Raw genomic sequence first — 56876 nt, 5'->3', positions numbered from 1 at the left:
CGGGTCTGCAGCCCGGGCGCGCGGCCGGTGCGGACGTCCGCGGGGTTCCAGGTCGTGCCCGAGTACGGCCTGGACGAGGTGGCGCGGGCCGACACCGTGGTGGTGCCGGGCTTCGACGGGACCGGCGAGGCGATGCGGTCGGGGACGCTCCCGCCGGAGGTCGCGGACGCGCTGACCGCCGCCGCCCGCGCCTGCCGCGTCATGTCGATCTGCACCGGGGCGTTCGCGCTGGCCGCGGCCGGGCTGCTCGACGGCAGGCCGGCGACCACGCACTGGATGCACGCCGGGCGCTTCCGCGAGCTGTTCCCCCTCGTCGAGCTCGACCCGGACATCCTGTTCGTCGACGACGGCGACATCCTCACCTCGGCCGGCGTCGGCGCGGGCGTCGACCTGTGCCTGCACGTCGTGCGCAGCGACCACGGCAGCGAGGTCGGCAACCGCGTGGCGCGCCGCTGCGTGATGCCGCCGTGGCGGCCGGGCGGTCAGGCGCAGTACATCGAGCACCCGGTCCCGGCCACGCCCGACGCCTCCACCGCCCCCGCGCGGGTCTGGGCGATGGCGCACCTGGACGAGCGGCTCGACCTGCGCGCGCTGGCCGGGCAGGTCCAGATGAGCGTGCGCACCTTCACCCGGCGCTTCCGCGAGGAGACCGGGATGAGCCCCGGCCGGTGGATCGTCCAGCAACGCGTCGAGCGCGCCCGGCACCTGCTGGAGACCACCGACCTGCCGGTCGACCTCGTCGCCCGGCACGCGGGCTTCGGCACCGGCGCGGCCCTGCGCCAGCAGATGGCCGCCGTCCTGGGCGTGGCGCCCAGCGCCTATCGCAAGACGTTCCAGTCCTCCCGTCCGGTCACCGCCGTGAAGTGAGCCGGGTCCGCCACCCGCCATCATATTGACACTGTCATTATTACAGTGTCATTCTGAGTGCATGGAATGGACGATCGGCGAACTGGTGGAGCACGCCTCCGCCGTGCTCACCCCGGACGGACGGCTCAACGGCCGGGTCAGGGACGTGCCGAACGAGCGCCTCGTCCGGTGGTACGCCACGATCGGCCTGCTCGACCCGCCCCTGTCCCGGCGCGGGCGGGTCGCCCTGTACGGCCGGCGCCACCTGCTCCAGCTCGTCGCCGTCAAGCGCCGCCAGGCGCAGGGCAGGAGCATCGCCGAGATCCAGGTCGAGCTGGCCGGGGCCACGGACCGGACCCTGGAGGAGGTCGCCCGCCTGCACACCGTCCCGGACGCCCCCGCGGCGCTCGCCGAGCCCGCCGGTGCGGAGGGTCCGGCCGGCGGGACGGATCGAAGCGGTGCCGCTGCTCCGGCCGGTGCGCCGCCACCACCCGGCAGCACGGGAGCGCCCACGCGCCCGCGCTTCTGGACCGACCCGCCCGCCCCGGTCGCGGCAGGGACAGGCGCCGCCGATCTGAGCGCCGCCGATCTGAGCGCGGCCGACCCGGGCACAGCCGATCCGGGTACGGCCGGGACGGTGGATCACGGGGCGGAGGCCGCAGTGCTTTCCGGCGGGCTCTCCGCTCCCGGCTCCCCCGTGACCGCGGTGCCCGCCGTACGGCTCGCACCCGGGGTGACGCTCCTGCTCGACGGCGCCGCCCGTCCCCTCTCCGACGACGACCTCGCCGCGATCGGCGCCGCCTCACGGGCGCTGGTCTCGGCCCTGCGCATGCGCGAACTCGCCCCTCCGGAAGGAAACCAACGATGATCACTTCGATCACCCCGCTACGGCCGGACGAGTGCGCGCCGGTCCCCGACGCCGGGCTGGGAGCGCTCGCCACCGAGCGCGGGAACCTGCCCCTGGAGAGCGTCGACGTCACCGCGGAGCTGTCCGGCCTGGTCGCCGGAGTGAAGGTGACCCAGGGCTTCCGCAACCCCTTCGACGTGGCGCTGGAGGCGACCTACATCTTCCCGCTGCCCGACCGGGCCGCCGTGACGGCCTTCAGGATGGAGGCCGACGGGCGGGTCGTCGAGGGCGTGCTCAAGGAGCGCGGCCAGGCCAGGGCCGACTACGACCAGGCCGTCGCCGAGGGCAGGCGGGCCGCCATCGCCGAGGAGGACCGGCCCGACGTCTTCACCATCAGGGTCGGCAACATCGTGCCGGGCGAGCGGGTCACCGTACACCTGACGCTGGACCAGCCGCTCCCCTACGAGGACGGCGCGGCGACCTTCCGCTTCCCCCTGGTCGTCGCCCCCCGCTACATCCCCGGCGTCCCGCTCGACGGCGAGCAGGCCGGCGACGGCTGGGCGCCGGACACCGACGCGGTGCCCGACGCCTCCCGGATCACCCCGCCCGTGCTGCTGCCCGGCTTCCCCAACCCGGTGCGGCTCTCGCTGGCGGCCACGATCGACGCCGCCGGGCTGGAGCTGCAGGAGGTCCGCTCCAGCCTGCACACGGTCCTGCAGGAGGGCGACACGGTACGGCTCCAGCCGGGCGAGCGCCTGGACCGCGACTTCATCCTGCGCCTGTCGTTCGGCGCCTCCTCCTCGCTCGCGCTGGTCCCCGACGCCGAGGGCGAGGAGGGCACGTTCGCGCTGACCGTCGTCCCGCCGCAGGCGCCGCCCACCGCCACGCCCAAGGACGTCGTGCTCGTGCTCGACCGGTCGGGCAGCATGAGCGGCTGGAAGATGGTCGCCGCCCGGCGCGCGGCCGCCCGCATCATCGACACCCTGACCGGCTCCGACCGGTTCGCGGTGCTGTCCTTCGACACCGTGGTAGAGCGGCCGGAGCGGCTCGACGGAGGGCTCGTGGAGGCCTCCGACCGCAACCGCTACCGGGCGGTGGAGCACCTGGCGCGGCTGGAGGCCCGCGGCGGCACCGAGATGCTCGACCCGCTGCGCGAGGCCGCCGCGATGCTGGGCGACCCGTCCAGGGACCGGGTCCTGGTACTGGTCACCGACGGGCAGGTCGGCAACGAGAGCCAGATCATCAAGGAGGTCGGCGGCCGCCTGGTCGGGGTGCGGGTCCACACGGTCGGCATCGACCGGGCGGTCAACGCCGGGTTCCTGAGCCGGCTGAGCGGCCTGGGCGGGGGCCGGTGCGAGCTGGTGGAGTCGGAGGACCGGCTGGATGAGGCGATGGAGCACATCCACCGCAGGATCGGCTCTCCGGTGGTCACCGAGCTGTCCCTCAAGGGCGACGGGCTCGACCCGGTGGCCGGCGAGACCGGCCGGCTCGGCTCGATCTACCCCGGCGTGCCGCTGACCGTGCACGGCCGCTACCGGGGCGCCGCCTCCGGCGCGGTGGTCCTGCACGGCACGGACGCCTCCGGGCACTCGTGGGAGCGGCGCATCGCCGGGACGCGCGTGGACAACCCCGCGGTGCGCTCGATCTGGGCGCGGGCCCGGCTCCGCGACCTGGAGGACCGCTACGCCGCCGGTGACCACTCGGTCGAGGAGAAGATCCTGTCGACCTCTCTGCGGTACGGCGTGCTCTGCCGCTTCACCGCGTTCGTCGCGATCGACTCGCGGGTGGTCGCCGAGGGCGGCCCGGCGCACCGGGTGGTCCAGCCGGTGGAGCTGCCCAGCGGCTGGGAGACGGGTCCCGCCGCTCCGATGGCCGCCGCCCCGATGGCGTGGATGTCGCCTCCCGCGGGCGGGCCGCCCGCCGCGCCCATGGCCGCGCCGCGGCCGGCCGCTCCCGGCGGCGCCGCCCGCGCCTCGTTCCAGCCTGCGGCGTTCGACTGGATGGAGCAGGAGCGCCCCGCCGACCCGTTCGAGGAGACCGAGCGGTTCTTCCCGCGCGCGGACGGGCCGGTGGCCGGCTCGACCGTCCCGGTCCCCCCGCCGCACATGGTCACGCCGTACCCGTCGTCTCCCGTCCCCGCCCCGGCCGGGCAGGACGCGCTGCGGGCCCAGCTGGCCGAGGAGCTGCGGCGGCTGCGGGCCGCCGAGTCCCTGCGCTCCGCCGACCGGCTGCGTTACCTGGCCGATCTCGGCAACCGGTTGACGGCGCTGGCCACCTCCATCGGCGGGCACCCGGAGCTGGAGGCCCTGGCCCGTGACCTGACGGCGCCCGAGCCCGCCGCCGACGTGGACACGCTGTGGCGGCTGGCCGTACACACGCTGGAGACCTTGACCGACGGAGGACAGGAGAAGAAGCGGCGTCCGTTCTGGAAGCGGTGAGCCGTCCCACCGGGGCCCGCATCGACCTTCGAGAGCTATTTAGGTTAGCCTTACCTAAGTTAGGTTAGGCACCCTGAGAGCAGGAGAGTCATGAGGGCATCTATCCGCCGGCGCTGGGCCGCCGCCGTCGTCGCGGCGGCCACCGCGCTGGGCCTGGCAGCCTGCGGGTCCGGCACGGACGCCGCCCCGGCGCAGAGCGCGACCGGCGCCGCGAGCACGGGCGGGACGCGGAGCGTCCAGCACGAGGCGGGCACCACGGAGGTGCCGGCCTCCCCCAAGCGCGTCGTCTCGGTGGCCGTCACCCTGACCGGCCACCTGCTCGCGCTGGAGGCTCCGCTGATCGCCTCCCAGGCCACCCCGCCCAGCCCGATCACGGCGGCCAACGGGTTCTTCTCCCAGTGGGCCGACGTCGCCGAGCAGCGCGGCGTCCAGGTGCTCTACCAGGGCTTCGAGGCCGACATCGAGAAGGTCATCGCGGCCGAGCCCGACCTGATCATCGGTTCGGCGTCCGGCGCGGACAGCACCCTGAAGATCTACGACCGGCTGAAGAGCATCGCGCCGACCGTGCTGTTCCGCCACGACAACCTCTCCTGGCAGGAGCTCACGACCAAGCTGGGCGGCGCGCTGGGCCTGGAGGCGAACGCGCAGAAGGTCATCGCCGACTACGACCGGCGCGTCGCCGAGGTGAAGAGCGCGATCAAGAGGCCCGGGCAGGACGCGGTGCTGCTGCGCGACAACAACACCGACATCCCCGTGTTCACCGAGGCCTCCGCCCAGGGCGCGCTGCTCGCCTCCCTCGGCTTCACCCTCCACCCCCTCGACTCCTCCCTGGCCGCTGCCGACACCCGGGAGGGCGGTGATCGCAAGGACATCGTGAGCGTCGCGCAGGAGAACGTGGTCAAGGCGTTCGGCGACAGCTCACTCTTCTTCGTCAGCCACAGCCCCGACGAGATCACCGCCACCCAGGCCAAGCCGCTCTGGAAGGACCTGTCCGCCGTCGCCGACAAGCGGGTCTACGACCTGGGCCTCGACTCCTTCCGCATCGACTACTACAGCGCGTCCAACGTCATCGACCGCATCGAGAGGCAGTTCACCGGCTGACGCCGCGCCCGCTCCGGGCCGCTCCCGCATCCGGTGGTCAGGAGCGGCCCGCCCGCCACTCGCGGTGGAGCAGCCAGGCGAGGTAGAGGCCGCCCAGGCCCCCGGTCAGCACCCCCACGGGCAGCTGGCCGGGGGTCGGCAGCCGCTGGACCGCCAGGTCGGCGGTCGCCAGCAGCAGGGCGCCGGCGGCCGAGGCCGCGGCGACGCCCGCCCCCGGGGCCCGGGTCAGCCTCCGGGCGAGCTGCGGGGCGGCCAGGGCCACGAAGGCGATGGGACCGGCGGCGGAGACCGCCGTCCCGGACAACGCCACGGCCACCAGCAGCAGGGCGAAGCGCAGGCGCTCCACCCGCAGGCCGAGGGCGCCGGCCGCGTCGTCGCCCATCTCCATGGTGCCCAGCGACCGGCCCAGCACCAGCGCGGCGGGCAGCAGTACGGCCGTCGCCGCCGCCACCGGCCCCACCCGCTCCCAGCCCGCTCCGGCCAGGCTGCCCACCAGCCACACCTTGGCGCCCTGCGACTCGTACAGATCGGCCCTGGTCAGCAGGTAGGCGATGACCGAATGGAGCATGGCGGTGACGGCGACGCCCACCAGGATCAGCCGGGTGCCCTGCACCCCGCGCGTGTAGGACAGCGCGTAGACCGCCAGAGCCGCGGCCAGGCCGCAGGCCAGCGCGCCTGCGGCGACGCCCAGGGGTGTGGGGGCGCCGACGACGAGGATCACCAGGACCGCGCCCGCCGCCGCACCGGCGTTCACCCCGACGACGTCCGGGCTGCCGAGCGGGTTGCGTGACAGGCTCTGCACGATGGCGCCACCGGCGCCGAGCGCCGCCCCGACCAGGAGGGCGAGCGCCGCCCGCGGGGCGCGGAGCTCGTAGACGACCATCTCGCTCATGGCGTCGCCCCCGCCGAGCAGGGTCCTGACGACGTCGCCGACCGGCACCGCGGACCCGGTGCCCATGGCGACCAGCACGACCGCGGCCGTGGCGGCCAGCAGGACCGCGACGACCGCCGAGGCGCGGAGGTGGACCCGCACGGAGATCCGGCGGGAGGGAGTGCTGAGGATGCGGTAGACGCTCACGGCGAGGGGTCCTTCGGGACGGGAAGACGGCTCACAGGCGGACGGCCCGGCGGCGCAGGAGGTAGATCAGGACCGGGGCTCCGACGAACGCGGTGACGATGCCGCTCTCCAGTTCGCCCGGCCGTACCACCACCCTGCCGACGACGTCGGCGGTGAGCAGCAGGGCCGGGGCCAGGACGGCCGAGTAGGCCAGGACCCAGCGGTTGTCCGGCCCGGTGAAGGCGCGTACGGCGTGCGGGGCCATGAGCCCGATGAACCCGATGGGCCCGGCGGCGGCGGTGGCCGCGCCGCAGAGCAGCATGATCGCCGCGGCCCCGCCGAGCCGGACCCGGGGCAGGTTCACGCCCAGCCCCTGGCCGGCCTGCTCGCCCAGGGCGATGGCGTTGAGCCCCCGCCCGAGCCCGAGCGCGAGCACGGCGCCCACGGCGACGAACGGCGCGATCTCCGCGACGACCGCCGCGTCCCGGCCCGCGAGCGCGCCCACGTCCCAGAAACGCCACCGGTCGAACGCCCCGGCGTCCAGGGTGAGCATCGCCTCGACGGCCGAGAGCAGGGCGGCGCTGACGGCCGCGCCGGCCAGCACCAGCCGGGCGGGACCGGCCGCGCCGCGTCCCGTCGCGCCCAGGGCGTAGACGGCGGCGGCGGCCAGGGCCGCGCCCGCCATGGAGAACCACACCCAGGTCCGCATGTCCGTGACGTCGAAGAACACGATGGAGCCGACCACGGCCAGCGACGCCCCGGAGTTGACGCCGAGCAGGCCGGGGTCGGCCAGCGGGTTGCGGGTGAGCCCCTGCATGAGCGCCCCGGCCAGGCCGAGCGCGGTGCCGACGCACAGGCCCAGGAGCGTCCGGGGCACGCGCAGGTCGTGGACGATCGCGGCGCTCTCCCCGCCGGTGGGGTTCCACAGCTGCTGCCAGACCTCCTCCAGCGGGATCGCCTGGGCGCCGACCGTGATGCTGAGCACCGCCACGACGCCCAGGGCCGCGAAGGAGACGGCGAGTCCGGTCCACCGCATCAGGCCCTCCGGCGGACGGGGGCGACCGGCGGGAAGATCCCCCGGCGATCGGGTGAGGCGGACACGAGGACCCTCCGGCGGTCGGGTGAGGTGTGTACGGGAATGCTCCGGCGGTCCGGTGAGGCGGGTGCGGGGAGGCTCCGGGTGCGCGGAGCGGGGCGGATCCGGGTGCGCGGAGCGGGGCGGGTCACTCGTCCTCGTCGTCTCGGTGGTGGTCGTGGTCGGCCTCGCCGCGCTTCCAGTAGCCGTCGACGTCGACCTGCTCCGGGGCCAGACCGCGTTCCTCCCGCAGGTGGCGGCGGATCGGCCTGAGCGTGCGGGCCTCGCCCGCGACCCAGGCGTAGCCCGTGCCGCCGGGCAGGTCGGCCGCCCGGATGGCCCGCTCCAGCAGGTCGGTCGTCCCGGGCTCGGCGGCGCCCCGGTGCAGCCAGGTCAGGCGGACGCCGTCGCGCACGGCCAGCGGTTGCTCCTCCTGCGGGCCCGCGACCTCGGCGAACGCGATCACCTTCACCCCGGCGGGCAGCGCCTCCAGCCAGCGGCCCAGTGCGGGGATCCCCGTCTCCTCGGCGGCCAGCAGGTACCAGTCGTAGGCCGGGGGCACGACCACCGAACCGCGCGGTCCGAGGACCCCGAGCCGCATCCCGGGCTCGGCGCGCTCCGCCCAGGCGGAAGCGACGCCGTCGCCGTGCACGACCATGTCCACATCCAGCTCCAGCGCCTCGGGCCGGTAGTGGCGGACGGTGTAGTCACGGGTGATCGGCTCGACCGGGCCCCGCGCCCAGGCGTCGTCCTCGACGACGGCCGGGACCGGCAACTCGGCGCCGGGCGCGGGGAAGCAGAGCTTGACGTGGTCGGTGGGCGCCTGCTCGCGGAAGCCCTCCAGCTCCGCGCCCGCCAGGGTGACGCGCACGGTGCCGGGAGTGATCCGGTCCACCCGCCTGACCTCGAGCAGCCGGTAGGCGAGGGGATGCCGGACGACGGCGGGGCGCGGCGGGGTCATGGGTTCTCACAGTCCCTTCGTGGGATGTCTACGGGGCCCTTCACGGGATCTCTCCGGGCCCGTCCGGGGCCCCGGCGCGGGCGCCGTGAGGCCGCCGCAGGCGCGGCACGGGGGTCCACGGAGATCACTGATCAATTTGTTTAGGAAAGCCTAACCTAACTTTTCCTTGAGGTCCGTTGGCGGGCCCCTGCCGCCCGAACCCGCCGGCCCGGCCGGACCTGGTCGCCGTCGGCTAGGGTGCGCAGATGACGAGCCCGATATTCGATCTCTGCGACGACTACGTCACCCGCTCCGCCGCCCTCGACCCGGTCGGGGCCGCGGCTCACGGGATCGACGTCGAGTTCGCCGCCACCTCCGACTACGGGCCCGACGGGATCGCCGCCCGGGCCGCTCTCATCAGCCGGACCCTGGACAGGCTCGGCACGCTGGAGCCGGAGGGCAAGGCCGACACGCGGGCCGCCGCGCACCTGCGCGAACGCCTGGAGGCCGAGCTCGCCTGGCATGAGATCGGTGAGCCGCTGCGGGACGTGCGGGCGCCGTTCGGCCCGGTCACCGACCTGCGCGACGGCGTGGACCTGCTGCCGCACGAGACCGAGGACGACTGGCGCAATGTGGCGGCGCGGCTGGCGGGCATGCCGGAGATGCTCGGCGGCTGGCGGGCGAGCCTGGAGGAGGGGCTCTCGCGCGGCCTGGCCGCGGCCCGCCGCCAGGCGCTGGAGCTGGCGGTGCAGGTCGAGCTGTTCGCGACCGCCGCCACGCATGCGAGCCTGATCGCCTCCTACGGCGACGGACCGGCGCGGGCCGCCCTGGAGGAGGGCGCGGCGGCCGCGTACGCCGCCTACCTGGAGACCGCCCGCTACCTGCGGGAGGACTACGCCCCCCGGGCCGCCGAGGCCGACCCGGTCGGCGCGGAGCGCTACGCGGTGAACGCCCGGATAAGCCTGGGCGCCGACGTCGACCCGGTGGACGCCTACGAGTGGGGCTGGGCCGAGCTGGCCCGGATCGAGGCGGAACTGGCCGCCGAGGCGGACCGGGTCCGGCCCGGCGCGTCGGTGCGGGAGGCGACCGCGATCCTCAACGAGAGGCACTTCGTCGAGGGCCTGGACGCCTACCGGGGCTGGCTGCAGGAGCGCCACGACGAGGCGATCGAGCGGCTCCACGGCACCCACTTCGACATCGCCGAGCCGCTGCGCCGGGTGGATGTGACCCTGGCCCTCGGCTCGACCTCGGGCGCGGCCTACTACACCTCGCCGAGCGAGGACCTGTCCCGGCCCGGCCGTACCTGGTGGCCGGTGGGCGAGGGCGCCGGAGAGCGGTTCACCACCTGGAACGAGCTGACCACGGTCTTCCACGAGGGCGTGCCCGGCCACCACCTGCAGCTCGGCCAGACCCGGGTGGCCGGGGAGAGCCTGTCGCGCTTCGGCAGGAACTCCTGGGTGAGCGGTCACGGCGAGGGCTGGGCGCTGTACGCCGAGAGGCTGGCCGACGAGCTGGGCTGGTTCACCGAGCCGGGCACCCGTCTGGGCATGCTCGGCGGGTCGGCGCTGCGGGCCGCCCGGGTGGTCATCGACATCGGCGTCCACCTGGACCTGCCGCTGCCCGACGGCTCGAAGTGGACCTTCGACAAGGCGTGCGAGGTGCTGCGCGAGCGCGGCCGGTGCGAGCCGCACCGGGTCCACGCCGAGGTGGTCCGCTACTTCGGCTGGCCGGGCCAGGCGCCGTCCTACAAGCTCGGCGAGCGCGCCTGGCTGGCCGCCCGCGAGGAGGCCCGGCAGCGCCTGGGCGCCGGCTTCGACCTGCGCGGCTGGCACACCGCCGCCCTGAACCTGGGCCCAATCGGCCTGGCCAACCTGGCCGAGGCCCTGCGCCGCATCGCCTGACGCGGGGCCTTCGCGCCCGCCCGCCCGCCCGCCCCAGGGCCTCTGTACGACCGGAAGTCTCCGTACGGCCGGCAATCTCTGTACGGCGGTGACAAGGATTCGGCGCGGCCGATTCCTATAATCCGCGCATGATCGAGTACGAGGGTTTCCCCGGGCGGGTGGGGCGGACGTTCGCGGGGTCGGAGTCGTGGTGGCCGCCGCGGGCGTCGGCGGCGGGCAGGCCCAACATCGTCATCGTGCTCGCCGACGACGTGGGCTTCTCCGATCTGGGGTGCTACGGGTCGGAGATCCCCACCCTGCACCTGGACGCGCTGGCCGCCGGCGGGGTGCAGTGGACGAACTTCCACGTCACCCCCATGTGCTCGCCGACCAGGGCGGCGCTGCTGACCGGGGTCAACCCGCACCTGGCCGGGGTCGGGCACGTCGCCAACTCCGACCCGGGCTTCCCCGGGTACGCCGGGGAGATCTCCCGTGACGCGGTCACCGCCGCCGAGATCTTCCGGGACGCCGGGTGGGCCACGTTCGCGGTCGGCAAGTGGCACCTGACCAAGGACTCCGACATGTCGGACGCCGGGCCCCGGCACGCCTGGCCGCTGCAGCGGGGGTTCGAGCGCTTCTACGGTTTCCTGGAGGCCTTCACCAACTTCCACCATCCGCACCGGCTGGTGGAGGACAACCACACGGTCGAGGTGGACCGCTATGCCGACGGCTACTACCTGACCGACGACCTCACCGACCGGGCCGCCGGCATGATCCGCCGGCTCAGGGCCGCGGACCCGGGCCGGCCGTTCTTCCTGTACTTCGCGCACGGCGCCGCGCACGCGCCGCTCCAGGCGAAGGCGGAGGACATCGCCGCGCACCGGGGCGTCTACGACGCGGGCTGGGACGTGATCCGGGAGCGCAGGCACCGGCGCCAGATCGAGCTGGGCCTGTTCCCGCCGGGCACTCCCCTGCCGCCCCGCGACGCCGTGCCCGGCGACGACGTCCCGGCCTGGGACTCCCTGAGCGGGGACGAGCGCCGGCTGTTCGCCAGGTACATGGAGGTCTACGCGGCGATGATCTCCAGCATCGACGCGAGCACGGGACGGCTGCGCGCCGTCCTGGAGGAGCTCGGCGAGCTGGAGAACACGATCTTCATCTTCACCTCCGACAACGGCGGCTCCCGGGAGGGCGAGGAGCGCGGCACCACGCAGTACTTCCGTACGCTCCTGTCGAAGAACAGCGGCCACGACCGCGAGGACTTCACCGCCGACCTGGCCGGGATCGACCTGGTCGGCGGGCCGCGGGTGCTGGCGCACTACCCGCGCGGCTGGGCGACGGTCTCCAACACGCCCTTCCGGCTCTACAAGATCAACACGCACGCGGGCGGCCACTCGGTGCCGCTGCTGTTCTCCTGGCCCGCGGGCCTGGAGGCCTCGGGGCTGCGCGACCGGTGGGCCTTCGTCACCGACCTGCTGCCGACGCTGCTCGACCTCACCGGGGTCGAGGCCGCCGAGGGCCTGCGCCGGACGGGGGTCTCGATGGGCGGCCCGCTGCGCGAGGCGGCGGCCGTACACGACCACACCGAGCAGTACTTCGAGCTGGCCGGCAACCGGGGCTTCTACCGCGACGGCTGGGAGATCGTCACCCGGCACCGGCCGCTGACCCCGTTCGGCGACCACGAGTGGGAGCTGTACGACCAGACCACTGACCGCGTCCAGCTGCGCGACCTGGCCGCCGAGCGGCCCGGCCTCGTCACCGAGCTGGCCGCGGCCTGGGAGGAGGCCGCCCGGGAGAACCTGGTGTATCCGCTGGACGAGGGCTCGCGCCTGCGCTATCTGCTGCGCCCGCCGTGGCACGCCGACGCCGGCCCGGTACGGCTGACGCCCGACCTGCACACCCTGGAGCGCTGGCGCTCGCTCCAGCTGGTGCAGTGGCGCTCCTTCACCGTCGAGGCGGAGATCGCCGGGCCGGGCGAGGGCGTGCTGGTGGCCCACGGCGACCAGGGCGGCGGCTACGTGCTGTACGTCGAGGACGGGGAGCTCGTCTTCGCGCTCAACGCCTACGGGGTGATGCACGAGTTGCGGGCCGGAGCCGCACCGGAGCGGATCGCGCGGGTGGAGGTGAGGGCGCCGGGCGGCTGGCTGTGGGACGTCACCGTCCTGGCCGACGGGCGGGAGCGGGCGTCGGCCGCCGGCCTGCCGATGCTCGCGGCGATGTCCCCCTTCGAGGGGATCGACGTGGGGATCGACCGCCGCTCCCCCGTCTCGTGGGACCTGTACGAGGCCCGCGGGCCGTTCCCCTTCTCCGGCGTCCTGACCGCCGTCACCTACACTCCCGGGCCCTTCGCACCCGACGCGGGACAGAACTTCGTGGAGATCGTCAGAGAGATCGGCCTGCGCTACGAGTGACGTAGAGTGGCGGGATGGTGATTCTCGACGGTGGGCTGGCGACCCATCTGGAGGCGCTCGGCGCGGACCTGCGCGACGAACTCTGGTCGGCGAAACTCCTGCTGGAGAACCCCTCGGTGATCCGCCAGGCGCACCTCGACTACTTCGCCGCCGGAGCACAGGTGGCGACCACAGCGAGTTACCAGGCGAGCATCCCGGCGTTCCTGCGCCGGGGGCTGAGCATCGCCGAGGCGGAGGACCTCATCCAGCTGTCGGTGCGCCTGGCCACCGAGGCCAGGGACGCCCACGGAGAGGGCGCGGTGGCCGCCAGCGTCGGGCCGTACGGGGCCTACCTCGCCAACGGCGCCGAGTACACCGGCGACTACGACCTCGACGAGGACGGCCTGTTCGCCTGGCACCGCGACCGCTGGGAGATCCTGGCCTCCGCCGGGGCCGACTTCCTGGCCTGCGAGACCATCCCCTCCATCGTCGAGGCCCGCGCGCTCAAGCGCCTGCTCGCCCGGACCCCGGGCGTGCGGGCCTGGATCAGCTTCTCCTGCCGCGACGGCGAGAGCATCAGCGACGGCACCCCGATGGAGGAGGTCGCCGCGCTGTTCGCCGGTGACCAGCGGATCCTCGCGATCGGGGTCAACTGCACCGCGCCGCGCCACGTCTCCAGCCTGATCGACCGGATCAAGGGCAAGCCCGTCATGGTCTACCCCAACTCGGGCGAGACCTGGGACGCCGAGCGGCGCCGCTGGACCGGCCTGGCCGATCCCGTCGAGTTCGGCGCCGCCGCGGCCGACTGGCACACCGCCGGTGCGGCCTTCGTCGGCGGCTGCTGCCGTACCACCCCCGAGCACATCCGGCAGATCCGCGAACACGCCGATCGGCTGTGACGCCGGCGGGACCGGTAAGGAACCGACGGCGTCACCGGCGCCTCGCGGACGCCGGTGTCACGGCCGGCCGCTCAGCCCACGGGGACGGCGGTACGGCGGCGCTGCAGGAACCCGTCGACGGACAGCGCTCCCCCGCCGCTGAAGGCGATCATCAGGCTCGCCGCGGCCAGGGCGAGGACGAACTCGTAGCCGCCCTTGTCCGCCATGAACCCGTTGGCCCCGTGGACGAACACGATCGCCCCGACCATGTCGAGGGCGAGCAGGGTGCCGGCGATCGGCAGTGCGGCGCCCAGGATGAGGGCCACGCCCCCGGCGACCTCGAGGACCGCCACCGCGGGCGCCGCCACACCCGCCAGCGGGACGCCGATCTGCTCGAAGAAGGCCGTCGTCCCCGACAGCCCCCCGGTGAACTTGGTCAGGCCGTGCACGAGGAAGATCACGCCGATGGCCACACGGCCCAGCAGCAGGGCGATGGATCGCGCCTGGTCCAGCATCACGCCTCCAGTGGTTCGAATTTGAACGACACCCACCATGCCAGATAGTTCAAATTCAAACAACCAGTAGACTGAGCGAATGACAGGAGCACGATGGCTGGACGCGCGTGAAATGGCCGCCTGGCGGGCCTATCTGTCCGCGTCCCATCTGCTGGAACGACGCGTCGAAGAGCAGCTGAAGGCCGAGTCGGGCCTGACCCATGCCCAGTACGAGATCCTCGCCCGTCTCTCCGACGCCCCCGACCGGCGGCTGCGGATGACCGAACTCGCCCGCGGGGTCGTGGTCTCCAAGAGCGGGCTGACCTACCAGATCGGCCAGCTGGAGAAGCGGGGGCTGGTCGAGCGGGCCACCTGCCCCTCCGACGACCGCGGCGTCCTGGCCGTGCTCACCGACCGGGGCGTGGAGTGCCTGCGCCGCACCGCCCCGGGGCACGTCGCCGTCGTCCGCGAGGTGCTGATCGACCTGCTGACCCCCGACGAGCTCGAGATGATGACCCGCGTCATGAGCAAGGTGGAGGCGGTGACGCGCGCCTCGGCGAGCCCTCTTCCGTAGGGCGCGCCGAGGCGCGGAGAGTCAAGGGGTGCGGTGTACGGAGTCGCCTGCCGGGCCCGGGCCGACAGGGCCGCCCGCGGGGCCGGGGCGGACAGGGATCGCCCGCGCGGACGGAGCCGCCCGTGCGGACGCCGATCGCCCGCGCCCGGCGGCTCAGTCCTTGGCGCCCCGCTCGGCCATGCGCGCGGCCTCGGCCTTGGCGCTCGCGGCGTACTTGTCGACGTACTCCTGGCCGGACAGCTCCATCAGCGCGTACATGATCTCGTCGGTGACGGCGCGCAGGACCAGGCGGTCCTCCTCCATGCCGTAGTAGCGCGAGAAGTCCAGCGGCTTGCCGAACTTCACCCCGGGGCGGATGCCCAGCTTGGGAACGGGACGGCCCGGAGGCATCATCTCGAAGGTGTTGATCATGGCCCACGGGATCACCGGCACGCGGGACTCCAGCGCCAGCCGGGCCACCCCGGTCTTGCCCTTGTAGAGGCGGCCGTCGTGGGAGCGGGTGCCCTCGGGGTAGATGCCCAGCACGTGCCCCTCCCTCAGGATGCGCAGGCCCGTGCGGAGCGCCGCCTCGCTGGCCTTGCCCCCGGAGCGGTCGATCGGCACGGTGCCGACGCCGCTGAAGAACGCCCTGCTGATCATGCCCTTGACGCCCTTGCCGGTGAAGTACTCGGCCTTGCCGAGGGAGATCACCTTGCGCGGCAGGAACAGGGCCCCGAAGAAGTGGTCGGCGAACGACAGGTGGTTGCCGGCCAGGATCACCGGCCCCTCCTTCGGCACGTTCTCCACCCCCTCCGCCCACGGGCGGAAGATGAGATGGAGGAAGGGCCAGAGGATGGCCTTCACCACCCAGTAGAACACTCGGGGCTCCTTCGATTGTCCGGCAGCGACCTGGAGTTATCTTCCCATCTTCGGCCTCTGTCACCTACACCGCCAAACAACCCAAATCACCCCCTCGCAAAACATGCCCCAAGCATGCGACGATCGGGCGAACCTGACGAGGAGCCACCCATGCCTGTGATGCCTGGCGCGGAGCCGTACCAACACGCGGGCGGCCAGGTCGGCGTCCTGCTCTGCCACGGATTCACCGGGTCTCCGCAATCGTTGCGTCCCTGGGGGGAATACCTGGCCGAGGCGGGCCTGACCGTGGCGCTGCCCCGGCTGCCCGGTCACGGGACGACCTGGCAGGAGATGAACCACACCCGCTGGGAGGACTGGTACGCCGAACTCGACAAGGCTCTGGCGGACCTGCGCGGCCGGTGCTCCGAGGTCTTCGTGATGGGCCTGTCCCTGGGCGGCTGCATGGCCCTGCGGCTGGCCGAGGTGCACGGTGAGGGAATCAAGGGGGTGGTCGTCGTCAACCCGTCGATCGCCAACGACGTGCCCCTGCTCAAGCTGGCGCCGCTGCTCAAGCTCTTCGTCCCCTCGGTCCCCGGAGTGGCCGGTGACATCAAGAAGGAGGGGGCCACCGAGCTCGGCTACACGCGCACGCCGGTCAAGGCCGCGGCGAGCCTGCCCCGGCTGTGGGCGCTGACCCAGGCCGGGCTGGACGAACTGAGCCAGCCGGTGCTGGTCTTCCACAGCCCGCAGGATCATGTGGTGAAACCCACCAGTGTCCGGATTCTTCGTGAGAAGCTGACCAGGGGGAATCTGCGTGTGGTGGAGCTCGCCGACAGCTACCATGTCGCGACGCTCGACAATGACGCCGATCAGATCTTCGCGGGGAGCCTGGAGTTCGTCCGCGCGAATGCCTCTGTACCCTTGCAAAGAGACTGATCGCGGGTGGGGGATGCGCGGTCTTCGGGAGGAAGTGGACGGCCTATGAGTGACGGGCCCAGCTAAGTGACACCTCAAAGCGACGAGGACGAGGTCTGGCGGCAGATCGTCGCGTCCTTCAACGACACCGCCGAGCGCGAACCTGGCGACCAGCCCTGGCCGGACAGCGAGAACCTCCCGGCCGAACCCTCCCGGCGCGTGGTCAGGCAGCCGGAGGAGGCCGGGCGCCTGCTGCCCGACGGCGACGAGCCCGGTGACCACGCCGGTGTCGCAGGCGAGCGTGAGGACGCCGAGACCGCCGGCGAAGACGACGAGGGCCACTACGTGCCTCCGCCGCCCCCTCCGCTGCCCAAGACCGACACCACCACCAAGATCGCCTGGCTGGCCCTGTTCGGCGGCCCCGCCTACCTGCTGGTGACCGCGGCGGCGGGCTGGCAGCTGGAGGGCTGGGCGCTGTTCACCGCGGTCGCCGCGTTCATCGGCGGCTTCGTGGCCCTGGTCGTGCGGATGGGCGACGGCCCGCCCAACGACTCCGGCTGGGACGACGGCGCCGTCGTCTGAGGCGCCCGCCTGCACCCGGCCGGAAGCCCTCACCGGGCGGCCGGTCCCTCCGGAGAACCTCCCGCCCGGGACCTCGCGACGCCCTGCGACTCGGCGAGCCCTGTGACCCTGCAGGCCCTTGCGACTCGGCGGGCCCTTGCGACTCGGCGGGCCCTGTGACCCTGCAGGCCCTTGCGACTCGGCGGGCCCTGTGACCCGCCAGGTCCTTGCGAATCGGCGGGCCCTTGCGAATCGGCGCGCGCAGGTCTGCCCTACGACTTGGCGCGCTCGGGCGTGCCGGTGCCGAAGCGCTCGATCACGTCGGTGAAACGGCCGGCGTCGTCCACCACGTGGCCGACGGTCCACACCGTGCCCGTGCCGGGCAGGTAGGTCGCCGACTGGAGCCTGATCGTCCGGGGCGTCGCGGACGCGGCCCCGCGCAGGACCTTGACCGCGTGCCCGTCGTAGCGCAGCAGGAACGCCTCCGCCGGCCGCGCCGGATCGGCCCCCGAGACCCAGAAGCGGTTCTTGCGGTCGCCCGTCACGCCGTACAGGCGCACGTCGCCCCCGGGCACGGGCACCCGGGACCACTTCTTGCCGTTCCAGGACAGCAGCAGCGGGTCGATCTCGCCCGAGGACCGGTAGATCCCGCCGACGGCCAGGGCCCGCTTGGTCCCGTTGAAGTGCACGTCGCGCAGGTATCCGCCCGGGATGTCGGGCACGGGGAAGGGCTTCCAGTGACCTCCGGACAACCGCATGATCAGCGGCTTGTCCCCGGTCTCGCCCACCGCCCAGCCGTCGCTCTTGGACGGCAGCGCCACGCCGTACAACGTGCCGCCGCCGTCGACCTGGGTGAGCTTCCACTTCCCCCCGGTGCCGGTGACGATCAGGGGCTGCCGGTCGCGGCTGCCCACGACGACCGCCCGGGACGACGTGGCCGCCACCCCGGCCAGCCAGTCGTTCAACCGCAGGGAGTCGACGGCGACGCGGTCGAAGGCCGAGCCGTCTCCCCGGGCGAGGTACGGCGTGCCGTCGTGGCCCTCGCCCACCGCCCACAGCTCGTCGGCCGACGCCGCGGCGACCGAGCGCAGCAGCGCGGCGCCGGTGGGGTCGTTGCGGATGGGCACCTCGGTCCACGCGCTGCCGTTCCAGTGCGCGATGGCGCTGCGGCTCTGCCAGACGTCCCAGACACTCTGCTGACCCACCGCCCACACGTTGGTGGCCGAGATCCCGGCCACGTCGGAGAGCGACCCGTCGCTGCTCAGCCGCGCGGTGGCCGGCGCCTGCCAGGCCTCCGCCGACGGGGGGCGTACGGGATCTGCGTGCGCGGAGGCCACCGGAAAGGAGGACGCCAGGAGCAGCCCCGATGCGGACAGGGCCAGCGCACGCCGCAGAAGGCGACGAGTCATGCTCCAAATGGTACGGGCCGGGCTCACTCCTCGTGCGGGCTTCCCCCGGCCGCGGCCAGCTCGGCGACCACCGGCCGGTGGTCGCTCGCCGCGGCCAGGACGGCGGGATCGGCCTCGACGCCGCCGCAGGAGACCACCCGCAGCCCGGCCACCGCGAAGATCGCGTCGATGCGCAGGTGCGGTCCGCGGGCGGGGAAGGTCAGGCCGTCGCCGCGCGGCGCGAGCGGGTAGCAGTCGGGCAGCTTCCCTGCGATGTACCGCCAGGAGGGCCGGTCGGACTGCTCGTTGATGTCCCCCGCCAGCACGGGCAGCGCGTCGAAGCGGTCGGCGACCTCCTGCAGGATCCGCACCGCCTCGTGGGAGTGGTACAGGCGCGCGCCCTCGTTGAGGTCGAGGTGGATGGAGCCGACCGCCACCCGGAGGCCGCCGGTCTCCACCACGGCGACGGCGATCGCCCGCTGCTCCAGGCCGAAGAAGAACCGCAGCCGGCGGCCCTCGCCGTGCAGCACCCGGACCCCGGGCCCGGCCAGGACCGCCACGCCCCCGACACGCAGCCCCGCGGCCACCCTCAGCCCTCCGGAGGCCGCGAGGTTCCTGCGCCTGCGGCGCCAGCACAGGAACCGGGGAGCCTCCTGGACGCAGAGCACGTCGGCCCGCAGCGCGGTCATGACCTGCCCGAGCGCCGCCACGTCGTCACGCATGGCACGCACGTTGTAGCTGGCGACTCTGAGCAGCACGGCGACCTCCCGGGAACATCCCGTGAGCTGAGCGTAACCGGACCTGCGATATCCGGCGATAACCACCCCGCCTCGGGCAGTCCCCCGAAAGCGGACAGCCCGGCGGAGCGGGCCGCCCGGTTGATCAGGCGACCCGGCGGAGCGGGCCGCCCGGTTGATCAGGCGACCCGGCGGAGCGGGCGGCCCGGTGGCGGGCGGCCCGGTGGCGGGCGGCCCGGTGGAGTGGAGGACTCAGCGGTTGCGGGCCAGGTCGGCGGCGCCGACCAGACCGGCGGAGGCGCCCAGCTCGGCCAGGCGGATCTCGGCCAGCGGACGGTGCCCGCGCCCGGTCAGGTGGCGGGCGAACGCGTCGCGGACCTGGTCGATCCAGAGGTCGGCGGCGCGCGAGACACCGCCGCCCAGGACGAAGCAGCCGGGGTCGAACACGGCGGCCAGGTCGCTCAGCCCCTGGCCGAGCCACTCGGCCAGCGAGGAGAAGGCGGCCAGCGCGGCCGGGTCGCCCGCGCGGGCGGCCTCGGTCACCTCCGTGCCCTCGATGTCGCCGGGCGAGCCGCCCGCGATCTCCAGCAGCCTGGCCGCCCGTTCCGGATCGGCCTCGGCGATCAGCCGGGCCTCGGCGACCAGGGCGTTGCCGCTGGCGTACTGCTCCCAGCAGCCGAGGTTGCCGCACCCGCACGGGCGGCCCTCGGGGACCACCTGCATGTGCCCGAGCTCGGCGCCCATGCCCCAGCGCCCGCGGTAGAGGGCGCCGTCGAACACCATGCCGCCGCCGATGCCGGTGCCGACGGTCACGCACACGAGATGGCTCTCGTTCCGCCCGGCCCCGAACCTGGCCTCGCCCCACGCCGTGGCGTTGCCGTCGTTCTCCACGACGACGGGCAGGTTGACCAGGTCGGCGACCTTCTTCTGCAGCGGTTCCTCGCGCCAGGCCAGGTTGGGGGCGAAACGCACGATCGAGCGGGTCTCGTCGACGAAGCCCGCCGCGCCGAGCCCGACGGCCTCGATCTGCCGATCCCTGGCCAGCTCGCCGACCACTTCGGCGATCGTGTCGGCGACCTTCTCGGGGTTCTCCGCCGGAGTCGGGCGCAGGAGCTGTTCGACTATCCGCCCCTGCTCGTCCACGACGCCCGCCGCGACCTTGGTGCCGCCGATGTCAATGCCGATGGTCAGCGCCATCTCTCACCCTTTCCCGCCGGGGGTCACCCCAGGTCGATGTGCTCCACGGGGGTATCTTCCCGGGACACGTCACGTTCTCTCGCCCGCTGTGAGGGCGAGGGCCGGTTGATCGCGTCGACGGCCGACTTCAGGGCCGCGAACAGCTCGGAGCCCGCCTGCATCAGGTGATCGGCGACCTGCCCGCCGGACTCGCGCTGCGCCGCCATGGCACGGCAGACGGGGCAGGCCCGGCAGATGTACTCCTCCTCGTGCTCGGAGACCGCCTCCTCCCACACGTCCCTGCGGCCGCCGCGGGAGCCGCCGCTGGAGAAGGCGCTGCCGAACCCCGTCATGGTGCCCTTGATCAGGTTCTTCCGCAGCTCCCTGGTGGCCCTGCGCTGGATCGTGTCGAAGAGCCTGAAGGCCTCCTCGGCCGCGCTCCCGAGCGGGTCGGAGCCGCGGGGCGCGTCCGTGCCGCGGGGCGTCTCCGAGCCACGCGGGGTCTCCGAGCCACGCGGGGTCTCCGTACCACGCGAACTGTCGGCGCCCCGGGGTGTCTCCGTGTCGCGCGAGGCGTCCGCGCCGCGGGGCGTGCCCTCACCGCGTGAGGTGTCGTCGTCGTTGCGGGGCTTCTGAGCGCCGCCGTTCATCTCACCGTTGTCAGTCATCTGGCCCTCCCGCATCGAACCGTACCCGGAGACGGCCGTCGGAGAGCGCGGCCTCCCGCACGCTCCTGCGGGCCAGCGCCGCGGGCAGGGCCAGGACCCGGCGGTAGGGGCCGATGGTGACGATCAGCTCGTCGCCCTTCCTGGCGAGGTCGACCTCCCCCTTCTCGGCGAGCGGGAGCGCCAGGATCAGCTCGCCCTCGGGGGTGATCCGCAGCGGCGGCTCCACCCCGGGCGGGGCGAAGGCGTCGGTCCCGCCGTACATGGCCTCGGCGACGCCGGCCAGGGCGTCGAGACCGACGGGCTCGGCCTCCAGGTAGGGGACCCGGTGGACGGGCAGCGGGGCGAAGGACTGCTCCACCTCGGCCAGGTGCCCGGCCTGGGCGGCCACCCACCGCTGCCGCCACGGGTCGGCGCCCTCGGCGGGGAAGACCCGGTTGGCGATCACCGCGTCGACGCGGTAGCCGTACAGGCTCAGGGAGGTGAGGGTACGGCGGGCCTCGGCCAGCACGACGGCCTCGGGGGTCAGCACCAGGCGGACGCTGGCGCCGGGGCCGGTGAGCAGCTCGCGCACCTCCATCAGCCCCCGGTGCAGGCGCTCGCCCGCGCCGACCACGTGGTCGTCGGGCACGCTGACCATCGCCACCCGGCGCACCAGGGGCGCCAGGGTGCGCATCAGCCGCCTGCCGACCGGGAGCAGCCGGTTGACGTGCCAGTCGAGCGCCTCGGGCAGCGCGAGCAGCCGGAGCGTCTCGGCGGTGGGCGCGCAGTCGATGACGATCACGTCCCAGCTCCCGGTGCGGGCCTGCTCGCGCAGCTCCAGCAGCGCGATGACCTCCTCGGCGCCGGGCAGCACCGTGATCTCCTCGGCGGTGACCTCGTCCAGGCCCAGCTCGGCGAAGAACCCCCGGGCGTAGTCGCGCAGTTCACCCCACTGGCGCTCCAGCGACCGCTGGGTGTCGACCTGGTACAGGTGCAGGCCGGGGGCGATCTCGGCCGGCTCGGGGCCGGGGCTCGCTCCGAGCGCGTCGGCCAGCGAGTGCGCGGTGTCGGTGGAGACCACGAGCGTCTTGAGCCCGGACCGGGCGGCGAGGACGGCGGTGGCCGCCGCGGCGGTCGTCTTGCCGACCCCGCCCTTGCCGGTGAACAGCAGGACCCGGGTCACTCGGTCTCCTCCACCGGTCGCGTCCGGGCGCCGCGCCCGGTCACCCGGCCTCGACGCGCTTCTTCAGCCCCTTCAGGGCGGTGTCGATGATGACCTTCTCCGCTTTTCGCTTGATCATGCCGATCATCGGGACCTTGAGGTCGACGGCCAGCTCATAGGTGACCTCGGTGCCCGCGCCCGTCTCGGTCAGGCGGTAGCTGCCGGTGAGGCCGGAGACCATCTTCCCGGCCTCGGCGATCACCCAGTCGACGGACTCGTCCCCCTGCCAGGTGTAGGCCAGGGTGTACTCGTCACTGATCGGGCCCGCGTCCAGGACGAACCTGACCCGGTCGGGGCGCCCGTCCTCCCCGGTGGACAGGACCTGGGCGGACTTCACCTGACCCGCCCACTCCGGGTACGCGGCGAAGTCGGCGATCACCGTCATGATGGTCGACCGGCCCGCGCCGATCGTGATGCTGGAAGTGGTGCGATCAGCCATGGGGTTACCGTACTCGCTCAGGCTTTCCTGGCGTACGTCCGGCTCACACCCGGCCGCGAAGATCCTCCCGCCTCGCCCGGCTCACCATTCGAGGGCGAAGGGTACGCCCCTGCCCCGGAAGTGGCCGACGTTGAGGCACTCGGTCCTGCCGATGCGGGTGCGGGCCGACAGCGGCTGGTGCACGTGGCCGAAGAGGGCGTAGCGCGGCTGGGTCCGCCTGATCGCCTCCAATGTGGCCTCGCTGCCCCGCTCGAACCGGCGGGCGACCACGTCGTACAGCAGCTCGGGCACGGCCGGCGGGATGTGGCAGCACAGTACGTCCACCTCGCCGACCGCCTCGACCTTGCGGGCGAACTCCTCGTCGTCGATCTCGTTCGGCGTGCGGTACTGCGTGCGCAGCCCGCCCCCGACGAAGCCGAAGCGCAGGCCCCCGATCTCGACGGTCTCCCCGTCCAGCACGTGGTGGCCGGAGCGCGCGTACTCGGGCCAGTAGCGCGGCAGGTCCACGTTGCCCGGGGTGAGGTAGGCGGGGGTCGGCATGGCGGCGAAGATCTCGCCGTACTGGCGGCGGACGGAGCGTTCGATGTGATCGCGCGGGTCGCCCTCCAGCGAGGCCCACAGCGCGGCGGACATGGCCCTGGCCTCGTCGAAGCGCTTGGCGGTGCGCAGGGCGATGAACTCGGCGGCCCGCTCCGCCCCGAACAGCTCGGCGAAGATCCCCTGCGAGTGGTCGTCGTAGTCGACGAACAGGATCAGGTCGCCCAGGCAGATCAGCGCGTCGGCGCCTTCCCCCGCACGGGCCAGGGCGTCGGCTCTTCCGTGCACATCGCTGACGACATGAACCCGCATGCCCGACATCCTAGCGATCGACCGGTTCGCCCACGGTGCGGGTGAGATGCGGTGAGTGAGATGCGCCATAATGGCGGACCCGCATGTCAGACGGCCGCGCCCGGCGGCACTGATAACGTGAAATCGCCCTTGGTAACGCCTGCAGTGGTAACGCCTGAGTGACAAATCTACCCACGCGTAACTTCTCGCGGTAGCTTCCAGGCAACCATCGATCCGTGCGTCCCAGGAGTGATCCCGTGCGCGAGTACAGTGTCCCCGTGCTGGTGGACGTCCCCGCCTCCGCCAACCTGACCGACACGGTGTTCCAGCGGGCCGAGCAGGAGCCCGGCTCGATCGTCCTGCGCCGCAAGGCCGGCGACGACTGGAGCGCCGTCACCGCCCGGGAGTTCCGCGACCAGGTCGCCGCCGTGGCCAAGGGCCTGATCGCGGCGGGGATCGAGCCCGGCGACCGGGTCGCCCTGATGTCGCGCACCCGCTACGAGTGGACCGTCGCCGACTACGCCATCCTGGCCGCGGGCGCGGTCACCGTGCCGATCTACGAGACCTCCTCCGCCGACCAGGTGAAGTGGATCGTGTCCGACAGCGGCACCAAGGCGATCTTCGTGGAGCTGGATTCGCACGAGGAGACCGTCCGCGAGGTCCTGCCGGAGCTGGAGGGCCTGAAGAACATCTGGCGCTTCGAGGGCGGCGCGGTGGAGGAGCTGACGGCCGCCGGGGCCGAGGTCTCCGACGAGACGCTGGCCGAGCGCAGGAGCTCGCGCGGCGTCGCCGACCTCGCCACGATCGTCTACACCTCCGGGACCACCGGCATGCCCAAGGGCTGCCGCCTGACCCACGACAACCTGCTGTTCACCGCGCGCAACGTGGCCAACGGCCCGCTGGAGCGGCTGTTCACCGTCGAGGGCCGCGCGGTGCTGCTGTTCCTGCCCCTGGCCCACGTGTTCGCGCGCATCATCCAGACCGTGCTGATCGAGACCGGCACGATCCTGGCGCACACCCCGAACATGAAGAACGTCGGCCCCGACCTGCAGGGCTTCAAGCCGACGTTCCTGCTCGGCGTGCCCCGCGTGTTCGAGAAGGTCTACAACACCGCCGAGCAGAAGGCCACCGGCGAGGGCAAGGGCAAGATCTTCCACGCCGCGGCGGACACCGCGATCGCGTGGAGCCGGGCGGAGTCCGCCGGCGGCTCCGGGCTCGGCCTCAAGCTCAAGCACACGCTGTTCGACAAGCTGGTGTACGGCAAGCTGCGCGCGGCCACCGGCGGCAACCTGTCGGTCGCGATCTCCGGCGGCTCGGCCCTGGGCGAGCGGCTCGGCCACTTCTTCCGGGGCGTGGGCATCGAGATCGTCGAGGGCTGGGGGCTGACCGAGACCTCCGCCCCGTCCACGGTCAACATCCCCGGCGCCAACAAGATCGGCACCGTCGGCAAGCCGTTCCCCGGCGTCACGGTCGCCATCGCCGACGACGGCGAGGTCCTCGTCAAGGGCCGCCACATCTTCGACGGCTACTGGAACAACGAGAAGGCCACCGCCGAGGCGATCGACCCCGACGGCTGGTTCCACACCGGCGACATCGGCGAGCTCGACGCCGACGGCTACGTGAAGATCACCGGCCGCAAGAAGGAGATCCTCGTCACCGCCGCGGGCAAGAACGTCGCCCCGGCCCCGATGGAGGACCGCATCCGCGCCCACCCCCTGGTCAGCCAGGCGATGGTGGTCGGCGACGACAAGCCCTTCGTGGCCGCGATCGTCACCCTCGACCCCGAGGCGCTGGAGCAGTGGAAGGCCGCCAACGGCAAGGAGTCGGCCACTCTCGCCGACCTGAGCGCCGACCCGGCGATCGTCGCCGAGGTGCAGAAGGCCGTGGACGACGCCAACCGGTCGGTCTCCAAGGCCGAGCAGATCAAGAAGTTCTCGATCCTCGACATCGACATCACCGAGGAGAGCGGTCACCTGACCCCGACCCTCAAGGTCAAGCGCAACGTCGTGATGCGCGACTTCGCCAAGCACATCGAGGAGCTGTACGGCTAGGACGGGGACGGCCGGGAGCGGGGCGGATACGGCAGCGCCCACCGGGGGTGACGGGCCCGCCTGCTGGGAGGTACCCGGTGGGGCGGGTGCCGCCCACCCGTGAGGCATGTCCCCAGTGGGGCGGGTGCCGCCCACCCGGCCTGCGCCCCACGACCGCCAGACGGATATCTCCGACGTCCGCTCAATGGTCATCAGCGATCTGTGACCGGGTGATGGGCAGGCCGGGACGCTCGGCGATCACCTGCCTGCCATGCCCGAGGACGGCTCCGGCATCTGGCGCCCGTCGTGTCCCGAGTGTGGTCTCAACGGACGCCCAGGGCTGACTCCTCACGCCCTAGAACCCGCTGTACCCCAGGGGTCAGTTTTCAGGATCCGGCGTCAGCTGTTTCCGAGGCGCAGCCGGGTGGGCGACACCTGCCCCACCACGGACACACCCCACGGGTGGGCAACACTCGCCCCACCGGACACACCCCACCACCCGGCACGTGCCGCCGCACCCGCCTCCCCCTGTCCGGCCGCCGCCCCGCCCGGTCACGACTCCCTGATCACGGCCACGCCGCCCGCGGGCACGGTCCCGGGGAAGGGCTCCCCGGTGAGCAGGTCGAGGCCGGTGGCCTCCAGCGGGACGGCTTCGACGCCGTGGTTGACGGCGAACAGGTAGGACGGGCCGTCCGGGTGCGCGCGCCGTACCAGCTCCAGGCCCGTCACCGCGCCCGGCTCGGGGTGCACCCCGGCCTCGCCGGTGATCCGGGTGAGCAGGCGGGTCAGGGAGGGGTCGTCGAGGCGGGTGGAGACGTACCAGGCCGTGCCCTCGCCGCGGGTGTTGCGGGTGATCGCAGGAGCGCCGTCCAGGACGCGGGCCCACGGGTCGGTCACCGGGTCCGCGTCGCCCGCCGTGTAGGAGGCGATCACCTCGGCGGTGACGGCCCGGCCGTGCTCGCGCCAGATCCGGCCGGTCGACCCGTCGGAGAGCGTGACCGTGCCGCCCTCGGCCAGCGGGACGAACTCCTCCATCCGCACGCCCAGCACCTCCCGCAGGGCGCCGGGGTAGCCGCCGGGCCAGATGCGGTCGTTGTCGTCGGCGACCCCGCTGTAGGCTCCGGCGACCAGGGTGCCGCCCGCCTCCACGTAGGAGAGCAGGGCCGAGCGGGCCGTCTCCCCCAGCAGGTACTGGGCGGGCAGCAGGACCAGCCGGTACGGCGTCAGGTCGCCGTCCGGCGGGACGAAGTCCGCGGTGATCCCCAGCCGCCACAGCGCCCGGTGCCAGGCGGCGATCTCGTCGCGGGCGGTCATGTCGACGCTGGGGTGACCGGGCCTCTCCTGCGCCCACACTCCCGGCCAGTCGAACACGATCGCCACCTCGGCGGTGACCCTGGAGCCCTCGACCTCCGTCAGCCGTCCCAGGTCCGCGCCCAGCTCGCACACCTCCCGCCAGATGCGGGAGTCGGTCCCGGCGTGCGGGATCATCCCGGAGTGGTGCCGCTCGGCCCCGGCCAGGGAGGCCCGCCACTGGAAGAAGAGCGCGCCGTCGGAGCCGCGCGCCACGTGCGCCAGCGAGTTGCGGCGCATCTGGCCGGGCGTCTTGGGGATGTTGCGCGGCTGCCAGTTGACCGCGCTCGTGGAGTGCTCCATCAGCAGCCACGGCGCTCCCCCGGCCAGCCCCCGGGTGAGGTCGGCGGCGAAGGCCAGGTCGATGTGGGACTCGGGGTCGTCGGCGCGCAGGTAGTGATCGGTGGCGACCACGTCCACGTGCGGGACCCACTGCCAGTAGTCGATCTCCCAGTGCACGCCGGCCATGAAGTTGGTGGTCACCGGGATGTCGGGGGTGACCTCGCGCAACACCTCCAGCTCGGCCTGGTGGCAGGCCAGCAGCTCGGCCGAGCTGAAGCGGCGGAAGTCGAGGTCGTGGGCCGGGTTGAGGAAGCTGGGCGTCTTACGGGGCGGCAGCACCTCCTCGAAGGAGGTGTACTCCTGCGACCAGAAGCGGGTGCCCCACGCCTGGTTGAGCCCGGGCAGGTCGTAGCGCTTGCGCAGCCAGTCGCGGAAGGCCGCCGCCGAGGTGTCGCAGTAGCAGCGGGAGACGTGGCAGCCGTACTCGTTGCCGATGTGCCACATCCGCAGCGCCGGATGCCCGGCGTAGTGCTCGGCCATCGCCCGCGCGAGCCGTACGGCCGCCGCCCGGTAGTGGGGCGAGGAGGGGCAGTAGGCCTGGCGGCTGCCCGGCCACAGCCGCGCGCCGTCGGCGTCGACCGGCAGCGACTGCGGGTAGGCCGCGGAGAACCAGGGCGGCGGGCTGGCCGTCGCCGTGGCCAGGTCGACGCCGATCCCGTTGTCCGCGAGCAGCCCGAGCACGCGGTCCAGCCAGCCGAAGCGGTGGGAGCCCTCCTCCGGTTCCAGGGACGCCCAGGAGAACACTCCGACCGTGACCAGGTTGACCCCGGCCTCGCGCATCCGGGCCACGTCGTCGGCCCAGATGTCCTCCGACCACTGCTCGGGGTTATAGTCACCGCCAAAATACATGATGTCACCATAAACCAACATCGTTATTAAAACATCCGTTGACAACCCTTTAAAAGGGACATTCCATATGGAAGGACATGAGCGATATCGGGGGAAACTGAGCGTTCCGGTCAGGAGGAACCATCATGACCCAACGACCGCCGATGCCCCACCGAGCCGTGTCTCCCATGTCCCACCGGATGGCTCCTCCGATGTCCCACCGGGCAGCGCCCCCCGTGTCCCGCCGGACGATGCTCCGCGGTTCTCTGCTGGGCGCCGCCGCGTTCGGCGTCCCGGCGATCCTCGCCGGTTGCTCGAACCCCGCCGAGCAGGCGGCCCCGGGAGGGACCGCGAGCGCGGGCGGCGGCACCGTGACCCTCGGCTCGAACGCCTCCGACGAGGTCCCGAAGAAGTCGCTGGAGACCGTGGTCAAGTCGTTCACCCAGGCCCAGGTGAAGATCAACACGGTCGACCACAACACCTTCCAGGAGAACATCAACCGCTACCTGCGGGGCACGCCCGACGACGCGTTCACCTGGTTCGCCGGCTACCGGATGCAGTTCTTCGCCGAGCAGGGCCTGGCCGTCGACATCTCCGACGTGTGGCAGGAGATCGGCGGCGACTACACCCCCGCCTTCAAGGCCGCCTCGACCGGCGCCGACGGCAAGCAGTACTTCGTGCCGTTCACCTACTATCCGTGGGCCGTCTTCTACCGCAAGAGCCTCTGGCGGGAGAAGGGCTACGAGATCCCCAAGACGCTCGACGAGTTCACCGCGCTGTCCCGCGAGATGAAGGCCGACGGGCTCATCCCGATCGCCTTCGCCGACAAGGACGGCTGGCCGGCCATGGGCACCTTCGACATCGTCAACATGCGGACCAACGGCTACGACTTCCACATCTCCCTGATGGCGGGCAAGGAGTCGTGGACCGACCCCAGGGTCAAGCAGGTCTTCGAGACCTGGCGCGGCCTGATGGAGCACCACCAGACCGGAGCCAACGGCCGCACCTGGCAGGAGGCCGCCCAGTCGCTGCAGCAGAAGAAGACCGGCATGTACCTGCTGGGCATGTTCGTCGCCCAGCAGTTCCCCGAGGACGAGCGCGACGACCTCGACTTCTTCGCCTTCCCCGAGATCAACCCGCAGTTCGGCCAGGACTCGGTGGAGGCGCCCATCGACGGCTACATGATCTCCGCCAAGGCCAAGAACGTGGAGGGGGCCAAGCAGCTCCTCAAGCACTTCGCCGCCGCGTCCTCGCAGAACATCGCCACCGGGCTGGACCCCGGGACGCTGGCCGCCAGCTCCAAGGCCGACACCTCCGGCTACAGCTCCCTGCAGAAGCGCGGCGCCGAACTGGTCTCGCAGGCCGCCCACATCTCCCAGTTCCTCGACCGCGACACGCGACCGGACTTCGCCTCGACCGTCATGATCCCCGCCTTCCAGCGGTTCATCGGCGAGCCGGACGACATCGACGCGCTGCTGAAGGACATCGAGGCGCAGAAGGTGAACATCTTCCGGTGACGGCGCTGCGCGACTCCCCGGAGGTGACGGCCCGCCGTACCCGGCGCGCCCGCCGCTACTCCACCCGCGACGTGGTGGTCCTGGTGATCGGCCTGGGCATCGCCGTCCTGGTCGACCTGGCCGTGGTCTGGGGTCCCACGCTGGCCTCGGTGGCGCTGTCGGGCACCGACTGGAACGGCATCTCCGAGCTGCGCTGGATCGGCGGCGACAACTACCGCGACCTGACCACCGAGTACCCGCCGTTCTGGACCGCCGTCCGCAACAACGTGCTCTGGCTCGGCTTCCTCGGCCTGGTCGCGACGCCGTTCGGCCTGCTGTGCGCGGTGCTGCTGGACCGGCGGCTGCGGATGTCGCGGTTCTACCAGAGCGCCCTGTACATGCCGGTCGTGCTCTCCCTGGCCGTGGTCGGCTTCATCGCCCAGCTCGTCTACTCCCAGGACTACGGCGTGCTCAACGCGGTCACCGGGATGAACACCGACTGGCTGGGCGATCCGTCGATCAACATCTGGGTCGTCATGGTCGCCGCGGCCTGGCGGCACGTGGGCTACGTGATGATCATCTATCTCGCCGGGCTGAAGGCCGTCGACCCCGCCCTGAAGGAGGCCGCGGCCATCGACGGCGCGAGCGAGCGGCAGGCCTTCTTCCGGGTGGTCTTCCCGGTGCTGCGGCCGATCAACGTCATCGTGCTGGTGATCACGGTCATCGAGGCGCTGCGCGCGTTCGACATCGTCTACGCCATCAACAAGGGCAGGAACGGCCTGGAGCTGCTGTCGGTCCTGGTCACCGAGAACATCGTCGGCGAGGCCAGCCGGATCGGCTTCGGCTCGGCGATCGCGGTGGTCCTGCTGGTGATCTCGCTGGGGTTCATCGTGACCTACCTGACCCAGGTGTTCAAGGAGGGACGATGACCTCGGCCCCGACCCGGGCGTTCGTGGAGGGACGATGACCTCGACCCTCACCGAGCCCGCCCGGACGAGCCCGGCCGCCCCTCCCCCGCCCTCCCGCCGGGTACGGCCGCTGCGCCTGCTGCTGCACGTCTTCCTGTTCCTGGTCGCGCTGGGATGGCTGGCCCCGCTGGCGCTGGCCGTCTACGCCTCGCTGCGGCCGTACGAGGAGACCGCGCGGCTCGGCTACTTCTCCCTGCCGGAGACGCTCACCCTCGACTACTACAGCGAGGCGTGGACCCAGGCGGAGCTGCCGAAGTACTACCTCAACACGCTCATCATCGTGATCCCCGGGGTGGTGCTGACGCTGGCGCTGGCCTCGTTCACCGCCTTCACCATCGCGCGGCTGCACCTGCCCGGCCGCTGGATCCTGCTGGTGGTCTTCACCGCCGGGAACCTGCTGCCGCCCCAGGTGCTCATCACTCCGCTCTACACGATCTACACCATGATCCCGCTGCCGTGGTGGATGTCGGACTCGCTGTCGCTGTACGACTCCTACCTGGGGCTGATCCTGGTCCACGTGGGCTTCCAGTTCGGGTTCTGCGTGTTCGTGCTGGTCAACTTCATGAGCACGATCCCGGAGGAGATCTCCGAGGCGGCCATGGTGGACGGGGCCGGTGTGTGGCGCCGCTACTGGCAGCTGACGCTGCCGCTGTGCCGTCCGGCGCTGGCCGCGCTGGGCACGCTCCAGTTCACCTGGATGTACAACGACTTCCTGTGGGCGCTGGTCCTGATGTCCTCGGGCGACAAGCTCCCGGTGACCAGCGCGCTGAACAACCTGCGGGGCCAGTTCTTCACCGACTACAACCTGCTGGCCGCCGGCTCGGTGCTCGTCGCGCTGCCCACGCTGATCGTCTTCCAGATGCTGCACAAGCAGTTCGTCGCCGGGCTCACGCTCGGCTCCACCAAGGGGTGATCCGGCAAGGGGTGATTCAACAGGGGGCGATCCGGCCAGGGACGACCCGGGGCTACGGCGTCTGCGCCGGTTCGAGCAGCTCGGCGAACCGGGCGGCGACCAGGTCCCAGCCCCACTCCCGGGCCACCCACTCACGCCCGCGCCGGCCCATCGCGCGGGCGCGGTCCGGGTCGCCGAGCAGGCCGACCAGGGCCTCCCCCACCTCCCGCGGCGAGGTGCCGTCCACGACGAGGCCGGTCTCGCCGTGCACCACCGCGTCGGGCGCGCCTCCCGACGAGCCCGCCACGACCGGCAGGCCGCTGGCCGAGGCCTCCAGATAGACGATGCCGAGCCCCTCCACGTCGATGCCGCCCAGCCGGGTACGGCACGGCATGGCGAACACGTCCCCGAGAGCGAAGAACCGGGGCAGGTCGGCGGCGTCCACCGAGCCGGTCAGCACGACCGACGAGCCCAGGCCCAGGGAGGCGGCCAGGCGCTCCAGCCTCCCCCGGTACGGCCCGCCGCCCACCAGCAGCAGCTTCGCCTCCGGCACGGCCCGCAGCACCCGGGGCCAGGCGCGGATCAGGACGTCCTGGCCCTTGCGCGGCACCAGCCGGGAGACGCAGACGACCACCGGCCCGGCCCCGAGGGCGGCCAGGACGCGGGGAAGCGCGGAGTCTCCCGGACCGGACCGGGTAGGAGCGGCCTCCGGGGAGAACACCTCGGTGTCCACGCCGGGCGTCAGCCGTACCAGCTTGCCGTCGGGGATCACCGTGGCCAGCAGCCGCCGCGTGTACTCCCCCAGATAGGTGACCACGTCCGCGTGGGCGCCGATCCTGGCCAGCAGCCGGCGGGCGACCGGGACCCGCGCCCAGGACGCCTCGTGACCGTGGGTGAGCATGATGACGCGCCCCACCCCGGCCGCGCGCATCCGCGGCGCCAGCAGGCCCAGCGGAGCCGCGGCGCCGAAGACCGCCGTCTCGCACCCGAAGCGCGCGACCAGTTCCCCGGCCCGGCGGGCGACCGCGCGGGTGGGGAGCATCAGCGAGGTGGGGTGGCGCACGACGGGGTACGGCTGGCGCGCGTCGAAGTCCTCGCAGCCGGGCCAGCGGGACGCGTAGACGACCACCGACTCCGGGGGCAGGCAGGCGGCCAGCCCGTGCACGAACGACTGGATGCCGCCCGGGCGGGGCGGGAAGTCGTTGGTGACGATCAGTGTGCGCTTCACGGCTCCGGCATGCCGTTCAGCGCTGCCCACGAGCGTGCCATGGCGATGCGCTCGGGTATCGCAGGATGGGAGGCATAAAGAACATATTCAACGACATCCGGCGACAAATCAGAAATGTTGGATATTGCGAGTCGCTTCTGCATGGCGGTGAACATCGCCGGATCCCGGGTCAGGTCCAGTGCGTGGGCGTCGGCGCGGGCCTCGACCTGCCTGCTGACCACGTTCTGCACGGGACCGGACAGCACCGTGGCCAGGCTCACCAGCCCGACCAGCAGGCCCGCCGCGGCGGGGTCGGCGACCGAGGCGACGCCGCTGCGCCGCCGTACGACCCCCGCGGAGGTCACGAGATAGAGCAGGCACGCCCCGCAGGCCGCGCCCAGCCCGCCGACCAGCGTGCCGTACAGCACGTCCCCGTTGTCGGCGTGACCGAGCTCGTGGGCCACGACCAGCTTCACCTCCTCGGCGGGCGCCTTGAGCAGCGTGTCGTAGACCACGATCCTGCGGGTGGCCCCGAACCCGGAGACGTAGGCGTTGAGCGCGGTGGTCCTGCGGGAGGCGTCGGCCACCAGGACGTCCTCCACCGGCACGCCGTCGCGGGCGGCCATGGCCAGCAGATCGTCGCGCAGGGGCCCGGCGGCCATCGGGGTGAAGTCGTTGAAGACCGGCTCGATCAGCACCGGGTAGACGAACGAGGCGGCCACCGTCAGGGTGAAGGCGCCGAGCGCGGCGGGGATCCACCAGCGCCGCATGCGCCGGGCGAGCGCCACCACGGCGAGCACCATGACGGCGATCAGCCCGGTCCTGATGCCGATGCTCTTGATGCGGTCGGCGCTCCAGGTCAGCCAGGTCTGGGTGGACAGGCCGTAGTCGCGCAGATGGGTCTCCTGCCACATGCCGAGCGGCCAGCGCACGATCTCCACGGCCACCGTCACGGCCACGACGCCGAGCAGCACCCGCAGCCACCACGGCCCCCTCAGCCGGCCCAGCAGCCGCGCTCCGACGGGGGTGGCCACCAGCAGCCCGGCCGTCACCAGGGTCAGGCCGAGCGAGAGGTAGGCGGGCGGGCCCACCGCCGCGTCGAAGGCCGCCGAGCGGGCGATCTGCTCGGCGGTGAAGTCGCGGGACGGGTCCGGCGCGACCGGCGGCGCACCGGAGGGCAGCGGCCGCCACGGCGTGGTGAACGCCACGACCGCCAGCGTGGCCGCCCCGAGGGCCACCAGAGCCCACCCCGCCGCTCGCACCCCCGAGGGCGCCTGCGCCGTGCTCCGGCTCATCGGCCGCTCACCGCTTCCCCGCGTCCCGCGGATCCGCTCACCGCTTCCCCGCGTCCCGCAGGTCCGCCCATCGCTTCCACGCGCCCCGTCGGCCCGCTCGCCGCTTCCCCGGGTCCCGCAGGTCCGCCCGCCGCTTCCACGCGCCCCATCGGCCGTTCACCGCTCCCGTCCGCCGCGCGGGCCGTACGGTCTCCCGCGCCGCCCGTCCCGCCGCCTTCGTCCCATGCCGTTCCGGCATCTCGAACCTAGAGGATCACGAGCCGGAGGGCTCAGCCGAGTTCCCGGCGGAGGTAGTCGCGCCAGCCGGCGGTGAAGGCGGCCGGGGACAGCCCGAGCACGGCCTCGACGTCGCCGCCGCGGGAAGGGGTACCGGCTCCGCCGGGCGGGGGGCCGCCGTAGAGCCTCACGAGGGCCCGCTCGCCGAAACGCCCGGCGATGTAGCGGCAGGCGAGCCAGGCCTCCTCGTAGACCTGGGGCAGCCGCGCGGCGCCGGGGGCGAAGTCGGCGGGACCGGGCAGGCCGTCGGGCAGGGTGCCCGCCCGCACTTCCCGGACGAGTTCGGCGGCCACCGTACGCACGTCCAGTCCGCTGCCGGAGTATCCGACGTAGTCGGCGAACCCCTCCGACAGCCACGTCGGCACCCGCCCGCCCCTTGTCGCCCCGGTGGCCACGTGGGTCAGCTCGTGGGCGATGACCACGTCCCTGCCGATCCGGCTCAGCCTGGCGTAGCCGCTCGGCACGACGATCACCCGGTCGGCGGTGGCCATCGCGGCCAGCCCGTCGCTGGCGCCGGCGCCGGCGAGGATCTCGGCCCCGGCGTCGGTCTCCGGGAACAGGATCACCGGGCGGACCGGCCCCCAGACCGCGGCGACCTTGCGGCGGGCCCGCTCGGCCCTGGCGGCCAGATCGGCCAGCAGGCCGGAGTGGATCCGGTGGCCGATGACGACGTAGCGCTCGCCGCGGAGCACCTTCGCGCCGGGCCACGGTTCCCGTCCGACCGGCGCGTCCCCGGCGGCCAGCGTGGCTCCCGCCAGTGCCAGCGTCCCGGCCAGTACGGCGCGGCGGCTGCGCGGGACGGACATCGGATCGGCGGCTCCTGCGCTGCGCGGAGGGATGGGGCTGCGGACACGGGGAGGGGCTGCGGACACGGGAACGGACTCCGGACGCGGGATGGGCTCCGGACACAAGGACCATAACAGGACCCGGTCCGGGCGTTCTCCCGTACCGGCGGGGAAGGCCCCGCCCGGCTCCACAGAGCCGGACGGGGCCTTCGACCGGATCAACCGCCGGGACGGACCGCTCCCGAGAAGGACGACCTGTACCAGCCCTTCAGGCTCACGATCCGGACGGTCTTGCCGCTGCTCGGCGAGTGGACCATCCTCCCCTTGCCGACGTACATGCCGACGTGACCCTTACCGCGGAAGAAGAGCAGGTCACCGGGGCGCAGGTTGCTCCACGAGACCTTCTTCCTGACGGCCCGGTACTGGCTGTAGGTGACCCTGGGGAGCTTGACTCCCGCCGAGCGCCACGAGTACTGGACCAGTCCGGAGCAGTCGAACGCACCGGGACCGCTGGCTCCCCAGCGGTAGGGGGCGCCGACCTTCTTCTTGGCCGTCGCGACGGCTTTGGCGGCTCTCGCCTTCTGCCGCGCGGCCCGGCTCATCGTGACCTTGACCTTGGCGCTCGCCTCGGCTCCCACGATGGCCTTGACCTGTGCCGCTGTCGCGCTGTCCGTCTTCGCCTGCGCCGCTGTGGAGTTCATCATGACCGCTCCGGCTGAGGCGGTCAGACTGAGGGCGAGTCCGCCGATGGAAAGGCGGAAAAGGCGTGACGAGCAGGGATTGTGCAGGGTTGTAGACAGGATTTCTCCTTGGGACTTCCACTGATGCCTACCGGGTTAGCTGACGGATTCGGGCAGGGAAGACGCCCTACGGCATGGCAATGCCGATTCACCCCTGGTCACGGGCTCGTGCCTGGTGGGTCCCCGGTTCCGTGCCTCCTGGCTGCACGGATTCGGCAGGCCGCTTTCGCCTCATTGGCGCTTCGGGCGGCCGGATGGATTTCTATGCGGACATCGGCACTGGAGGGGCCGACATTCAGTGCGACGGCATGGCTTGCTCGCCGCGACGCCAGAAGGTACTCGGATCAGTAAATTTCAGCAAAGCATTCCCCATCGGGAGTGGGTCGCTCCGCCTTGATCACAGATCCATAACCCCTGCGCAATCGGCAGTTCCGCTGTCTCAATATGACTCTCGTCACATTCCCAGGAGTGGATCCTGAAAAACGTCACTTCCGTCACATGAGTCACACCAGTAATGATCTTGTTCCCGGCGCCACCGTAGATGATCAAGGGGTCCGGACAGAGAAGCGCTGGATATGAGCACGACTCGAAAAGGGTTTCGGAGCGGCTGGAAGGGTTTCACCCGACCGAGAAGGTCTCCGGAACGCGGACGCGCCGACACGACGCGTCACCGGCGCGGAATTGAAACGACCGCTTCATTCCCGGGAGGCCTCCGCCGACGCTTCACCGCCACACGGCATTTCCGCACCGGCTTTCCCCGCCCACCCGCGGGACGCTTTTCCGCCGCCGCTCCGGGCGTCCTTCCGCAGCGTCGCGGGGTGAACGCCGAGGTCGCCGTGGAACGGTCCCTACGGATTTATGGTCGCCTCCGCCGGAGGGCGGAACGGAGATCGATATTTACGGAGAGGCGTTCCGGCATTTATCGTCCCGGGGTCCGGAAATGCCCGGAAAGGCGCGGTCCACGGAAAAGGAATGCTGTCAAGGCCCGGTGAATCCGGGGGTCAGGGACGGACCGCGCCGACGAGACGGCGGCCGTAGGACGACAGGCTGACGACCTTGACGACGTCCCCGGTCTGGGGGGCGTGGACGATCTGCCCGTTGCCGGCGTAGAGGCTCACGTGCCCCAGGCCCTCGCTGAAGATCAGGTCTCCGGGCTGGAGGTCGTCCAGGGAGACCTTGCGGCTGGCGCCCCAGCTCCACTGCTCCCAGGTGGTCCGGGGGAGGCTGACCCCTCCGGCGCGCCAGGCGGCCTGGACGAGACCGGAGCAGTCCCAGCCGCCGGGCCCGGTGCCGCCGTACTGGTACGGCTTGCCGACCTGGGCGAAGGCGAAGTCCAGCGCCGAGCGGGCGTTGCCGGAGGCCGGTCCGGTGTAGGCGATGCCCGTGCTGTTGGGGTCGCCGGTCTTGAAGGCGCCCAGCTCGCGCAGGAGCTTGGTCTGCGCCTTGACCATCTTGTCGGCCTTGGCCTTCTCCTCGGCCAGCTCGTCGCGCGTCGCGTCGGCCTCGGCCAGAGCGTCCTTGGCCTTGTCCCTGCTCGTCCGCAGGGCCTTGTTGGCCTCGTCGAAGGCGTTGAGGGACTGGGCCCGCGAGGCCGACATCTGGTCGACCGTCGCCAGGCCGCTCAGCATCGAGCCGGGGTCGGGCTGGGTGAACATGGTCTCCCAGCCGGTCACGCCCCCCACCTGGTAGGTGCTGACGGCCATCGTGACCAGTTCCTTGCGCAGCCCGGAGACCTTCGCGTTCTGGCGCGTGAGGTCGGCGTTGAGCTCCTGGTACTTCTTCTTGGCCCGCTTCAGTTTCTCGCCGGCCTGGTTGTACTTCTCAACGATCTTGTCGGCCTCGTGGTTGAGCTTCTCCAGCTTCTTCTTGGCCTCGGCGATCGTCGGCTTCGGCTCGGCGGAGGCGCCGCCGACCGGCAGGAGGGGCAGCAGGAGGGCCGCAAGCACCAGTCCGGCCGCCACAGGCATCCGCCCGGAACTCTTCGGCATACCCGCCACGGTCACGACGACGCCCCTCCCGCGCAAAGACCTGGGCGAAATAGTACAGAATTGGTAAGGCCTAACTCACCTTTTCGGATGTTTTAGCCCCTACCGATGCGTATCTGCTACCGGATCCGCGCCCGTCGTCCCTGCGTACGGCCCCGCCGCCCCTCCGCGAAGGGCCTGAACGGACCGTCGCACAGGCGCCGAGGAGCAGGTCCGCAATTCCGGTCGGACCGGAGGGTCAGGCGCGGCCCAGGCGCTTGAGGAGCAGCCCGGCCGGGACCGGTCTGGCGCCCATCCGGCGCACGGACTCGGCCACCTCCCGGTCGGAGGAGACGACCGCCAGAGCGCGCCCGGCGGGCTCGGCCCGGACCAGCTGGCGGATCAGGTCGTCGGCGATCTGCCCGGGCGCGCTGAACAGCACCCGCACGCCCCGCGGGGCCGAGACCGGCACCGGTCCGTTCAGCTCGGCGCCGTCGAAGACGCAGGTCAGCTCGGTGCGGGTCTGCGCGTACAGCGCGCCGAGCCCGGTGAGCAGTCGGTTGCGCTGGTCGGCCAGGGTGAGCGTGCCGTAACCGGTCTTGGTCACGTTGTAGCCGTCCACGATCACATGGATCTGCGGCAGCGTGAGCAACTGGTCGAGCAGCGCGGGATCGTCGTCGGCCAGCGCCCGAGCGGGCACCGCCCGGACCCCCGGGCTGCCCGGGGTGACCGAGGCGACGGAGTCGGCCGGCCTGATGATGCTGGAGGGCAGGGCCAGCTCCCGGCGCAGACCGGCCGCGGCGTCCTGGAGGGCGTCAAGCAGCAGCCGGACCCTGGTGTCCTCCACGCTGCGGCCCTCGCGGGCGGCCCGGCGGGCGGCCTCCAGCTGCCGCTCGGAGTCGGCCAGGCGCTCACGCAGGCGTCGCAGCTCGCTCTCCCCTGCGCTGCCCGCCGAGGCGGCGGCGGTCTTGGCCTCCTGGGCGGCCTCCTCCATCGCCGCGGCCCGCGCCTCGGCCGCCTTGGCCCGCTCGCGGGCGTCGTGCAGCTTGCGGCGCAGGTCGGAGATCTCCCCGCGGGCGGCCTTGAGCTGCTCGCGCAGCCGGTCGGACTCCTCCTTGGCGGAGGTCTTCTGCGCCGCCAGCTGCTCGCGCAGCCGTACGAGCGTCTGCTCCAGCGCGGAGCCCTCCGCGACGGCCGCGGAGCGCTCGAGGTCGTCCCGGGCGGTCTCGATCATCTCCTCCCAGCCGGGCGGCCGGGTGAGGTAGGCGGCGGCGGCGACCATGACGGGCTCGGCGGCCGGGGGGACGGAGCCCTCCGCCAGACCGGCGACCAGCTCCGGCCAGCCGGCGGCCAGCGCCTCGGCGACGACCTCGCGGAACTCCTTGTCGTTCTCCAGCTGCGCGGCGATCGGCGTGCCGCCCAGCCTGGCCCGCTTGCGCGGGTCGAACTTGGCGATGTTGCGCAGCGGCGGCGGCACCGACGCGGCGGGCATCGAGCCGAGGATCTGGGATGCCAGCTCCACGACGTGTAAGCGGACCTGCTCCGGCAGCGGACGAGACAGGCCCTCTCCGGCTGAACTCATCACGGCCCCTACTCGGATTGGTCTATCTGTCAAGGGTACGGGCATCGCGCCCGGGCGCCGACCGGATAAGAGATCGAACGCCATCTGACCTGCTCGTGAACGTTTTGTGGACAAGCGTTTGGTTGGCGTTGTACGACTGTGTTCGCGGCGTGACGACGGACGCCGTACCCCCGGCCCCCAGGAGACCGCGATGGACGAACGGCGTGAGCAGGACGGGACGATGCGGACCTCCACCCGCGACCTGGGTGAACTCCACGGCCGGATGCGCTCGTGGCTGAGCGGGCGCCTGGGCTGCCCGGTCACGCTGTCGGAGCTGAGCCACCCCTCGGGCAACGGCATGTCCAGCGAGACCCTCCTGTTCGACGCCTCCTGGGTCTCCGGGGAGGGCAGCCGCAAGGCCGAGTGCGTCGCCCGGATGGCCCCGGCGAGCGAGGCGGTGCCGGTCTTCCCCAGCTACGACCTCGGCAGGCAGTTCGAGGTCATGCGGATGGCCAGGGAGCGCGCGGGCGTCCCCGCGCCCCGCACCCTGTGGTTCGAGCCCGACCCCGGGCCCCTCGGCGCGCCGTTCTTCGTGATGGAACGCCTCTCCGGGCGGGTCCCGCCGGACGTGCTGCCCTACACCTTCGAGGGCTGGCTCCTGGAGGCCTCGCCCGCCGAGCGCGAGGGGCTGCAGCGGGAGAGCGTGGCCGTCCTGGCCAGACTGCACGACGCCCCGTTCACCGCTCAGGAGCTCCGTCCCCTGCAGCTCGACGGCCCCGGGGACTCCGCGCTGCGCAGGCACGTCGACGACCAGCGGGCCTACTACGCGTGGGCGCACTCCTCGATGCCGATCCCGCTGCTGGAGCGGGCCTTCGACTGGCTGGAGGAGCACTGGCCGGCCGACCCCGGACCCGACGTGCTGAGCTGGGGCGACGCCCGCATCGGGAACATGATCTATCACGGCTTCACCCCGGTGGCGGTGCTCGACTGGGAGATGGCGGCCGTCGGTCCCCGGGAGCTGGACATCTCCTGGATGATCTTCCTGCACCGCTTCTTCCAGGACGTCACCGAGGTCATGGAGCTGCCGGGACTGCCCGACTTCATGCGACGCGAGGACGTCTGCCGGGTCTATGAGGAGATGACCGGATACCGGCCGCGCGACATGGAGTTCTACGAGATGTACGCCGCCCTCCGGCACGGCGTCATCATGGCCCGCGTCTGGCACCGGCGCATCCACTTCGGCGAGCAACCCATGCCCGCCGACCCCGACGACCTGGTCATGCACCGGGCCACCATCGAGCGGATGCTCGACGGGAGCTACTGGGCCTGACCCCTCCCGCCGGCGAGCAGGCGGACGGTGAGCTCCGTCCGGTTGGCGAGGCCGAGCTTTACGAGGATGTTGCGCACGTGGCTCTCGACGGTGCGCTCGCTCAGGACGAGCCGGTCGGCGATCTGCCGGTTCGACAGCGCCCGGACGACCAGGTCGGCCACCTCGCGCTCCCGTGGGGTCAGCGGGGCCAGCGGATCGCCGGCGCGCCGGCGGGTCTCGAGGTCGGCGACCAGGCGGTCGGCGCGGGCCAGCGGTCCCGGCAGGTCCAGCCGCCTGGCCTCGGCCGCGGCCCGTACGGCGAGCGCCGCCGCCTCCGCGTGATCGCCGCCGGTCCCCCTGCGCCGCAGCACGTCGGCGAGGGCGAGCCGGGTGTGCACGAGCCAGGGTCCGGCGCCGAGCCGCAGGTCGACCTCCGCCGCGGACCGCAGGGCGTCCGCCGCCTCGTCGAGCCGCCCCATGACGGCGGCCATCCGGCCGACGGCCCGCGCGCAGGAGCCGCCGCAGAAACTGTCGGCGTTGCCGGGCAGGCCCCCGGCGGCGGCCCAGGGCAGCCAGTGGGCGTACGCCCAGCCCGCGGCCTCCTCGTCCCCGAAGGCCTCGACGAGCTCGGTCACGTTCTGCAGGACGGCCATCCCCCGCTCCCCGCGCGGCGGCTCCCGCAGCAGCAGGCGCAGGCGCTCGTACCCGGCGAACGCCTCCTCGCGGGCCCCGTCGAGGTACAGGCGCAGCACGTGGGCGGCCTCGACGGGCGGGACCGGGGGCAACGCCGCGAAGACCTCCCGGTAACCGCCGGGGATCTCGCGCCGGTCCCCGCGGACGAGCGCCAGGAGTCCCGCGAACATCTCCGTGAACGCCGAGGCCATCGCGTCGCCCATCCGGGCGGCGGTCTCCCCCGCCTCCGCCGACAGGGAGCGCGCGCGCTCGAACCGGCCGGACAGCGCCTCGCGCGCCGCCGCCGCGCGCAGGTGGTGCCACCGGGCGGCGGTCAGGCGCGTGGTCGCGGCGATCTCGGCCAGCCGGGCGATCTCGTCGTCGACGGCGGCGACGTCCACGAGCTGGTAGGCCGCGTCGGCGCGCCAGATGTGCCCCTGCACGGCGGCCATCGCCTGCCCGGAGCGCAGCCCGGTGCGCACCGCCAGGTCCCCCATCCGCAGGCGTTCCCCCACGTCCTGCGGCCGGTCGAGCAGCCCGGCCCTGGCCCGTGCCGCGTCCAGCGAGGCGGCCGGGTCTCCGCACTCCCCGGCCAGCCGCCACGCCCGCCCCGTCACCTCCTCGCTCCCGGGCCGCCCGGCCTCCACCTCCGTGCACGCCTTCCGCGCGAGCACCCGGGCCCGCACGACCTCCCGGTCCACGGCGCCGCCGTACTGCCGGGAGCCTGTCGCGTCCGCGAGGTCGAGGGCCGACAAGGCGCGCTCGCACAGGGCGGCCACCGTCATGAGGACCGCCGGGTCGCCCGCCCTGCGGACGACGAGCGCGGCCGAGGCGAGCAGGTCCGGGCGCCCGGCGGACTCCGCCGCGTCCGCCGCGTCGTGGCAGTGGCGCAGGCTCCGGGAGATGCGGCCCGCCACGTACTCGGCGGAGGCGAGCTCGACCAGGAGTCCGGCCCGTTCGGCCGGTGCGGCTCCCGTCCTGTCCAGCGCGTCCAGGGCGTGCCCGAGCGAGCGGACCGCCTCCTCGGGGGCCGGTGTCCGCAACGCGTGCGCGGCGGCGGCCCGCGCCCACCGCACCGTGGCGCGCAGGGCCCCGAGGTCGTCTCCGGCCCGCCGCCAGTGCGCCGCGACCCGGGCGGCCCTGGCGGGGTCGGCGCCCGCCCGCCGCTGCAGGATCTCGGCCGCCCTGCGGTGCAGCGCGGCGGCGGCCGTCGGTTCCACCACGACACCCTCGCGGACCAGGGCGTGGGCGAAGCGGTAGCGGGGCGGCGAGGTGTCGCCGGCGCGGACCAGCAGGCCTGCCTCGACCAGCGCCTCCAGACGGCCGGAGACCGCCGCCGGCGGCACGCCCCGGATCTCGGCGAGAAGCCCGGCGTCGACGTCCTCGCCGAGCACCGCCGCGGCCTCCACCGTGTCCCGGGCCTCCGGGCCGAGCCCGCCGAGCATCCCCTGGACGAGGAGGCGCAGATCCGCCGGAGGCAGCTCGGGGAGCCGCCTCCCGCCGTCGGCCGCACCGCTGCCGCCGGCTTCGGCCAGCGCCCGTGCCATCGCCGACACCAGCAGCGGGAGCCCGCCGGTGCGCTCGTGCACCGGGCGGGCGAGATCGGCCCCGCCGGGCAGGGGTGCGAGGCAGCGCGCGACGTCCCGCTCGGTGAACGGGGTGAGCGGGATCGTCCGTACGGCCCCGCCGCGGGCGACCTCGGCGAGGGTCCCGGTGAAGGCCGCCCGTCCGGTGGCGTCCCGGTGCGTCGCGACGACGAGCAGCCGGGAGTCCGCGACCTCCGCCGCGACCCGGCGGAGCAACGCCAGGGACGCCTCGTCGGCGTCGTGAAGGTCCTCGATCACCACCACCAGCCCCCGCGCGGCCTCCGCCGCCCCGATGAGGGCGTCGGCCAGGGAGGCGAGCAGCCTGAAGCGCGCCGCCGCGGTCTCCGCCGCGTCCACGGCGCCCGAGGCGTCCACGGCGTCCGCGGGAACGCTCAGGAGGGCGTCCCCGGACGGCGTGCCGCCCAGGACGCGGGAGGCGGCGCGCAGCCACGGCCACAGCGGTGGGACGCCCTCCTCGGCGGGGCAGCGGCCTCTCAGGACGTTCCGGTCACCGGCGAAGGCCTCCTCCACCAGGCGGGACTTGCCGATGCCCGCGGGTCCCGACACCAGGACGACCCCGCCCCGGCCCCGCCGGGCGGCCGCCGCCATCTCGCGCAGCGTCGTCGTCTCGCGCTCGCGTCCGACGAAGACGCCCGGCCGCCGGTCGATGCCCACCTCTCCAGTCTGTCAGCGCGGCGGCCGCAGACCAGTGCCCGTCCGACCTCCGGAGCGCGACCGCCCGAAAGGGGTCCGAGGCCCCGGTGACCGACCTGCCGGCGCAGGCGGCCCGGCGGTCAGTGCAGGTGGCCAGCGTCGTGGACTATCAGGGCGATCTGGACGCGGTTGTTCAGGTCGAACTTGGTCAGGATCCGTGAGACGTGGGCCTTGACCGTGGCCACGCTCATGTAGAGCTCGGAGGCGATCTCCGCGTTGGATCTGCCCCTGCCGACCGCCACCGCGACCTCGTGCTCGCGCTCGCTGAGCTCGGCCAGCAGTCCCAGCGCCCGTTCGCGGCGGGTCACCGCGCCGCCGTCGGCGACGTGGGCGATGAGCTGGCGGGTCACGGCGGGAGACAGGATGGGCTCGCCCGCCCCTACCTTGCGGATCGCGGCGACCAGCTCGCCCGGCGGGGTGTCCTTGAGCAGGAACCCGGCCGCCCCGGCGCGCAGCGCGCGCAGCACCTGGGCGTCGGCGTGGAAGGTCGTCAGGATGACCACCTCGGGGGCCGGGGCGCAGGACCGCAGGAGTTCGGTCGCGGTCAGCCCGTCCACGCGGGGCATGCGGATGTCCATCAGCACCACGTCGGGCCGGTGCCCGGCCACCATCGGCTGCACCTCGTCCCCGTCCGCGGCCTCCCCGACGACGACGATGTCGTCGGCGCCGCCCAGGATCATCGACAGCCCGGCCCGGACGAGCGCGTCGTCGTCGACGACCAGAACCCGGATCGGCCGCGGGGGGAGGGAGGAGTCCATGTCGATCACGTTAGCCGCGTTCTCCGTCGCACCGGCCATGCCCTCCCCTTGATCCCCTCGATCTCCCCACGCCCGCCGCCACGTCTCACGCCGCCCCCGCGACGTCCGCCGCGTCCTCGGCCCGCCACGGCAGCCACGCGCTGAGCCGGAAGCGGCCGTCGGGCGCCCTGCCGTACTCCAGGCGCCCGCCCATGAGCTGGGCCCGCTCGGTGAGGCCGATCAGGCCGGTGCCGCTGCCCGGGATGGACTGGCCCCCGGTCACGGGATTGCGGACCTCGAGAGTGAGCCCGTCGCCGGGCCCGCCCGTGACCACCACGCTCACCGGCGCGTCGGCGGCGTGCTTGCGGGCGTTGGTCAGTCCCTCCTGCGCGATCCGGTAGACGTTGCGGCCCAGCCCCGCCGGGACCTCCCCGTGGTCGCCGACCCTCAGTTCGAGGGTGACGTCCATGCCCGCCGCCCTGGACTCCTCGGCCAGGCCGGCCAGGTCGGCCAGCGTCGGCTGCGGCCGGTCGGGGGTGGTGTCCTCGGCGCCGTGCCGGAGCACGCCGATGACCTCGCGCAGGTCCTGGAGCGCCTGGTGGGCGCCCGAGCGGATCACTCCGGCCGCCTTGGCCACGTCCTCGGCCGGCATGCCCCGGTGGTACTCCAGCGCGCCCGCGTGCACGCTGAGCAGCGAGAGCCGGTGGGCGAGCACGTCGTGCATCTCCCGGGCGATGCGCTCGCGCTCGAGGTGCCTGGCCCGCTCCACCCGCAGCTCGGCCTCCGCCTCGGAGCGCTCGGCCCGTTCGCGCAGGGAGACCACCAGCTGCCGGCGGGCCCGCACGAACATGCCCCACATCACTACGACCAGCGTGACCAGGGTCCACAGCGTCATCGCCCACCCGGCGGCCAGAGTGGGGTCCGGGCGCAGTTTCACGTAGACGGGGATCGTCAGGAGGTGGACCGCGACCACCGGTGCCGCGATCTTGAACGGCCGGTGCACGACCACCGTGAACATCGCCGCGACGGCCGCCCCGCCCGAGACGCTCGACAGGACCGAGACCGGCGCGAGCACGAGGGCCAGCCCCACGGGCCAGCGGCGGCGCAGCCACACCGCGACGCACGCGGCGAACCCGACGAGCTGGTCGACGATCCGCATCGGCTCGGACAGCCCCGCCTCGGCCTGCACCGCCTCCACCGACAGGAGACCCAGCCCGGCGGCCAGCAGGAAGATGACGATGTCCACGATCCAGTCGCGGGTCGAGCGCCGGACCCCGGCCCTCCGCTGCCGCGGCGCGTCCCGCAGGCTCCCCGGCAGCAACCACCGGTACTCCGTCACGTGCTGGGTCACGTTCACTGACATTACGAGTAGTTCATGTGCTTTCGGAACCGACCAAAGTCGATCCGCCGCCGACCTTCGGGGGTAGCCGCCCGCGGTGCCGCCGGACGACGATCGGCGGCGTGAGGAAACTTCTCAAGCTGCTGGGGGCGCTGCTGCTCCTCCAGGGCGGGGTGACCGTGGTGAACGCGGTCCTGGGCTGGTGGAGATGGGCGCACGACCTGCTCCTGGTCAACCGCGTCGGCTTCCTGGAGGGGTACGAGGCCGTCGCGGGCCTCGTGCTCGGCGCGATCGGCCTGGCCCTGTACTCGGCCGGCAGCCGGGACTGACCCGGCTCCGCCGGCGGTCGCCCGCATACCGGAAACGACGGTCCGGCATGCCGGGAACGGCTCCGGCGCGCTAAATGTCGGTCGGTCCTCTTATGGTCATGACCGTGGAAAACGCCGTGCAGGGAACGCTGGACGAGCTGGGCACCCCGCTCGACCAGATCACGTTCGTGGTGTTCGACCTGGAGACCACGGGCGTCTCCGCGGGCGAGCACGCGATCACCGAGATCGGCGCGGTCAAGGTCAGGGGCGGTCAGGTGCTGGGCGAGTTCGGCACCCTGGTCGACCCCGGGACACCGATCCCCCCGTTCATCTCGGTGCTGACCGGCATCACCGACGTCATGGTCGCCGCGGCGCCGAAGATCGACTCCGTCCTGCCGGCCTTCCTGGAGTTCGCCCGGGGCAGCACGCTGGTGGCCCACAACGCCGGTTTCGACGTGGGGTTCGTCAAGGCGGCCTGCGCGGCCCACGGCTACCCGCCGCCCGACCATCCCGTGGTCGACACGGTCACCCTGGCGCGCAAGCTCCTGACCCGCGACGAGGCGCCCAACTGCAAGCTCTCCACGCTGGCCAAGCTCTTCAGCTCAACCGAGCCCTGCCACCGCGCCCTGTCCGACGCCAGGGCCACCGTCGACGTGCTGCACGCGCTCCTGGAGCGCGCCGGGTCCTTCGGCGTGCACACCCTGGAGGAGCTCAAGGGCTTCGTGCGCGCCCCCTCGCCCGAGCAGCGCCGCAAGCGGCACCTGGCCGACGCGGTGCCCTCCGCCCCGGGCGTCTACGTCTTCGAGGACGAGCGCGGCGAGCCGCTCTACGTGGGCAAGAGCGTCAACCTGCGCACCCGGGTGCGCAGTTACTTCACCGCGAGCGAGACCCGCCCCCGGATCCGGGAGATGGTCGGCATCGCCGTGCGGGTCCGGACGATCGTCTGCGCGACCGCGCTGGAGGCCGAGATCAGGGAGCTCCGGCTGATCGGCTCGGCCAAGCCCCGTTACAACCGCAGGTCCCGCTTCCCGGAGAAGGTCGTCTGGCTCAAGCTCACCGACGAGCCCTTCCCCCGTCTGTCGATCGTCCGCGAGATCAAGGACGACGGGGCCGGCTACCTCGGCCCGTTCACCAGCGCCCGCACCGCCGAGGACGCGCGCGCCGCGCTGCACGAGGCGATCCCGCTGCGCCAGTGCACCGACAAGATCCCGCTGCGGCTCACCGGGCACGCCCTGCGCTCGGCGTGCGCGCTGGCCGGGCTCGGCAGGTGCGGGGCGCCGTGCGAGGGCCGCCAGAGCGCCGAGGAGTACGGCGCGCACGCCGCCGCCGCCCGGCAGGCCATGGAGCTGGACGCCGCCCCGGTCTTCTCCGCGATCGAGGCCCGGATGGACCGGCTGTCCGGCGACCAGCGCTACGAGGAGGCCGCAGTCGACCGCGACCGGCTCGCCGCCTACGTGCGCACCTCGGCCCGGATGCAGCGGCTGCGGTCGCTGACCTCCATCCCGCAGATGGTGGCGGCCGGCCCGCTGCCCGACGGCCGCTGGGACGTCCACGTCATCCGCTACGGCCGCCTGGCCTCGGCCGGGGTGCTGGACAAGGGGGTCCACCCCACGCCCGTCGTGGACGCCCTGGTGGCCACCGCGGAGACCGTCGCCACGGGTCCGGGCCCGATCCCCGCGGCCAGCGCCGAGGAGACCGAGTGCATCCTGCGCTGGCTGGAGTCCCCGGGCGTGCGGCTGGTCCAGGTGGAGGGCACCTGGAGCCTGCCGGTCTCGGGCGCGGGCCGGCTCATGGGGCGCATCGAGCGCGCCTACCGGGCAGGAGACTCGGAGCCGCGCCGGTGGCGTGAGGGCCGCCCCGAACGCTGAGGACCCTCCTGCCGGAAAGCCCTTCCGGGCGCTGTGCGGATCTTCGGCACAGCGGCGGCGACGCCCGGCCGGGGCGCTGATAACTTCGGATGCGGCAAGCCGTACTCAACGAGGAGGAAGCGTGGTCACCGCGATCGTGCACATCAACGCCGAGGTGGACCGGATCCCCGAGGTCGCCCAGACGATCGCCGAGATCGACGGGGTGAGCGAGGTCTACTCCATCACCGGCGAATACGACCTGATGGCCATGGTGCGCGTCGCCGCCTACGAGGAGATCGCCGAGGTGGTCCCCGGCCGGATCAACAAGGTGGCCGGCGTCCTGCACACCGAGACGCACATCGCCTTCCGCGCCTACTCACGGCACGATCTCGACGCCGCCTTCTCCATCGGGCTCAGCGAGTCGGACTGACGCCGGCGGGCCCGCCGCCTGCCGGGGCGGCCAAAACCCGCGGTGCTCACCGGTCGTGGGGAGACTGGCCCGCACCTCGAAGCCCCCTCCGGCGCCGGGCGCGGCCTCCAGCGTCCCGCCGAACAGGGTGACCCGCTCCCGCATGCCGACCAGCCCGGTGCCCGCGGTCACGGCGGGCCCGGCCCGGCCGTCGTCGCGGACCAGGACGTCGAGGAAGCCGGGCCGCCAGCGCAGCGTGACGCAGGCCGAGCTCGCCCCCGCGTGCCGCAGGGTGTTGCGCAGCGCCTCCTGGACGATCCGGTAGGCCGACAGCTCCAGGGCGGGACCGACCTCGACCGGGCTGCCGTCCTCGACCACGTCCACCCGCAACCCTTCGGCGCGCACCTTGGCCAATAGGTCGGACAGGTCCGACAGCCGGGGCTGGGGCGTCCTGGTGCCCACCGCGTCCTCGGTGCGGAGCAGCGCCAGCATGCGCTGCAGCTCGGCGAGCGCCTGGCGCCCGGACTCCTCGGCCGTCCGGAGGGTCTGCCTGGCCCGCTCCGGATCCTTCTCCATGATCATGCGCCCGGCGCCGACGCCGAGCGTCATCATGCTGATCCCGTGGGCCACCACGTCGTGGAGCTCGCGCGCGATGCGGCCGCGCTCCTCTGCCACGGCGGCGCGGGCCAGCGCGTCCCGCTGGCCGGCCAGCCTGAGCTGCCCGGCGCGCAGGCGCGCGGCCAGGGACCGGCGGTCGCGGGCGAGCCGGACGACGGCCGCGGTCAGGCCGGCCACCGCCACCAGGAGCAGGGCCACGATCAGGTCAGCACGCCACATGACGGCCATGTAAGCATCCGGCCGGGACGGAGGCGTCCCCTCACGGGGGGATGAACCCTCCTCTCCTGAGGGGAGGACGCCCGCGTCACGACCGGCGCGCTCCGGAGGGGGACGTCACGACCTCGAGGTCGTGCTGGCCTCGATCCAGCGCTCCAGGGTGGCGGCGGCGGCGCCGGAGTCGACCGCGCGGGTGGCGCGGGAGTAGGCCTCGATCATCGCGGCGTCCAGGTCGTCACCGGCCCCGTCGAGCGCGACCAGGGCGGCGGCGGCGTTCAGCAGCACCGCGTCGCGGACCGGGCCGGTCTTGCCGCCGAGGAAGTCGTGCACCGCGCGGGCGTTGAAGGCGACGTCGCCGCCGCGCAGCGCGTCGGCCTCCGCGCGCGGGATGCCGAGCACGGCCGGGTCGAAGACGGTCTGCGTGGCGGTGCCGTCACGGACCACCCAGACCGTGGAGGTGGTGGCGATGGTCAGCTCGTCGAGCCCGTCGTCGCCCCGGAACACCAGGGCGGAGACGCCCCGCTCGGCGAAGACGCCGGCCACGACGGGCAGCATGCGCGCGTCGTAGACGCCGATCGCCTGGGCGGCCGGGCGGGCCGGGTTGGTCAGCGGGCCGAGGAAGTTGAAGACCGTCGGCACGCCGATCTCCTTGCGCGGCGGACCGGCGAAGCGCAGCGCGGGGTGGTAGACCGGCGCGAAGCAGAAGGCGATGCCCGCCTCGACGGCGACCCGGGCGGTGTCGGCCGGCGCCAGGTCGAGCGCGACGCCGAGGTGCTCCAGCACGTCGGCGGCGCCGCAGGAGGAGGAGGCGGCCCGGTTGCCGTGCTTGACCACCCGCGCCCCCGCGCCCGCCGCCACGATCGCGGCCATGGTCGAGACGTTGACCGTGTGGGCGCGGTCGCCTCCGGTGCCGACGATGTCGACCACGGGACCCTCGACCGTCAGCGGGGTGGCCAGGTCCAGCATCGTGCGGGCCAGGCCGGTCACCTCGGCGACCGTCTCCCCCTTCGCGCGCAGGGCGACGGCGAATCCGGCGATCTGCGCGGGACTCGCCGAGCCGGACATGATCTCTTTCATCGCCCAGGCGGTCTCGTCCGCCGTCAGGTGCTCACCGGCGAGCAGCGCCGACAGCAGCGCGGGCCAGGTGGTGCGCGCGTCCATAGGGATCTCCAGAGGGGGCCAGGGGGTTGCCGGTCTTCTCTTCTAGCGGGCGGTGAGGCGGGTGGAGAGGCGGCGGCGCATCAGGTCGGCGACGGTCTCGGCCAGCACCACGGGGTCGATCGGGAGCGCCACGACGGCCTCGGCCTTGGACCACTCGGCCAGCCAGCGGTCGTCGCGGCGGGCGATCAGCAGGCAGATCGGGGGGCAGTCGTGGACCTCGTCCTTGGCCTGGCGGGCCACGCCCATGCCTCCGGCCGGCTTGGCCTCGCCGTCGAGGACGGCGACGTCGATCTCACCCGAGTCGAAGTGCTGGACGACCTTCGGGTGGGTGGCGCACTCCACGATCTCCACGAGGGGCACGTCGGCGGCGGGGCGCCGGCCGATCGCCTGACGCACCTTCTCGCGGGTGCTTGCGTCGTCGCTGTAGACGAGGACCCTCATCTTGTCGTCGGTGCTCAAGGTCGCGCTCACTATCGCTCGTCGATGTATGGTCACCTGGGATGCTACCGGTCGCCCCGCTCGCAGACCCAGACCGGAGGCACCGGCAGGGCATTTGCCCCTTACGTCCAGATTAGAGGGACGTTTGACCCCCCTACCGGGGGGTCGTGCGGCGACCCGGACAGGGGAGCCGCAATAATGCTGCCCGTGGCGACAGCATCCGCAATCTCAACGACGACGACAGCCCACTCGTCCAACAAACCTGACTTGGTCAGTGTCGGGACGATCGTCTGGCTGTCCTCCGAGCTCATGTTCTTCGCGGCGCTGTTCGCGATGTACTTCACCATCCGGTCGGTGAGCATCGGCCAGGGACTGCCCTGGCCCGAGGCCCATCTGAACGTCCCGTTCTCGTTGGCCAACACGATCATCCTGGTCCTGTCGAGTGTGACCTGTCAGCTGGGCGTCTGGGCGGCTGAGAAGGGCCAGGTCGGCAAGCTGCGTTTCTGGTACATCGTCAGCTTCCTCATGGGCGCCGTGTTCGTCGGCGGCCAGCTGTACGAGTACAGCGAGCTGGTCGCCGAAGGCCACACCCTGTCGCACACCGCGTACGACTCGGTGTTCTACCTGACCACGGGCTTCCACGGACTCCACGTGACCGGTGGACTGATCGCGTTCCTGTTCATGCTGGGACGTACGTACGCCGCGAAGCGCTTCACCCGTGAGCAGGCGACCAGCGCGATCGTCGTGTCCTACTACTGGCACTTCGTCGACGTGGTCTGGATTGGCCTTTTCGTGACCATCTATGGCATTCATTAAGGAATCGGGGATCTCTGTGAATAGGATCACCGCTAGGCGGCGGCATCCGCTCGCGAGATACGCCGTCCTGCTTCTGACCTTGGGGCTGCTGGGGGTCGCGTACACCCTGGCGGCCCCGACGAGCGAGCGGGCCGACGCGGCCATCGCATCCGGCAGGGCCGACGACGTGGCGGAGGGCAAGAAGCTCTTCGAGCAGAGCTGCGGCAGCTGCCACGGTCTCAACGCCGAGGGCATCGCCAACCGCGGTCCCAGCCTCGTGGGCGTCGGCGCGGCGTCGGTGGACTTCCAGGTCAGCAGCGGCCGTATGCCCCTGGCCCAGCTCGGCGCCCAGGCCCCGCGCAAGAAGCCGGCCCCCTGGGTCAACGAGGACACCATCCGCCAGCTGGGCGCCTACATCCAGTCCCTCGGCGGCGGGCCCACCGTCCCGACGGCGGAGATGGTCGACCCCGCCAAGGGCGACAAGTCCAAGGGCGGCCAGCTGTTCCGCGCGAACTGCATCCAGTGCCACAACTTCGTCGGCTCCGGTGGCGCCCTGACGCAGGGCAAGTACGCCCCGCCGCTGCACGAGTCCACTCCCCGGCAGATCTACGAGGCCATGGTCACCGGCCCGCAGGCGATGCCGGTGTTCAACGACAGCATCATCACTCCCGAGCAGAAGCGGGACATGATCGCCTACATCGTGGGCGTTCGTGAGGAGCCCAACCCCGGTGGTGCCGGCCTCGGCCGTATCGGCCCGGTCACCGAGGGTCTGGTGGCGTGGATCGTGGGCATCAGCCTCCTCGCTCTGGCCGCCATCTGGATCACCGCAAAGAGGCGACAGGCCCAATGACAGACAACAAGCACGACATCGAGCAGCCCGAAGAGCGCGTCCCCAGGCGCGTCATCGGCACTCCTGCGCCCGCGGCGAGCACCTCGCTGCTGGGTCCCGACGAGAGGCCCGGGGAGTTCAGCGTCGCCGGCGTCGACCTGCAGGACGAGAAGACCGCGAAGAAGGGCGAGAAGATCGCCGCCCTCTGCTTCACGATCACGTTCCTGGCCGGCATCGCGTTCGTCGTCTCCTACGTGGCCTTCCAGGTCGGCACCCTCGAGACCACCCAGACCTCCAACCTGGCCCTGGGCGGCTCGCTCACGCTGGCGCTGCTCTCGCTGGCCTCGGGCCTGGTGGTCTGGGTCCGCATGGTCATGCCGAAGTACAAGCTGATCCAGGAGCGCCACGCGATGGCCTCCGACCGCGAGACCCGGTCCTACGTCGGCGAGACCTTCCTGCAGGGCGCGGCCGAGAGCGGCATCACCAAGCGGCCGCTGCTGCGCCGTACGCTCCTGGCCGCCGCGGCCCCGCTGGGCCTGGCCCCGCTGGTGCTCCTGCGCGACCTCGGCCCGAACTACTCGGACTTCGACGAGAAGCTGCGCCACACGGTCTGGGGCGAGAAGACCAAGGACGGCAAGTTCCGCAGGCTCGTGGTCGAGGGCAGCGGCGCTCCGATCCGTGCGGCGGACTTCAACTCGCCGGGAGGTATCCTGTCAGTCGTACCCGAAGGGTACGAACACGACATGAACGCCCTGGCCAAGGCCACACTGATCCTGATCAAGTTCCGCCCGGACGAGATCAAGCCGGGCACGAACGTGAACTGGACTCACGACGGCATCGTGGCCTACTCCAAGATCTGCACGCACGTCGGCTGCCCCGCGGCCCTGTACGAGCAGACCACCCACCACATCCTGTGTCCGTGCCACCAGTCGACCTTCGACGCCGCCGACGGCGCCAAGGTCGTCTTCGGCCCGGCCGCCCGACCCCTGCCACAGCTGCCGATCGCCGTGGACGATGAGGGGTATCTCGTCGCCACGGCCGACTTCGCCGTCCCCGTCGGTCCCAGCTTCTGGGAGCGCGGCGACGCCGAGGCCGAGGTCATTGAGAAGGGAGGCCAATCGTGAGCCCCTCCAGCGGCCCCGACGCAACCGTGCCCAAGGCCATCGCAGGTCCGAGCGAGTTCCTCGACGACCGTCTCGGTGCGGGGAACTTCCTCAAGCGCAACCTGCGCAAGGTCTTCCCCGACCACTGGTCGTTCCTGCTGGGTGAGATCGCGCTCTACTCGTTCATCATCCTGCTGCTGACCGGTACCTTCCTGACGTTCTTCTTCAAGCCCAGCATGGAGCACGTCATCTACGACGGCGCCTACGAGCCGCTCAAGGGCGTCGGGATGTCCGCGGCCTACGCCTCGGCGCTGGAGATCAGCTTCGACGTCCGCGGCGGTCTGCTCATGCGGCAGATGCACCACTGGGCCGCCCTGCTGTTCGTGGCCGGCATGATGGTGCACATGCTCCGCGTGTTCTTCACCGGTGCATACCGCAAGCCGCGCGAGCTGAACTGGCTGATCGGCGTCCTGCTGCTGACCCTGGCCCTGGCCGAGGGTCTGACCGGTTACTCCCTCCCCGACGACCTGCTCTCCGGCGCCGGTCTGCGGATCACCGAGGGTGTGGCGATCTCGCTGCCGCTGATCGGCACCTGGCTCACGTTCTTCCTGTTCGGCGGCGAGTATCCGGGCGAGGACGTCATCTCCCGGTTCTACTCGCTGCACATCCTGCTCATCCCGGGCATCCTGCTGGCGCTCATCTCCGCCCACATGATCCTGATGTGGGTGCAGAAGCACACGCAGATGCCGGGCAAGGGCCGTACGAACAACAACGTGGTGGGCGCCCCGTTCTACCCGGCCTTCATGGCCAAGGCCGGCGCCTACTTCATGTTCACCTTCGGCGTCATCGCGCTGCTGGGCACCTTCGCCCAGGTCAACCCGATCTGGATCTTCGGTCCCTACACGCCGGCGGACATCTCGGCGGGCTCCCAGCCCGACTTCTACATGGGCTTCCTGGAAGGCGCGCTGCGTCTGATGCCCTCGTGGGAGATCAACTTCCTGGGCTTCACGCTCCCGATGAGCGTGCTGATACCCGCGCTGGTCCCGATGGGCATCATCATGACCGGCCTGGCGGTCTATCCGTTCGCCGAACGATGGATCACCGGCGACAACCGCGAGCACCACGTCGCCGACCGTCCCCGCAACAACCCGCACCGCACCTCGATCGGCATCTCCGCGATCACCTTCTACGGTGTGCTGTGGCTGCTGGGCGCCAACGACGAGATCTCCTGGGTCTTCAAGGTCTCGCTGAACTGGACGACCTACGTCGGCCGGGTCCTCATCTTCGTGGCGCCGGTCATCGCCTACATCATCACCTACCGGATCTGCCTCGGCCTGCAGCGCAAGGACGCGGCGATCATCGGGCACGGCGTGGAGTCGGGCGTCATCAAGCGCCTGCCCCACGGCGAGTACATCGAGGTCCACGTGCCCGCGGCCGAGGACATCGAGGCCCACATGCGGGGCAAGGAGCCGGTCCCGGTCCTCACCGGCGCCGACACCGAGCCCGGCGGCATCCCGCCCAAGGGCATGCGCGGCCCCATCGGCAAGCTCAAGGCCAAGATGAGCACCGCGTACGGCGGCGAGAAGATCCCGCTGGACGACGGTCACCACGACGGCCACCACGACGGTCACGGCGACGAGCACGCGGCCGTCGGAGCGGGCGGGGACGACAAGTCCATCACCCGCTGAGCCGGGACCGGCAGGACCGGCTGAATGCGACAGGCGAAAGGCCCGGGCGGATCACCGCCCGGGCCTTTCGGTTCCTCTCCCCTGCCGGGGCTCCTCCCCGTACGGCGGCGCCGGAAACCCCCCGCGCCCCCGCCGGAGGGCTCCGTGCCTCGTCAGAGGCCCTCAAGCCCCATCAGAAGCTCCGCAACCCCGTCAGGAGCCCTCCGACCCCGTCCCGCCGGGGTCAGGCCGTCTCGGTGACGAAGCCCAGGGTGCTGCTCCAGCGGGTCCACTCCGACCAGTCCTCCTGCCAGTGACCCCAGCCGTTGAGGGGCTCGAGCACGCGGGGCGAACCGGTGATGATGATCGGGTCGCCGATCAGCGTGTTGTCGATGAACCACTTCGCGTGGCCGGGGCTGACGTTGACGCAGCCGTGGCTCACGTTGGCGTTCCCCTGCGAGCCGACGGACCAGGGGGCGCTGTGGACGTACTCGCCGCTGTTGGAGATGCGCACGGTGTTGTAGACGGTCTTGCGGTAGTAGCCCGGCTGGCCGGGCGAGATGCCCGGAGAGATCATGACGGTCACCGGCTCGCGGGACATGGCCAGGTGGATGCCGCTGGTGGTGTGGTACTTCCACTGGCCGCCCTGGCCGGCGCTCATCGGGATCGTACGGATCCTCTTGCCGTCGCGCTTGACCGTCAGGTGGTGGCTCTGGACGCTGCCCTGGGTGATCTGGGAGCGGCCGATCCTGAAGTCGAGGACGCGGTCGGCCTTGCCGTACAGGCCCTCCCCGCCGCGGACCCCGGCCAGCCGGGCCTCCAGCCGGACCTTGGTGTAGGCGGGCCAGAAGCGCTTGGGCCGGAAGTGGACCGTCCTGTCGTCGAACCAGTGCCAGGCGCCCTGGACCGGCTTGGAGGTGCGGACCAGCAGGTTCCGCTCGACCTCGACGCGGTCGGAGATGTCCCGGTCGAAGGTGATCATGATGGGCATGCCGACGCCCACGGTGAGGCCGGTGTAGTCCTTGTGCGGCGTGAGGCTCGCGATGGAGAAGCGGTCCTCGGCCTCGGCCGTGGAGAAGGAGCTGGTGGTCTCCGTCGTCTTCCCGTCGGGGTTGACCGCCTCCACCGTGACTTTGTAGGTGGCCCCGGGAGCCGCCGTCTCCCGGCTGCGCCACTGGGTCCCGTCGGCGCTCAGAACGCCCGCCAGAGAGCCCTTGGAGCCCTTCACGCTGACCTTCTTCAGCGTCCCGCCCCGGGCGCCGATCAGGACGGGCATGTCGGTCGGCACGTCCCCGCTGCTGTCGGCGGGCGTCACGAGCACGGTCGCGGCGGCCCGCACGGCCTCGGGGGCCGATCCCGCGTTCTGGGCGGGGTCCGTCCGCCCGGTCGCGGCGTCCGCCGCCGAACACGCCGTCACCAGTGAGAGGGCCACCAGCCCCGGCGCATAGGTCGAACCACGGATCGCCTGCCCCACGTGAACTCCCCCGTTCTCCGCTGGATCTATTACAGTCCGTTACTACCCGGAGCAAGCGGCGCGGTACCCGACACATCCCCTCTGAGCTGCCAATAAACATCAAAAAGCGGGCCACGGAGGTTTCCGTGGCCCGCTTGGGCGCGGGGCCCGCCGTACCGGATCCGCAGGCGGGTCCGGTACGTGCGGCTCAGTGCGAGAAGTTGCCCCGGTAGTACTCGAAGACGAACCCGACCATGCTCATGACGATCGCGAAGACGCCGATCATGAACATCCACCAGCCGATGACGAAGCCGAGCGCGGTGAGCGCGACGGCCAGGCAGACGAACAGCGGCCACCAGCTGTGCGGGCTGAAGAAGCCGAGCTCCCCGGCGCCGTCGCTGATCTCGCCCTGCTTGTCGTCCTCCGGCTGCGCCCCGATGCGGCGGGCCGTGTACATCAGGTAGTAGCCGATCATGAGGGCGAAGCCCACCGAGATGGCCATCGCCGTCGTGCCGACCGGCTCCTTGGACCAGTACCAGTAGACGACGTCCACCGCGGCGAAGAAGATGCCGATCAGAATGAACATCCAGCCCTGAACCCTCATCGGACCTCCTCCAGCTCACGCTCGGCCGGCGTGACGTGCGGGTGCTTGAGATCGAACGCCGGGCGCT

The 56876-nt window shown here is 72.3% G+C and carries 49 protein-coding genes and 1 riboswitch (1 of these 50 running past the window's edge); of the genes, 22 read left to right on the top strand and 27 right to left on the bottom strand.

The features are described from left to right. From Psi01_RS35510 to fepB, 4 genes are all read left to right on the top strand, one after another. Positions 1-867, top strand: partial view of a GlxA family transcriptional regulator gene (locus Psi01_RS35510; protein WP_204068547.1) — the 3' portion only. Its footprint begins 120 nt before the window's first position; the window shows 867 of its 987 coding nt (coding positions 121-987); its start codon lies beyond the left edge, outside the window; it ends in the stop codon at positions 865-867. A gap of 61 nt (positions 868-928) precedes the next feature. Further along, on the top strand, positions 929-1714 hold the full coding sequence (locus Psi01_RS35505) for a MerR family transcriptional regulator (protein WP_204068546.1): 786 nt from the start codon (positions 929-931) through the stop codon (positions 1712-1714). Continuing rightward, complete coding sequence (locus tag Psi01_RS35500) at positions 1711-4131, top strand: VIT domain-containing protein (RefSeq protein WP_204068545.1); 2421 nt, start codon at positions 1711-1713, stop codon at positions 4129-4131. The genes Psi01_RS35505 and Psi01_RS35500 overlap by 4 nt, the downstream gene beginning before the upstream one ends. A gap of 90 nt (positions 4132-4221) precedes the next feature. Next, complete coding sequence (fepB, locus tag Psi01_RS35495; protein WP_204068544.1) at positions 4222-5232, top strand: Fe2+-enterobactin ABC transporter substrate-binding protein; 1011 nt, start codon at positions 4222-4224, stop codon at positions 5230-5232. 37 nt (positions 5233-5269) lie between these two features. Here the strand turns inward: fepB and Psi01_RS35490 are convergent, their stop codons facing one another. From Psi01_RS35490 to Psi01_RS35480, 3 genes are all read right to left on the bottom strand, one after another. Next, a complete protein-coding gene (locus tag Psi01_RS35490) occupies positions 5270-6310 on the bottom strand; it encodes a FecCD family ABC transporter permease (RefSeq protein WP_204068543.1) in 1041 nt (346 codons plus the stop codon). Between the two features lie 31 nt (positions 6311-6341). Then, positions 6342-7325 carry a FecCD family ABC transporter permease gene (locus Psi01_RS35485; protein ID WP_204068542.1) on the bottom strand — a complete coding sequence of 328 codons (984 nt, stop codon included), beginning with the start codon at positions 7323-7325 and terminating at the stop codon, positions 6342-6344. 187 nt (positions 7326-7512) lie between these two features. Further along, positions 7513-8325, bottom strand: coding sequence for a siderophore-interacting protein (locus Psi01_RS35480; protein ID WP_204068541.1), 813 nt, complete (start codon positions 8323-8325; stop codon positions 7513-7515). A gap of 245 nt (positions 8326-8570) precedes the next feature. On the opposite strand from Psi01_RS35480, the gene Psi01_RS35475 reads away from it, so the two are divergent. From Psi01_RS35475 to mmuM, 3 genes are all read left to right on the top strand, one after another. Continuing rightward, positions 8571-10205 (top strand): DUF885 domain-containing protein, encoded by a 1635-nt coding sequence (locus Psi01_RS35475; protein WP_204068540.1) that lies wholly within the window; start codon positions 8571-8573, stop codon positions 10203-10205. A 128-nt stretch (positions 10206-10333) separates the two neighbouring features. Then, the gene (locus Psi01_RS35470; RefSeq protein WP_204068539.1) at positions 10334-12595 is read left to right on the top strand and encodes an arylsulfatase; all 2262 of its coding nucleotides are present in this window, start codon (positions 10334-10336) and stop codon (positions 12593-12595) included. Between the two features lie 14 nt (positions 12596-12609). Next, a complete protein-coding gene (gene mmuM / locus Psi01_RS35465) occupies positions 12610-13473 on the top strand; it encodes a homocysteine S-methyltransferase (RefSeq protein ID WP_204068538.1) in 864 nt (287 codons plus the stop codon). Positions 13474-13544: 71 nt separating this feature from the next. Here the strand turns inward: mmuM and Psi01_RS35460 are convergent, their stop codons facing one another. Beyond that, the gene (locus Psi01_RS35460) at positions 13545-13967 is read right to left on the bottom strand and encodes a DoxX family protein (protein ID WP_204068537.1); all 423 of its coding nucleotides are present in this window, start codon (positions 13965-13967) and stop codon (positions 13545-13547) included. Positions 13968-14046: 79 nt separating this feature from the next. Between Psi01_RS35460 and Psi01_RS35455 the strand changes: the two genes are divergently transcribed. After that, complete coding sequence (locus Psi01_RS35455) at positions 14047-14520, top strand: MarR family winged helix-turn-helix transcriptional regulator (RefSeq protein WP_204068536.1); 474 nt, start codon at positions 14047-14049, stop codon at positions 14518-14520. A gap of 153 nt (positions 14521-14673) precedes the next feature. Here the strand turns inward: Psi01_RS35455 and Psi01_RS35450 are convergent, their stop codons facing one another. After that, positions 14674-15378 (bottom strand): lysophospholipid acyltransferase family protein, encoded by a 705-nt coding sequence (locus tag Psi01_RS35450; protein WP_204068535.1) that lies wholly within the window; start codon positions 15376-15378, stop codon positions 14674-14676. 150 nt (positions 15379-15528) lie between these two features. Between Psi01_RS35450 and Psi01_RS35445 the strand changes: the two genes are divergently transcribed. Continuing rightward, on the top strand, positions 15529-16293 hold the full coding sequence (locus Psi01_RS35445; protein WP_204068534.1) for an alpha/beta hydrolase: 765 nt from the start codon (positions 15529-15531) through the stop codon (positions 16291-16293). Positions 16294-16359: 66 nt separating this feature from the next. Next, entirely contained in the window at positions 16360-16854 is a 495-nt protein-coding gene (locus Psi01_RS35440) for a hypothetical protein (RefSeq protein WP_204068533.1), read from the top strand. A 251-nt stretch (positions 16855-17105) separates the two neighbouring features. Here the strand turns inward: Psi01_RS35440 and Psi01_RS35435 are convergent, their stop codons facing one another. The 7 genes from Psi01_RS35435 to Psi01_RS35405 all read right to left on the bottom strand — a co-directional run bounded on the left by Psi01_RS35435 (position 17106) and on the right by Psi01_RS35405 (position 23291). Next, positions 17106-18242 (bottom strand): beta propeller repeat protein, encoded by a 1137-nt coding sequence (locus Psi01_RS35435; protein WP_204068532.1) that lies wholly within the window; start codon positions 18240-18242, stop codon positions 17106-17108. A 23-nt stretch (positions 18243-18265) separates the two neighbouring features. Further along, complete coding sequence (locus tag Psi01_RS35430) at positions 18266-18979, bottom strand: endonuclease/exonuclease/phosphatase family protein (protein ID WP_204068531.1); 714 nt, start codon at positions 18977-18979, stop codon at positions 18266-18268. Positions 18980-19210: 231 nt separating this feature from the next. Then, the gene (locus Psi01_RS35425; RefSeq protein ID WP_204068530.1) at positions 19211-20155 is read right to left on the bottom strand and encodes an ROK family glucokinase; all 945 of its coding nucleotides are present in this window, start codon (positions 20153-20155) and stop codon (positions 19211-19213) included. A 23-nt stretch (positions 20156-20178) separates the two neighbouring features. Continuing rightward, positions 20179-20802 (bottom strand): hypothetical protein, encoded by a 624-nt coding sequence (locus Psi01_RS35420; RefSeq protein WP_204068529.1) that lies wholly within the window; start codon positions 20800-20802, stop codon positions 20179-20181. Beyond that, positions 20795-21964 (bottom strand): ArsA family ATPase, encoded by a 1170-nt coding sequence (locus Psi01_RS35415; protein WP_204068528.1) that lies wholly within the window; start codon positions 21962-21964, stop codon positions 20795-20797. Before Psi01_RS35415 ends, Psi01_RS35420 begins: the two co-directional genes overlap by 8 nt. 40 nt (positions 21965-22004) lie before the next feature. After that, the gene (locus Psi01_RS35410; protein ID WP_204068527.1) at positions 22005-22442 is read right to left on the bottom strand and encodes an SRPBCC family protein; all 438 of its coding nucleotides are present in this window, start codon (positions 22440-22442) and stop codon (positions 22005-22007) included. A gap of 81 nt (positions 22443-22523) precedes the next feature. Next, on the bottom strand, positions 22524-23291 hold the full coding sequence (locus Psi01_RS35405; RefSeq protein ID WP_204068526.1) for a metallophosphoesterase family protein: 768 nt from the start codon (positions 23289-23291) through the stop codon (positions 22524-22526). A gap of 236 nt (positions 23292-23527) precedes the next feature. Here Psi01_RS35405 and Psi01_RS35400 point away from each other — a divergent pair, with 236 nt between their 5' ends. Further along, the gene (locus tag Psi01_RS35400) at positions 23528-25321 is read left to right on the top strand and encodes an AMP-dependent synthetase/ligase (RefSeq protein WP_204068525.1); all 1794 of its coding nucleotides are present in this window, start codon (positions 23528-23530) and stop codon (positions 25319-25321) included. A gap of 531 nt (positions 25322-25852) precedes the next feature. On the opposite strand, the gene Psi01_RS35395 is transcribed toward Psi01_RS35400, so the two are convergent. Continuing rightward, the gene (locus Psi01_RS35395; RefSeq protein WP_239128268.1) at positions 25853-27841 is read right to left on the bottom strand and encodes a beta-galactosidase; all 1989 of its coding nucleotides are present in this window, start codon (positions 27839-27841) and stop codon (positions 25853-25855) included. 230 nt (positions 27842-28071) lie between these two features. On the opposite strand from Psi01_RS35395, the gene Psi01_RS35390 reads away from it, so the two are divergent. The 3 genes from Psi01_RS35390 to Psi01_RS35380 are packed head-to-tail and all read left to right on the top strand — an operon-like array spanning position 28072 to position 31197. Then, a complete protein-coding gene (locus Psi01_RS35390) occupies positions 28072-29337 on the top strand; it encodes an ABC transporter substrate-binding protein (protein WP_239128267.1) in 1266 nt (421 codons plus the stop codon). Continuing rightward, complete coding sequence (locus tag Psi01_RS35385) at positions 29334-30245, top strand: carbohydrate ABC transporter permease (RefSeq protein ID WP_239128266.1); 912 nt, start codon at positions 29334-29336, stop codon at positions 30243-30245. Before Psi01_RS35390 ends, Psi01_RS35385 begins: the two co-directional genes overlap by 4 nt. Positions 30246-30279: 34 nt before the next feature. Further along, positions 30280-31197, top strand: a complete 918-nt coding sequence (locus Psi01_RS35380) for a carbohydrate ABC transporter permease (RefSeq protein WP_204068522.1) — start codon at positions 30280-30282, stop codon at positions 31195-31197. A gap of 52 nt (positions 31198-31249) precedes the next feature. On the opposite strand, the gene Psi01_RS35375 is transcribed toward Psi01_RS35380, so the two are convergent. The 6 genes from Psi01_RS35375 to Psi01_RS35350 all read right to left on the bottom strand — a co-directional run bounded on the left by Psi01_RS35375 (position 31250) and on the right by Psi01_RS35350 (position 38965). Continuing rightward, positions 31250-32404 (bottom strand): glycosyltransferase family 4 protein, encoded by a 1155-nt coding sequence (locus tag Psi01_RS35375; RefSeq protein ID WP_204068521.1) that lies wholly within the window; start codon positions 32402-32404, stop codon positions 31250-31252. Continuing rightward, positions 32401-33678 (bottom strand): M48 family metallopeptidase, encoded by a 1278-nt coding sequence (locus tag Psi01_RS35370; RefSeq protein WP_204068520.1) that lies wholly within the window; start codon positions 33676-33678, stop codon positions 32401-32403. Before Psi01_RS35370 ends, Psi01_RS35375 begins: the two co-directional genes overlap by 4 nt. A 269-nt stretch (positions 33679-33947) precedes the next feature. Beyond that, positions 33948-34760, bottom strand: coding sequence for a gluzincin family metallopeptidase (locus Psi01_RS35365; protein ID WP_204068519.1), 813 nt, complete (start codon positions 34758-34760; stop codon positions 33948-33950). Between the two features lie 197 nt (positions 34761-34957). Beyond that, the gene (locus Psi01_RS35360; RefSeq protein WP_204068518.1) at positions 34958-35443 is read right to left on the bottom strand and encodes a C40 family peptidase; all 486 of its coding nucleotides are present in this window, start codon (positions 35441-35443) and stop codon (positions 34958-34960) included. A gap of 106 nt (positions 35444-35549) precedes the next feature. Next, positions 35550-35707, bottom strand: a riboswitch (cyclic di-AMP (ydaO/yuaA leader). A 773-nt stretch (positions 35708-36480) separates the two neighbouring features. Then, entirely contained in the window at positions 36481-37467 is a 987-nt protein-coding gene (locus tag Psi01_RS35355; RefSeq protein WP_239128265.1) for a C40 family peptidase, read from the bottom strand. A 235-nt stretch (positions 37468-37702) separates the two neighbouring features. Then, positions 37703-38965, bottom strand: a complete 1263-nt coding sequence (locus Psi01_RS35350; protein ID WP_239128264.1) for an NYN domain-containing protein — start codon at positions 38963-38965, stop codon at positions 37703-37705. A gap of 250 nt (positions 38966-39215) precedes the next feature. On the opposite strand from Psi01_RS35350, the gene Psi01_RS35345 reads away from it, so the two are divergent. Next, positions 39216-40334, top strand: coding sequence for a phosphotransferase family protein (locus tag Psi01_RS35345; protein ID WP_204068515.1), 1119 nt, complete (start codon positions 39216-39218; stop codon positions 40332-40334). Here Psi01_RS35345 and Psi01_RS35340 read toward each other — a convergent pair. The 3 genes from Psi01_RS35340 to Psi01_RS35330 form a co-directional block, all read right to left on the bottom strand. Beyond that, positions 40322-43246, bottom strand: a complete 2925-nt coding sequence (locus tag Psi01_RS35340) for an ATP-binding protein (protein ID WP_204068514.1) — start codon at positions 43244-43246, stop codon at positions 40322-40324. The two genes, Psi01_RS35345 and Psi01_RS35340, sit on opposite strands and share 13 nt — an antisense overlap. A gap of 119 nt (positions 43247-43365) precedes the next feature. After that, on the bottom strand, positions 43366-44043 hold the full coding sequence (locus Psi01_RS35335; protein WP_204068513.1) for a response regulator transcription factor: 678 nt from the start codon (positions 44041-44043) through the stop codon (positions 43366-43368). A gap of 85 nt (positions 44044-44128) precedes the next feature. Beyond that, positions 44129-45385, bottom strand: coding sequence for a sensor histidine kinase (locus tag Psi01_RS35330; protein WP_204068512.1), 1257 nt, complete (start codon positions 45383-45385; stop codon positions 44129-44131). Between the two features lie 98 nt (positions 45386-45483). On the opposite strand from Psi01_RS35330, the gene Psi01_RS35325 reads away from it, so the two are divergent. From Psi01_RS35325 to Psi01_RS35315, 3 genes are all read left to right on the top strand, one after another. Then, complete coding sequence (locus Psi01_RS35325; protein WP_204068511.1) at positions 45484-45690, top strand: hypothetical protein; 207 nt, start codon at positions 45484-45486, stop codon at positions 45688-45690. A gap of 98 nt (positions 45691-45788) precedes the next feature. Continuing rightward, a complete protein-coding gene (locus Psi01_RS35320; RefSeq protein ID WP_204068510.1) occupies positions 45789-47537 on the top strand; it encodes a DEDD exonuclease domain-containing protein in 1749 nt (582 codons plus the stop codon). 121 nt (positions 47538-47658) lie between these two features. Further along, positions 47659-47946, top strand: a complete 288-nt coding sequence (locus Psi01_RS35315) for an Lrp/AsnC family transcriptional regulator (RefSeq protein WP_203876293.1) — start codon at positions 47659-47661, stop codon at positions 47944-47946. Here the strand turns inward: Psi01_RS35315 and Psi01_RS35310 are convergent. The 3 genes from Psi01_RS35310 to Psi01_RS35300 all read right to left on the bottom strand — a co-directional run bounded on the left by Psi01_RS35310 (position 47893) and on the right by Psi01_RS35300 (position 50361). Then, entirely contained in the window at positions 47893-48762 is an 870-nt protein-coding gene (locus Psi01_RS35310) for a sensor histidine kinase (RefSeq protein ID WP_204068509.1), read from the bottom strand. The genes Psi01_RS35315 and Psi01_RS35310 overlap by 54 nt on opposite strands. A 114-nt stretch (positions 48763-48876) precedes the next feature. Continuing rightward, positions 48877-49920, bottom strand: a complete 1044-nt coding sequence (gene trpD / locus Psi01_RS35305; protein ID WP_204068508.1) for an anthranilate phosphoribosyltransferase — start codon at positions 49918-49920, stop codon at positions 48877-48879. A 42-nt stretch (positions 49921-49962) separates the two neighbouring features. Then, positions 49963-50361, bottom strand: coding sequence for a DNA-binding transcriptional response regulator (locus Psi01_RS35300; RefSeq protein WP_204068571.1), 399 nt, complete (start codon positions 50359-50361; stop codon positions 49963-49965). A 195-nt stretch (positions 50362-50556) separates the two neighbouring features. Between Psi01_RS35300 and ctaE the strand changes: the two genes are divergently transcribed. Genes ctaE through qcrB form a run of 4 tightly spaced genes read left to right on the top strand, consistent with a single transcriptional unit; the run spans position 50557 to position 54773 of the window. Next, positions 50557-51174, top strand: a complete 618-nt coding sequence (ctaE, locus tag Psi01_RS35295) for an aa3-type cytochrome oxidase subunit III (RefSeq protein WP_204068507.1) — start codon at positions 50557-50559, stop codon at positions 51172-51174. Beyond that, positions 51161-52003 (top strand): cytochrome bc1 complex diheme cytochrome c subunit, encoded by an 843-nt coding sequence (gene qcrC, locus Psi01_RS35290; RefSeq protein ID WP_444980731.1) that lies wholly within the window; start codon positions 51161-51163, stop codon positions 52001-52003. Before ctaE ends, qcrC begins: the two co-directional genes overlap by 14 nt. Continuing rightward, complete coding sequence (qcrA, locus tag Psi01_RS35285; RefSeq protein WP_204068505.1) at positions 52000-53106, top strand: cytochrome bc1 complex Rieske iron-sulfur subunit; 1107 nt, start codon at positions 52000-52002, stop codon at positions 53104-53106. Before qcrC ends, qcrA begins: the two co-directional genes overlap by 4 nt. Next, positions 53103-54773: a cytochrome bc1 complex cytochrome b subunit gene (gene qcrB / locus Psi01_RS35280; RefSeq protein ID WP_204068504.1), complete on the top strand. Its 1671-nt coding sequence runs from the start codon at positions 53103-53105 to the stop codon at positions 54771-54773. The genes qcrA and qcrB overlap by 4 nt, the downstream gene beginning before the upstream one ends. A gap of 223 nt (positions 54774-54996) precedes the next feature. Here qcrB and Psi01_RS35275 read toward each other — a convergent pair whose 3' ends face one another. After that, positions 54997-56226: a L,D-transpeptidase gene (locus tag Psi01_RS35275; protein ID WP_204068503.1), complete on the bottom strand. Its 1230-nt coding sequence runs from the start codon at positions 56224-56226 to the stop codon at positions 54997-54999. A 187-nt stretch (positions 56227-56413) separates the two neighbouring features. Then, on the bottom strand, positions 56414-56809 hold the full coding sequence (locus Psi01_RS35270) for a cytochrome c oxidase subunit 4 (protein ID WP_204068502.1): 396 nt from the start codon (positions 56807-56809) through the stop codon (positions 56414-56416). Positions 56810-56876: the final 67 nt, after the last annotated feature.

This window comes from Paraplanobispora siamensis (assembly GCF_016863175.1).
Lineage (GTDB): Bacteria > Actinomycetota > Actinomycetes > Streptosporangiales > Streptosporangiaceae > Planobispora > Planobispora siamensis.
The sequence above is the reverse complement of the archived record's forward strand: the minus strand, read 5'-3'. Positions and strand labels throughout refer to the sequence as shown.

Coding starts and splice junctions, on each gene's coding strand:
- Psi01_RS35505 (WP_204068546.1), top strand. CDS start 929: ATGGAATGGACGATCGGCGAACTGGTGGAGCACGCCTCCGCCGTGCTC.
- Psi01_RS35500 (WP_204068545.1), top strand. CDS start 1,711: ATGATCACTTCGATCACCCCGCTACGGCCGGACGAGTGCGCGCCGGTC.
- fepB (WP_204068544.1), top strand. CDS start 4,222: ATGAGGGCATCTATCCGCCGGCGCTGGGCCGCCGCCGTCGTCGCGGCG.
- Psi01_RS35485 (WP_204068542.1), bottom strand. CDS start 7,325: ATGCGGTGGACCGGACTCGCCGTCTCCTTCGCGGCCCTGGGCGTCGTG.
- Psi01_RS35480 (WP_204068541.1), bottom strand. CDS start 8,325: ATGACCCCGCCGCGCCCCGCCGTCGTCCGGCATCCCCTCGCCTACCGG.
- Psi01_RS35475 (WP_204068540.1), top strand. CDS start 8,571: ATGACGAGCCCGATATTCGATCTCTGCGACGACTACGTCACCCGCTCC.
- Psi01_RS35470 (WP_204068539.1), top strand. CDS start 10,334: ATGATCGAGTACGAGGGTTTCCCCGGGCGGGTGGGGCGGACGTTCGCG.
- mmuM (WP_204068538.1), top strand. CDS start 12,610: ATGGTGATTCTCGACGGTGGGCTGGCGACCCATCTGGAGGCGCTCGGC.
- Psi01_RS35460 (WP_204068537.1), bottom strand. CDS start 13,967: ATGCTGGACCAGGCGCGATCCATCGCCCTGCTGCTGGGCCGTGTGGCC.
- Psi01_RS35455 (WP_204068536.1), top strand. CDS start 14,047: ATGACAGGAGCACGATGGCTGGACGCGCGTGAAATGGCCGCCTGGCGG.
- Psi01_RS35445 (WP_204068534.1), top strand. CDS start 15,529: ATGCCTGTGATGCCTGGCGCGGAGCCGTACCAACACGCGGGCGGCCAG.
- Psi01_RS35435 (WP_204068532.1), bottom strand. CDS start 18,242: ATGACTCGTCGCCTTCTGCGGCGTGCGCTGGCCCTGTCCGCATCGGGG.
- Psi01_RS35425 (WP_204068530.1), bottom strand. CDS start 20,155: ATGGCGCTGACCATCGGCATTGACATCGGCGGCACCAAGGTCGCGGCG.
- Psi01_RS35420 (WP_204068529.1), bottom strand. CDS start 20,802: ATGACTGACAACGGTGAGATGAACGGCGGCGCTCAGAAGCCCCGCAAC.
- Psi01_RS35410 (WP_204068527.1), bottom strand. CDS start 22,442: ATGGCTGATCGCACCACTTCCAGCATCACGATCGGCGCGGGCCGGTCG.
- Psi01_RS35405 (WP_204068526.1), bottom strand. CDS start 23,291: ATGCGGGTTCATGTCGTCAGCGATGTGCACGGAAGAGCCGACGCCCTG.
- Psi01_RS35395 (WP_239128268.1), bottom strand. CDS start 27,841: ATGTATTTTGGCGGTGACTATAACCCCGAGCAGTGGTCGGAGGACATC.
- Psi01_RS35390 (WP_239128267.1), top strand. CDS start 28,072: ATGCTCCGCGGTTCTCTGCTGGGCGCCGCCGCGTTCGGCGTCCCGGCG.
- Psi01_RS35380 (WP_204068522.1), top strand. CDS start 30,280: ATGACCTCGACCCTCACCGAGCCCGCCCGGACGAGCCCGGCCGCCCCT.
- Psi01_RS35370 (WP_204068520.1), bottom strand. CDS start 33,678: ATGAGCCGGAGCACGGCGCAGGCGCCCTCGGGGGTGCGAGCGGCGGGG.
- Psi01_RS35365 (WP_204068519.1), bottom strand. CDS start 34,760: ATGTCCGTCCCGCGCAGCCGCCGCGCCGTACTGGCCGGGACGCTGGCA.
- Psi01_RS35360 (WP_204068518.1), bottom strand. CDS start 35,443: ATGATGAACTCCACAGCGGCGCAGGCGAAGACGGACAGCGCGACAGCG.
- Psi01_RS35355 (WP_239128265.1), bottom strand. CDS start 37,467: ATGCCGAAGAGTTCCGGGCGGATGCCTGTGGCGGCCGGACTGGTGCTT.
- Psi01_RS35345 (WP_204068515.1), top strand. CDS start 39,216: ATGGACGAACGGCGTGAGCAGGACGGGACGATGCGGACCTCCACCCGC.
- Psi01_RS35335 (WP_204068513.1), bottom strand. CDS start 44,043: ATGGACTCCTCCCTCCCCCCGCGGCCGATCCGGGTTCTGGTCGTCGAC.
- Psi01_RS35330 (WP_204068512.1), bottom strand. CDS start 45,385: ATGTCAGTGAACGTGACCCAGCACGTGACGGAGTACCGGTGGTTGCTG.
- Psi01_RS35320 (WP_204068510.1), top strand. CDS start 45,789: ATGACCGTGGAAAACGCCGTGCAGGGAACGCTGGACGAGCTGGGCACC.
- Psi01_RS35310 (WP_204068509.1), bottom strand. CDS start 48,762: ATGTGGCGTGCTGACCTGATCGTGGCCCTGCTCCTGGTGGCGGTGGCC.
- trpD (WP_204068508.1), bottom strand. CDS start 49,920: ATGGACGCGCGCACCACCTGGCCCGCGCTGCTGTCGGCGCTGCTCGCC.
- Psi01_RS35300 (WP_204068571.1), bottom strand. CDS start 50,361: ATGAGGGTCCTCGTCTACAGCGACGACGCAAGCACCCGCGAGAAGGTG.
- ctaE (WP_204068507.1), top strand. CDS start 50,557: ATGCTGCCCGTGGCGACAGCATCCGCAATCTCAACGACGACGACAGCC.
- qcrC (WP_444980731.1), top strand. CDS start 51,161: ATGGCATTCATTAAGGAATCGGGGATCTCTGTGAATAGGATCACCGCT.
- qcrA (WP_204068505.1), top strand. CDS start 52,000: ATGACAGACAACAAGCACGACATCGAGCAGCCCGAAGAGCGCGTCCCC.
- Psi01_RS35270 (WP_204068502.1), bottom strand. CDS start 56,809: ATGAGGGTTCAGGGCTGGATGTTCATTCTGATCGGCATCTTCTTCGCC.